The 46,617-nt window shown below is 38.8% G+C and carries 42 protein-coding genes and 2 pseudogenes (1 of these 44 only partly in view); 13 read left to right on the plus strand and 31 right to left on the minus strand.

Annotated elements, in window-relative coordinates; genetic code table 11:
• The 3 genes from V7266_RS10755 to V7266_RS10765 all read right to left on the minus strand — a co-directional run.
• Nucleotides 1-339, minus strand: partial view of a FadR/GntR family transcriptional regulator gene (locus tag V7266_RS10755; protein ID WP_335467885.1) — the 5' portion only. Its footprint begins 327 nt before the window's first position; the window shows 339 of its 666 coding nt (coding positions 1-339); its start codon is at nucleotides 337-339; its stop codon lies off the left edge, out of view.
• Between the two features lie 163 nt (nucleotides 340-502).
• Nucleotides 503-1,486, minus strand: coding sequence for an agmatinase (gene speB, locus V7266_RS10760; RefSeq protein WP_335467886.1), 984 nt, complete (start codon nucleotides 1,484-1,486; stop codon nucleotides 503-505).
• Between the two features lie 909 nt (nucleotides 1,487-2,395).
• Nucleotides 2,396-2,596 (minus strand): hypothetical protein, encoded by a 201-nt coding sequence (locus V7266_RS10765; protein ID WP_335467887.1) that lies wholly within the window; start codon nucleotides 2,594-2,596, stop codon nucleotides 2,396-2,398.
• A gap of 272 nt (nucleotides 2,597-2,868) precedes the next feature.
• On the opposite strand from V7266_RS10765, the gene V7266_RS10770 reads away from it, so the two are divergent.
• Together V7266_RS10770 and V7266_RS30735 are read left to right on the plus strand one after the other, a co-directional pair.
• Nucleotides 2,869-3,006 carry a YjcZ family sporulation protein gene (locus V7266_RS10770; RefSeq protein WP_335467888.1) on the plus strand — a complete coding sequence of 46 codons (138 nt, stop codon included), beginning with the start codon at nucleotides 2,869-2,871 and terminating at the stop codon, nucleotides 3,004-3,006.
• Between the two features lie 414 nt (nucleotides 3,007-3,420).
• Nucleotides 3,421-3,489 (plus strand): annotated as a pseudogene (locus tag V7266_RS30735) (YjcZ family sporulation protein); the annotation flags it as partial.
• 111 nt (nucleotides 3,490-3,600) lie between these two features.
• Here the strand turns inward: V7266_RS30735 and V7266_RS10780 are convergent.
• The 12 genes from V7266_RS10780 to V7266_RS10835 all read right to left on the minus strand — a co-directional run bounded on the left by V7266_RS10780 (nucleotide 3,601) and on the right by V7266_RS10835 (nucleotide 15,625).
• Nucleotides 3,601-4,788, minus strand: coding sequence for a pyridoxal phosphate-dependent aminotransferase (locus tag V7266_RS10780; RefSeq protein WP_335467890.1), 1,188 nt, complete (start codon nucleotides 4,786-4,788; stop codon nucleotides 3,601-3,603).
• Between the two features lie 61 nt (nucleotides 4,789-4,849).
• A complete protein-coding gene (locus V7266_RS10785) occupies nucleotides 4,850-5,869 on the minus strand; it encodes a homoserine dehydrogenase (RefSeq protein WP_335467891.1) in 1,020 nt (339 codons plus the stop codon).
• A gap of 79 nt (nucleotides 5,870-5,948) precedes the next feature.
• Entirely contained in the window at nucleotides 5,949-6,734 is a 786-nt protein-coding gene (locus V7266_RS10790; protein WP_335467892.1) for an SDR family oxidoreductase, read from the minus strand.
• 13 nt (nucleotides 6,735-6,747) lie between these two features.
• Complete coding sequence (locus V7266_RS10795) at nucleotides 6,748-7,620, minus strand: fumarylacetoacetate hydrolase family protein (protein WP_335467893.1); 873 nt, start codon at nucleotides 7,618-7,620, stop codon at nucleotides 6,748-6,750.
• Nucleotides 7,621-7,674: 54 nt separating this feature from the next.
• Complete coding sequence (locus V7266_RS10800) at nucleotides 7,675-8,586, minus strand: dihydrodipicolinate synthase family protein (protein ID WP_335467894.1); 912 nt, start codon at nucleotides 8,584-8,586, stop codon at nucleotides 7,675-7,677.
• Between the two features lie 29 nt (nucleotides 8,587-8,615).
• Complete coding sequence (locus V7266_RS10805) at nucleotides 8,616-9,383, minus strand: amino acid ABC transporter ATP-binding protein (protein ID WP_335467895.1); 768 nt, start codon at nucleotides 9,381-9,383, stop codon at nucleotides 8,616-8,618.
• A gap of 18 nt (nucleotides 9,384-9,401) precedes the next feature.
• Nucleotides 9,402-10,058 (minus strand): amino acid ABC transporter permease, encoded by a 657-nt coding sequence (locus V7266_RS10810; protein ID WP_335467896.1) that lies wholly within the window; start codon nucleotides 10,056-10,058, stop codon nucleotides 9,402-9,404.
• A 19-nt stretch (nucleotides 10,059-10,077) separates the two neighbouring features.
• Nucleotides 10,078-10,914: a substrate-binding periplasmic protein gene (locus V7266_RS10815; protein ID WP_335467897.1), complete on the minus strand. Its 837-nt coding sequence runs from the start codon at nucleotides 10,912-10,914 to the stop codon at nucleotides 10,078-10,080.
• 19 nt (nucleotides 10,915-10,933) lie between these two features.
• Entirely contained in the window at nucleotides 10,934-12,148 is a 1,215-nt protein-coding gene (locus V7266_RS10820) for a Zn-dependent hydrolase (RefSeq protein WP_335467898.1), read from the minus strand.
• Nucleotides 12,145-13,503 (minus strand): MmgE/PrpD family protein, encoded by a 1,359-nt coding sequence (locus V7266_RS10825; protein ID WP_335467899.1) that lies wholly within the window; start codon nucleotides 13,501-13,503, stop codon nucleotides 12,145-12,147. The genes V7266_RS10820 and V7266_RS10825 overlap by 4 nt, the downstream gene beginning before the upstream one ends.
• Nucleotides 13,490-14,878, minus strand: a complete 1,389-nt coding sequence (locus tag V7266_RS10830) for a dihydroorotase (protein ID WP_335467900.1) — start codon at nucleotides 14,876-14,878, stop codon at nucleotides 13,490-13,492. Before V7266_RS10830 ends, V7266_RS10825 begins: the two co-directional genes overlap by 14 nt.
• A 15-nt stretch (nucleotides 14,879-14,893) precedes the next feature.
• A complete protein-coding gene (locus V7266_RS10835) occupies nucleotides 14,894-15,625 on the minus strand; it encodes an IclR family transcriptional regulator (RefSeq protein WP_335467901.1) in 732 nt (243 codons plus the stop codon).
• Nucleotides 15,626-15,834: 209 nt separating this feature from the next.
• On the opposite strand from V7266_RS10835, the pseudogene V7266_RS10840 reads away from it, so the two are divergent.
• A pseudogene (locus V7266_RS10840) lies at nucleotides 15,835-16,407 on the plus strand (5-methyltetrahydropteroyltriglutamate--homocysteine S-methyltransferase); the annotation flags it as partial.
• 140 nt (nucleotides 16,408-16,547) lie between these two features.
• Complete coding sequence (locus V7266_RS10845) at nucleotides 16,548-18,272, plus strand: hypothetical protein (RefSeq protein ID WP_335467902.1); 1,725 nt, start codon at nucleotides 16,548-16,550, stop codon at nucleotides 18,270-18,272.
• A 501-nt stretch (nucleotides 18,273-18,773) separates the two neighbouring features.
• Here V7266_RS10845 and V7266_RS10850 read toward each other — a convergent pair.
• The 10 genes from V7266_RS10850 to V7266_RS10895 form a co-directional block, all read right to left on the minus strand.
• Nucleotides 18,774-19,784, minus strand: a complete 1,011-nt coding sequence (locus V7266_RS10850; protein ID WP_335467903.1) for an N-acetylmuramoyl-L-alanine amidase — start codon at nucleotides 19,782-19,784, stop codon at nucleotides 18,774-18,776.
• A gap of 2 nt (nucleotides 19,785-19,786) precedes the next feature.
• Complete coding sequence (locus V7266_RS10855) at nucleotides 19,787-21,499, minus strand: TcaA NTF2-like domain-containing protein (RefSeq protein ID WP_335467904.1); 1,713 nt, start codon at nucleotides 21,497-21,499, stop codon at nucleotides 19,787-19,789.
• A 289-nt stretch (nucleotides 21,500-21,788) separates the two neighbouring features.
• Entirely contained in the window at nucleotides 21,789-22,631 is an 843-nt protein-coding gene (locus V7266_RS10860; RefSeq protein ID WP_335467905.1) for a hypothetical protein, read from the minus strand.
• 181 nt (nucleotides 22,632-22,812) lie between these two features.
• Nucleotides 22,813-23,652: a hypothetical protein gene (locus tag V7266_RS10865; RefSeq protein ID WP_335467906.1), complete on the minus strand. Its 840-nt coding sequence runs from the start codon at nucleotides 23,650-23,652 to the stop codon at nucleotides 22,813-22,815.
• Nucleotides 23,653-23,709: 57 nt separating this feature from the next.
• Nucleotides 23,710-25,839, minus strand: coding sequence for a hypothetical protein (locus V7266_RS10870; protein ID WP_335467907.1), 2,130 nt, complete (start codon nucleotides 25,837-25,839; stop codon nucleotides 23,710-23,712).
• Between the two features lie 77 nt (nucleotides 25,840-25,916).
• Nucleotides 25,917-27,158, minus strand: a complete 1,242-nt coding sequence (locus V7266_RS10875) for an RDD family protein (RefSeq protein WP_335467908.1) — start codon at nucleotides 27,156-27,158, stop codon at nucleotides 25,917-25,919.
• A 29-nt stretch (nucleotides 27,159-27,187) separates the two neighbouring features.
• Entirely contained in the window at nucleotides 27,188-28,663 is a 1,476-nt protein-coding gene (locus V7266_RS10880; protein ID WP_335467909.1) for an Hsp70 family protein, read from the minus strand.
• A gap of 3 nt (nucleotides 28,664-28,666) precedes the next feature.
• Nucleotides 28,667-29,650: a nucleotide exchange factor GrpE gene (grpE, locus tag V7266_RS10885; protein WP_335467910.1), complete on the minus strand. Its 984-nt coding sequence runs from the start codon at nucleotides 29,648-29,650 to the stop codon at nucleotides 28,667-28,669.
• 11 nt (nucleotides 29,651-29,661) lie between these two features.
• Entirely contained in the window at nucleotides 29,662-31,251 is a 1,590-nt protein-coding gene (locus V7266_RS10890; RefSeq protein ID WP_335467911.1) for an Hsp70 family protein, read from the minus strand.
• Between the two features lie 14 nt (nucleotides 31,252-31,265).
• The gene (locus V7266_RS10895; RefSeq protein WP_335467912.1) at nucleotides 31,266-32,780 is read right to left on the minus strand and encodes an Hsp70 family protein; all 1,515 of its coding nucleotides are present in this window, start codon (nucleotides 32,778-32,780) and stop codon (nucleotides 31,266-31,268) included.
• A 272-nt stretch (nucleotides 32,781-33,052) separates the two neighbouring features.
• Between V7266_RS10895 and V7266_RS10900 the strand changes: the two genes are divergently transcribed.
• On the plus strand, nucleotides 33,053-33,343 hold the full coding sequence (locus V7266_RS10900) for a hypothetical protein (RefSeq protein WP_335467913.1): 291 nt from the start codon (nucleotides 33,053-33,055) through the stop codon (nucleotides 33,341-33,343).
• Between the two features lie 464 nt (nucleotides 33,344-33,807).
• Here the strand turns inward: V7266_RS10900 and V7266_RS10905 are convergent, their stop codons facing one another.
• Entirely contained in the window at nucleotides 33,808-34,332 is a 525-nt protein-coding gene (locus V7266_RS10905; RefSeq protein WP_335467914.1) for a type 1 glutamine amidotransferase domain-containing protein, read from the minus strand.
• Between the two features lie 551 nt (nucleotides 34,333-34,883).
• Here V7266_RS10905 and V7266_RS10910 point away from each other — a divergent pair.
• The 4 genes from V7266_RS10910 (at nucleotide 34,884) to V7266_RS10925 (ending at nucleotide 36,759) form a co-directional block, all read left to right on the plus strand.
• Complete coding sequence (locus tag V7266_RS10910) at nucleotides 34,884-35,102, plus strand: DUF1659 domain-containing protein (protein WP_335467915.1); 219 nt, start codon at nucleotides 34,884-34,886, stop codon at nucleotides 35,100-35,102.
• 37 nt (nucleotides 35,103-35,139) lie between these two features.
• Nucleotides 35,140-35,358, plus strand: coding sequence for a DUF2922 domain-containing protein (locus V7266_RS10915; RefSeq protein ID WP_335467916.1), 219 nt, complete (start codon nucleotides 35,140-35,142; stop codon nucleotides 35,356-35,358).
• A gap of 175 nt (nucleotides 35,359-35,533) precedes the next feature.
• A complete protein-coding gene (locus V7266_RS10920; RefSeq protein ID WP_335467930.1) occupies nucleotides 35,534-35,629 on the plus strand; it encodes a hypothetical protein in 96 nt (31 codons plus the stop codon).
• A 134-nt stretch (nucleotides 35,630-35,763) separates the two neighbouring features.
• The gene (locus V7266_RS10925) at nucleotides 35,764-36,759 is read left to right on the plus strand and encodes a DnaD domain protein (protein WP_335467917.1); all 996 of its coding nucleotides are present in this window, start codon (nucleotides 35,764-35,766) and stop codon (nucleotides 36,757-36,759) included.
• Nucleotides 36,760-36,951: 192 nt separating this feature from the next.
• Here the strand turns inward: V7266_RS10925 and V7266_RS10930 are convergent, their stop codons facing one another.
• Nucleotides 36,952-38,763, minus strand: coding sequence for a phospholipase C (locus tag V7266_RS10930; RefSeq protein WP_335467918.1), 1,812 nt, complete (start codon nucleotides 38,761-38,763; stop codon nucleotides 36,952-36,954).
• Nucleotides 38,764-39,308: 545 nt separating this feature from the next.
• Between V7266_RS10930 and V7266_RS10935 the strand changes: the two genes are divergently transcribed.
• The 4 genes from V7266_RS10935 (at nucleotide 39,309) to V7266_RS10950 (ending at nucleotide 42,184) form a co-directional block, all read left to right on the plus strand.
• Nucleotides 39,309-39,878 (plus strand): competence protein ComK, encoded by a 570-nt coding sequence (locus tag V7266_RS10935; RefSeq protein ID WP_335467919.1) that lies wholly within the window; start codon nucleotides 39,309-39,311, stop codon nucleotides 39,876-39,878.
• 310 nt (nucleotides 39,879-40,188) lie between these two features.
• On the plus strand, nucleotides 40,189-40,419 hold the full coding sequence (locus V7266_RS10940; protein ID WP_335467920.1) for a helix-turn-helix domain-containing protein: 231 nt from the start codon (nucleotides 40,189-40,191) through the stop codon (nucleotides 40,417-40,419).
• A 148-nt stretch (nucleotides 40,420-40,567) separates the two neighbouring features.
• The gene (locus tag V7266_RS10945) at nucleotides 40,568-40,831 is read left to right on the plus strand and encodes a helix-turn-helix domain-containing protein (RefSeq protein WP_335467921.1); all 264 of its coding nucleotides are present in this window, start codon (nucleotides 40,568-40,570) and stop codon (nucleotides 40,829-40,831) included.
• A gap of 525 nt (nucleotides 40,832-41,356) precedes the next feature.
• Nucleotides 41,357-42,184, plus strand: a complete 828-nt coding sequence (locus V7266_RS10950) for a S1 family peptidase (RefSeq protein ID WP_335467922.1) — start codon at nucleotides 41,357-41,359, stop codon at nucleotides 42,182-42,184.
• A gap of 840 nt (nucleotides 42,185-43,024) precedes the next feature.
• Here the strand turns inward: V7266_RS10950 and V7266_RS10955 are convergent.
• The 4 genes from V7266_RS10955 to V7266_RS10970 form a co-directional block, all read right to left on the minus strand.
• Nucleotides 43,025-44,062, minus strand: coding sequence for a GDP-mannose 4,6-dehydratase (locus V7266_RS10955; protein ID WP_335467923.1), 1,038 nt, complete (start codon nucleotides 44,060-44,062; stop codon nucleotides 43,025-43,027).
• Entirely contained in the window at nucleotides 44,034-45,467 is a 1,434-nt protein-coding gene (locus tag V7266_RS10960; protein WP_335467924.1) for a UDP-glucose dehydrogenase family protein, read from the minus strand. Before V7266_RS10960 ends, V7266_RS10955 begins: the two co-directional genes overlap by 29 nt.
• Nucleotides 45,468-45,489: 22 nt before the next feature.
• Nucleotides 45,490-45,975: an acyltransferase gene (locus tag V7266_RS10965; protein ID WP_335467925.1), complete on the minus strand. Its 486-nt coding sequence runs from the start codon at nucleotides 45,973-45,975 to the stop codon at nucleotides 45,490-45,492.
• Nucleotides 45,976-45,989: 14 nt separating this feature from the next.
• A partial coding sequence (locus V7266_RS10970) for an MATE family efflux transporter (protein WP_335467926.1) occupies nucleotides 45,990-46,617 on the minus strand: 628 nt, incomplete at its 5' end.

Genomic DNA, 46,617 nt, shown 5'->3' on the forward strand with positions numbered 1-46,617 from the left:
ACTTTCTGTTCGCCTCTCGGCAGCTAATCCGGATATCTGGATATCTAGTATTTGAATCACCTCATTTAAGTCTTGTTCATCTGCATGCTGCAGATTCATCTCAAGTGATTCCTCTGAAAATGCTGTTGACCGTATGTAGGTCCCATCGCCTTGTTTGACTTCTAGTGAACCGGAATAGACCAAAATTTTGATGGCTTCCCGTACCGTCGAGCGGCCGACATTAAGTAGTTTCATTAATTCAGCTTCACTCGGAAGTTTATCGCCAATCTCATATTTCTCTGATTGAATGATGCTCTGTAGTTGAATTAATACCTGGTCAACAAGTTTTTGCTTGTTCACCTTCGTAAATCCTCCTTCTACCTTCATATACTGGCCATCACTTCCTTTCTATTCTCCCGTTCAGCTTGAGACTAGTGTATCACCAGCCTTTTTTACCTAACAACAAACCTGTCAGGTTATCTTTCATAATTTTCTAAAAATTAACATCAGAATTAGGTTTCATTCATTTCGAGTGTGAAAAAGAGGAAGAAGTGGTCCTTTGTTTATGGACAGCTAGTAAACTTAAAAATTCAAAAACGAGTGTAGCCCCCGTTAACGTGGTGATTTCTGCCGAATCTAAAGCAGGTAATACTTCTACCAAATCACAACCGACTAAGTGAATGTCTGTCAGCTGCCGTAACATCCCTTGAGCTTCTGCACTGGTGAAGCCAGCTATTTCCGGTGTCCCAGTACCCGGTGCAAAGGCTGGATCTAAAAAGTCAATGTCAAAGGTAAGAAAAACCTTTGACTCGCCAATTCGTTCTAAGGCCCGGCGCATCGTTTCCTGTAATCCTATTTCCCGCATTTCGTCCGCTGTGATCACCAGAAAGCCAAGCTTACGAGCCTCATCCAAATCATTGGGATGATAGACCGTACCGCGCATACCTATTTGCACAGACCGATAAGGGTCGATAAGCCCTTCCTCTACCGCTCTCCGAAAGGGTGTACCATGCGTGTACTTTTCACCCCAATAGTCATCCCAGGTATCGCCATGGGCATCAAAGTGAAGCAATGACAAGGGACCGTGGACGGAGCTAAGGGCGCGTAGTTCCGGCAGCGTGATGGAATGATCTCCCCCAAGCACAATGGGCACTGCTCCTTTTTCAGCCCAGGCTTTCACATGGGCGGTTATATTTCGATGACTTGCCTCCGTGTTCCCAGGGATGACCATAATATCTCCCCCATCTACCCCATTCAAGAACTCTGACGGCTTGATCTTGTGAAAAACATTGGCCGGTCTTAGTAAGCTAGAAATACGGCGAATTCCTTCTGGACCAAACCTAGTTCCAGCTCGATAGCTGGCAGAAGTATCAAATGGTGCTCCTAATACAACAAAATCCCGTTCTTGAACCTCAGGCTCATACGGCAGCCTCATAAAAGTCCGGATTCCGCTAAACCTTGGCATAGAAGTCACCTCAGGCGTCAAAAAGCTAGTTTCATCACTCATATTCCTACCCTCTTTCATGTGATTAATTTATTCATAGGGTAATATGAAATAAATGGAAGTACAATTTGTTTGTAAGATTCGTTAACATCCTATTTTGACAGAAGCACGGGGACGGTTCTTTTGCTTTGGTGAACCGCAGGGACGGTTCTTCTGCTTCGGACCCGTACCCTCTAAGAGTAAGGAGTGACGACTCCGGGAGAAAAATCAAACCACTTAACAACGTAGGATTCTCGATCATGGTGACCCCGTTCTGCCTTACCATATGGAGTCAAAGTAAGATCAGGGAGTCCAATCGATACAAAATCTGCCCGGCCGACTGAAGCAGCAATGAGGATGGTGAATAGTAATCAGTAAAAAAAGCATGAGAACCGTCCCCATGCTTCCAGCGTTTCGACGCTTTTCCCTAAACGCTATACTAATCAAACGTTTGATTAAAAAAGCCGAAAGGTTTATCCCTCTTCATTTACTCTTCAAAACTCGTAAAAAAGATTGTCGAGCAAAGTTAGGATATTTCACAGATAAATCTTCAATTTCCCGGAAAATTCTATGGTTATCGACTCAACCTACATCCTTCTTTTCAGTTCGCTAACTTTCGCAGCTAATCAAACATTTGTTTAAAAACAATCTTATCCACGACATTGCTATATTTGGTACCCTAATTGCATGAAAAAAATGTCGAGGGGTGTCCTACCTCAACCTAGTCTGGGCTGACGCCTATTGAAAACATATTCTTCTTCGTTTCATAGCCAATTTACTTTCTTCCCAATCAGATAAACATAAAAACAAGGTCAGTCCGCAATGAAAACGGACTGACCCTTTAATTTATTCCCTCCATCTTTTCCGGCATCGACACCACCTAGTTACTCACATATGTATGGAAGCACAGGAACCGTCCCCATGCTTCCATCCTTAACCAATTTCTTCGAATATTTTCTCAAACACCTCAAACGCTTCTGTATCGATACCAGCCATCCAATGAATATATTTGATTTCTTTTCCTGTTAAATCCCTGTCCAGTCGATTTGAAATTAAACGAACTAATCGTTTATATCTTTCCTCATCTCCGGTGACAAAAGTAATTGCCTCTAAATACTCTTTTCTAGTCATCATCTCTAATTCTCCTCCCTACTCCCAATCTTGTCCAAGAATCCATAAAATAAAACCCAAGATTACTGATAAAATAGGAGACTATGACAAGTGACAGAATGAAGTAGTAATGAAGCACGAGAATAGTAATAAGAAAAAAGAAGCATGAGAACCGTCCCCATGCTCCGCCTTTAGGGCTATTGGACTGTCCTATATAAATTTAGAAAAAAGCCATTCCATTCTTTATTTCTTAACATAAAGTATAGGGAATGAGTCTATAAGGGGGTTTTTATAAGATGTTTGGTTATGGTGGTTTTGGCGGCTGTGGCTACGGCGGCGGTTATGGCTACGGGGGTTGTGGATTTGGCGGTTTTGCTTTAATTGTCGTATTATTTATCTTGCTGATTATCATAGGAGCCGTAATCTGTTTCTAAGAAGAACCTAAGAAAGCCCTCTAGCAAAGGGCTTTTTTTGATGCAGACTTTTCCTGTGTAAGGTATCAGTCTATGGACCCGAATATGGTTTCGGCTGGCTACACTCTAGAGTATGCCGCTGTTTATCAAAATAACCCAGGAGGTTAAGCCTCATTTTATTAATCTTTTAAAATATGGCTAGGACTACACTATAACTAAATGCACGACAACATTTGTTTCACCTCCGCGGGCGTTTTTTATTTTAGGCAAATCCCCGATTTTGTCCTAAGCAATGATATTTGTCCAAACCATAACAGCCGTAAAAAATATACTAAAGTGTAAACTGAATTTCAGAATGGATCGGTGGTGAGAATAATGGGCTTTGGCTATGGAGGTTTTGGTTACGGTGGTTTTGGCTACGGTGGCTACGGCGGTGGCAGCACTTTCGTATTAATTGTTGTATTGTTCATTCTCCTTATTATTGTTGGTACATCCTTCATTTAATCAATGTAGTTCCAACAGGGAAAAGGCTCCGTTAAGGAGTCTTTTCTTATTGAGACAATAAATCTGGAAAACAATCAGGAAAAAGAAGCATGAGAACCGTCCCCATGCTCCCTACCCTTGTTTAGGTATTTTTTTCAATAGTTCTGTTAATCGGTCCATTGCTTGGTTAATTTGTTTGGTATCTGTTGAATAAGCCAGTCTTAAGTAACCTTCGCCGTTTTTGCCGAAGGCAGATCCGGGTACACAGGCTATTTGCGCTTCTTTTAAAAGATACATAGCTAGCTCTTTCGAGGATATCCCCAGATGTTTAAAGGAAGGGAATACATAGAAGGCTCCCTTTGGGATCACACAGCTAACATTAGGAATCTCTAGTAAACGATTCACAAGTAGCTGCCTTCTATGATTAAACTCTTTTACCATGTCAGCAACAGGCTCCTGGGTTCCGTTATAAGCCTCGACAGCCCCATATTGAGCAAAGGAAGTGGCACTTGTCGTGTTATACTGATGTACTTTCATAATGGGTTGAATCAAGGCAGATGGTCCGGCTTCATAGCCTAATCGCCAACCATCCATGGAGTAGGATTTAGAAAAACCATTAATCGTAATGGTTCGTTCAAACATACCGGGTAAAGAGGCAATGCTGATGTGCTTTTCATTATCATAAATGATTTTTTCATAGATCTCATCAGACAAAACAAGCAAATGGTTAGTGATTGAAATTTCGGCTAGTTCCCTTAAAACCTGTCCATCCAACACAGTACCAGTTGGATTATGAGGGGAATTTAGAATGATCATTTTGGTTCGGTCTGTTATCCGATCTCTAACATCATTGGGATCGAGAATGAAGTCCTTTTTTTCATGCAGAGGAACAGGTACAGGTACTCCTCCGGCCAGTTCAACCATATATTGATATTCAAGCCAGGATGGATCTGGAATCAGCACTTCATCCCCTGGATTGATAAAAGCAATTATTGTATCTAGAATGGCCTCTTTGCAGCCAATGGAAACAACCACTTCATGATGGGGATCGACGATAATTCCATTTTCCCTTTTTAATTTTCCAGCAATCGCTTCTCTTAACTCAGGTATACCACTATTGGAGGTATAATGGACATATCCTTTATCCAACGCTAAACTTGCAGCACTCTTAATATGTACAGGGGTATCAAAATCCGGCCGGCCAATTTCCATATGTGTAATCCTGGCCCCGTTTTTTTCCATCCGCCCAGCTTCTTCAAAAATTCCCCTAATACTTGAAAACGGAATTTGGGAAATACGATTAGAGATGGCTATATTCATAAAAATCTCCTCTGCCCTTTGATATAAATCGATGCTCCTTTAAGGAATTTCTCAATCCTAATTAACCTATTCGATAGAGATTAATGAAATCTTTTAAAGCTGCTGCCGCTGCCCCCTTGGGATTGGAAGCTCCGCCTGTGCAGCATATCGTTCCCATTTCAGAGGTTTCAAAAAGAACCCCCTTTTCCGTTCCATTGACATTAAACAATAAATGATGGCTATGGATCTCGCATGGGGTTACTTCCAACACGACTTGATCCTCTTTTTTGTAAGCTGTAGCCAATAATTTCAACCGGCCGTTTTTCTGCTTGATGTTCAACATCTCTTCCATCGATACTTCATCAATTCCGCGAATCTTTATATCCTTTAATGAATAATCGGTTCCTAAAAGAGAATTGGACAACAGCAATAGCTTGCAGGCACTATCAAATCCTTTGACATCCAGTACCGGATTAGGCTCCGCAATGCCTTTTTGCTGTGCTAATTGTAAAGCCTCTGCAAATGATAGATGATCATCCATCATGCTTGTTAAAATAAAATTGGATGTACCATTCAAGATACCTTCAATTCGGTTGATTGTCGTGCCAGCTAAGCTGTATTCACCGATGTCAAGAGTGGGCAGTGCCGCAGCAGTTGCCCCGCTATATTTAATGCGGGTTCCTTTTGTTTGGGCCTCTAACATGATTTCCTTAAAGGAATGAACCAAAGCTCCCTTGGCCACAGACACAATATCCATTCCCGATCGAATCGCCTGGGAATAGTAGGTTAGCCCCGGTTCTCCATTTTCAAGATTGGTAGGTGTGCAATCGATCAAAACATCCCCTTCAAACCTCGGGTCGATGATGGGGATCTCAAAGTGCTGTGAATAAAGAAGCAGTGCATCAGATCCGGTACCAAAATCAACTAATTCCTGGAGCTGGATTCCCTCACTTTGATAGATCATTCCTTTACTTCCAATGATTCCTGTTACCAATAAGTCAATCTGATATTTTTCTTTAATCCCTTTTGAACGGCTTAGGATAAGCCTTACAAACTCTCGAGCAACCGAGCCATAGCCAGCTATCATGATTTTCTTTTGCATGGTACTCTCCTTTTTAGACGAACTGAACTGAAATGACACAACAAGTTTATCGATGCTAATGATCATAGTATTCCTTAAGTTAAATCGATTTTACCATACCCCCATCAACAAGGATGGAACTTCCTGTCATATAACTGCTTGCATCAGAAGCTAAAAAGGCAACCACATTCGCGAACTCTTCAGGCTCCCCATATCTGCCAAGGGGAATGGTCATTTTTGATTGCTCGGTAATTTGTTCTTTCGGTACATTCAGCTTTTCAGCTTTCAGTCGATCAAGGAAGTCAACCCGATCGGTTGCGATTCTTCCTGGAGCAATGGTATTAACGAGAATTCGATACGGAGCAAGCTCCTCTGCTAACGCTTTGGATAAACCGACAATTCCTAATCGAAGAGTATTCGATAACATCAAGCCTTTAATAGGCTGCTTTATGGAGGATGAGGCAATGTTGATAATCCTGCCCCCTTCCTTTTTCAAATCAGGAAGGACCTCCCTGATGATTCTAATATAACTAAGAAGATTTAACTGAAAAGCCTGCTCCCAATCATGATCCGTCAGTTCCTCAAAGGCCCCTCCTGGAGGACCGCCTGCATTATTGACGAGAATATCGATTTTGCCAAATACCTCTCTCGTTCTACGGACCAAAGATTGAATCTCATCCTCTTTCGTAATGTCAGCAGGAAAATATTGAACATCCGCCCGATATTTCTCGCTTAGCTCCTTTTGAACGGCTTGTAATTTTTCTGGATTCCGACTGGTGATCATCACACGAGCTCCCTCTTTGGCAAGCTGCTCAGCAACGGCTTTTCCCAATCCTTGACTAGAAGCAATAACAAGTGCTACTTTTCCCTTAAGATTTAAGTCCATTTTTCTCCTCCACCTATTTCTTTAGATCTTTTACCGTATTTTTTAAATCTAGGAATCCATCAATTCTGCATTCTACGATATCTCCATCACGGATGACGACCGCTCCAGGGGTGCCGGTTGAGATGATATCGCCAGGAAGAAGCTTCATGACTTTTGAATGAAAAGAGACAAGTTCCATCGGACGAAAGGTCATATTGGCGACAGAATTTTTCCGGTGAACCTTTCCATTGATCATCGTAGAAACTTGTAAAGCCAAAACATTTGAAATTTCATCCTTTGTCACAAGATGCGGACCAAAGCTGAAAAAGGTATCAAAACTTTTGGACCTTGTAAGATACCGCGGATTTTTTTCCAAAATATCCTCCGCCGTCATATCAATAATGGTTGTATAACCCGCGATTACATTTTCCGCTTCTTCTTCCGATACATTCTTGCATTCTTTCCCAATGATAATCCCCAGCTCGGCTTCAGCTGTAGTCCGATTGGATTGCAGGGGAATCTCAATGGTGTCATGGTGGCCGATAATGGCCGTGTCCGGTTTTATGAAGCTTGCAGGCTCTGTCGCAGGGGCTTTTTCATTTAAATCGGAGGCATGTTCCCGATAATTTAAGCCAATTCCCCATATCTTCCTTGGGTGCAAATACAGCGGTCCGTACTCTGCCTCCTGATAAGGGATCAGCATGTCTGGCAAGCTGTCGATCTCTTTTTTTCCACGATCGTTATACCAGTCAATGAACTCATCCAAATGCCCTGAATTTAACAGCTCGAATAAATGCGTTTCCCATTTCATGTTAAACATCTTGTTAATTTGCTCCAGAAGGACAACTCCATTTTCTAAAGCAATCCCTGCCGCATTTTCTTTATTTTTTATTGTGGCCAGCTTCACCTTTTCATCTCCCGGTCCGTATTTTTCACAGGTTCCTTCTCCAACAGTCCTCCGTTAGCTAACTGTAAGAGGGGTTAGTGATAATCCAACAAATTGGATCAAATCCTCTAACTCCGCCATGGTGGCCTCATCTACAGCTCCCCCTGGAAATCTTACATGGGAAGATTCAATAATCCCCCTTAGTTTAAAAATTTCCTTACGAATCGTCACTCCGCCAATCCCCAGCTGGGCCTCGAAACGGATCAGGGGCAAATGCTGATAAAAGTATTCTCGGGCTTCGATTTTTCTCCCCTCTGTAAAAAGGCGATAGGTTTGTACTAACACCTCAGGGTAGGCAAAACCTGTCATGATCCCGGCTGCCCCTCTGTTTAATTCCTCATAAAAATACATGCCGCCCAAACCGCCAAATAATAATAATTTTTCACCAACCAGATCGATTATTTTTGAAATTTTAATAGTGGTAGGTGCTTCTTCCAACTTTACATATTTCACATTCGGAATTTCATTGGCTAAACGGGCTAAAAATTTAGGGGTTAATACAACGCCCGTGGTAACTGGTTCATCTTGAACAACAATCGGAATTGATATTTTTTCCGCCACCTTGGCATAATGCTGGAAAAGCAGCTCTTCATTTCTTAAATTTGCCGGCGGGGCGATCATCACGGCTGATGCGCCTGCTTTTTCGGCCTTTTCAGCTAAAGCTACTGATAAATTAGTAGCAGGTGCGGAACATCCAACAATCACAGGCACCCTCCCATCATTTTGGTCTAAAAATGTTTCCATGACCAAAAGCCGCTCTGATTCGGAAAGTTTGTGCACCTCGCCCATAATGCCTAAAATGGTCATTCCATCCACACCAGCCTGAATATAAAAGTCAGTTAGTTTTCGAATACCCATTTCATCCACATTGCCCTCTTCATCAAAAGGGGTTAATGTAATCGTATAAATACCTTTTAATTGCTCCATTTCATCTACTCCTCCTATAAAATTTTTATTTAAACTGCATGTATTCTTTGTAAAAAGGAAGATAGTCTTGGCTGATCCGTGCAATAGAAAACTTCTTCCGGTTTGCCGCTTTTCACAATGGCTCCTTTATCCATAAAAACAACCCGATCGGATACCTTTTCGGCAAACTTCATTTCATGCGTCACCACAATCATGGTCATTCCGCCTTCAGCAAGCTCGATCATTAACTTTAACACTTCACCAACCAGCTCAGGGTCCAAGGCAGATGTGGCTTCATCAAATAACAGCACACTTGGGTTCATCGCCAGCGCCCTGGCAATCGCAATTCTTTGTTGCTGTCCCCCTGACAATTCACTGGGATGACTGTTTATTTTGTCGGCTAATCCCACTTTATGTAAAAGCTCCTTAGCCAGTTGCACGGCCTCAGCCTTAGGCATTTTGTTTACTTTTGTCGGACCTTCAATAATATTTTCCAGAACCGTTTTATGTGTCCAAAGGTTGAAATGCTGAAACACCATCCCCACCTTGGAACGATAGGGGCTCACTCTTTTTCTGCCGAATAAAGTCAATTTCCCCTCTTTATTGGCCTGGAATTTGACCATTTCACCTTCGAGCTTGATTTCTCCTTGATCAGGTACTTCCAAAAGATTAATGCAGCGTAACAAGGTGCTTTTTCCGGAGCCGCTTGGTCCAATAATGGAGACGACTTCTCCCTTTTGGATGCTTAAATCAATATCTTTGAGTATGGCTTGACCATTAAAAGATTTGCAGATTCCTTTTAATCCCAATACTTCCACTCTGTCCACCTCATTTCCTTAACTGTTATTCCTCGCAATATTCAACTTTTTCTCCGACCAAGTCTGGAGGAGCATTAATAAAGAGGTCATGATTAAATACAAAATAGCTGCCACTCCAAGGGTTTCCATTGGTGAATAGGTGCTTGAGTATAAATTCTTTGCATTCATCATTAAATCAGGCACTGTGATGACTGAAACTTGAGCTGATTGCTTAAGGAAACTGGTAGAGTTGCTGATATACGGAGGGATAATAATCCGTATGACCTGCGGAATCTTGATTCTCATCATCACCTGAAGAGGGGTTAACCCGATCGCCTCCGCCGCTTCTATTTGCCCTTTCTTGATTGCCAGCATTCCGGAGCGGATATATTCAGCTTTATAGGCAGCCACATTCAATGTCAAGGCGATTAAGGCAGCCTGAATAGCAGTCAGGCGGATATGAAAGGGTGTTGTATAATAAAATAAAAATAAGAGAATTAGTAAGGGAATTCCTCTAAAAATCCAGATATAGAAAAAAGAAATGAACGACAGTGCTTTGTTAGACGACATTCTCATCAAACAAAGAACAAATCCAAGCAGAGTTCCAAGAATTAAAGAGACGACGGTAATCAAAAGGGTAATGGATGCCCCCTCTAATAACAGGGGCAGTCCATTCACAATAATGCTGTTATTCACCCAACTCTCTCCCTTCTATTTATTTATTGAACGTGATCCCAAAATACTTTTGAGCTAGTTTGTCAGACTCTCCATCTTTCTTAAGTTTGTCGATCGCTTTATTAATGGCATCTACAAGTTCAGGACTATCCTTTTTAATCGCAACTGAAATAATACTTTCCTCTCCTTGTTCAAGCGGACTACCAGAAATTTCAATTTTGTTTCCATCAGGAGAGTTTTTAATATAAGAAGCAGCAGCTGCCTGTCCCATAACCACCACATCAATTCTCTCGTTCACCAAATCTGCAATACTTTCATTTGGACCAGGGTAGGTTTTCATTTCTTTATATCCGCCTATACTTTGGACAAGTTTTTCCCAGTTCGAGCCTGAATTGACCCCGACGGTGAGCCCTTTAATATCCTTCGGCCCGCTAAGGCTTTTGGCTCCCTTTTTAACAAGTGCTACGGCACCATCGAGTGCATAAGCATCGGAGAAATCAACCGATTTTTTCCGTTCTTCATTGATATGGACACTGGACATGACGACATCGAACTTTCCTTGAGTTAACCCCGGAATCAATCCAGTAAATTCTCCTGTTTCAAACTTTGCTTTGACTCCCATTTCTTTCGCAATGGCCTTGCCCCATTCCACATCGTACCCAGTTAATTGATTGTCATCTCCAAGATACGAGAAAGGACGATAATCACCAGTTGTGGCAATAACCAATTCTCCCTTATCTTTCACCACATCTAGTGAATTTTGTGGTTCACTGCTCGTGTTTTTTGCTGCATTATTTCCGCTGCAGGCTGATAAAATAAGGACGGTTCCAGCCACAAACATTCCTGCCTTAACAAAGCGATTGATTTTACTTTTCATCTACAACACCCCTTGCTTTCTATTGGTTTAATGGTAAAGATGCATATTGATTGGAAAGACGATACACCGTTTGCAGCATCACATTGATACCGTCCTCTATTTCCTTCCAGCTTGTAAATTCATCTGGATGATGACTAATCCCGTTTTCACTTGGCACGAAGATCATTCCTGTTTCGGTTAAATGGGTCATTGAATTCGTATCATGATTGGCCCCGCTTAGCATATGCTGGTAAGACATCCCGAGATCGATACAGGCGTGTTCAATCTCATCCTGAATGCTTTTTGACATCACATTTGGGACCTTTTCCACGATGGGCGTAATTTCAGTGTCTTCAAGATTACGGTGAATCCACTCGTTAATTTTCTCTTCAACCTCTTTCATCTGTTCCCGCTTGCTTCCTCTTACTTCTATTAATAACGTTGCCTCTCCAGGGACGACATTGGCCATATTGGGGAATATCGAAAATTCCCCAACTGTTGCGACAATAGTTTCCCCATACTCTTTGGCAATGTCATGAACGGCCTGTATTAGACCAGCCGATTTTAATAGCGCATCATTTCTCATATTCATCGGCGTTGTTCCAGAGTGGCTTGCCTTCCCAATCACTCGGACTTGAAAACGAATCATGCCGGCGATGGAAGTCACAATTCCAATACTTTGTTCATGTGCTTCCAGGACTTGTCCCTGTTCAATATGCAATTCTAAGAAACTAAGAAAATCACTTTTTTCTCTTTTAGCCTGGAGAATATCCTCCCAGTTGAAGCCAAGATCGTTCAACTTTTTCTCATACTCAGGTGTATAATCGATGAGCCCGGCCATTGCCCTGCTGCCAAAAGTGCCGCCAAGCGGGTTGGCTTCCTCCCCGGTAAAGCAGATCAGTTCAATCGGAACAGGGAGTTGAATATTTTGTTCCTTTAGGATTTCCATCATCTCCAGACCCGCAATGACACCCAGTGCCCCATCATAAAGGCCGCCTTCAATGACGGTGTCCAGATGTGAACCGAACGCAATGGCAGGTCCCTTTGCCGGCCCCATTCGGCTGATCACGTTTTGAACAGAATCCAGCTTAACGGGTATGTCCAGCCGATTCATTTGATCGACCAGCCAATGCTTTGCCTCCTTCTCCTCTTTCGAATAAGCACATCTGGTATATCCTTTTCTGCCGCTGTTGATTTTTGCCAATTCCTCAAAATGCTTTTTCACTCTGTTCACATTTATTTTTAATTGCTTCAAGCGAGAATCTCTCCTTTTGACCTTAGATCCTGAACCCAATTCATGAAAGAACTAGATTGATCAAGCGTCAGGGCCCGATTAATTAGCGACTCTACAAACCTATCATCCTTGAAAACAGCCAGATACTTTTTGGTTAATTCCTGTTCTGACAATGGTTCTTTGAAGCTTCCAGAGGAATCCTTTACTTCTTCGGTATATTTCTTTCCATCCGTCAAGGTAACCGTCACCTTAGCCGCTCTTTCTTCAGGCAATGCTTGGGTCATCTCGTCATTTTCCACAACCAGGATTTTCTCAGACAGCTCTAAAATGGTTTCATCTGATAGAGCTGATGGACTAAAGCATTGAAACAAATTACGGTTTAATAGAATACAAGCAAGTAAATAGGGAATGGAGAACTTTGCAGCCAATTTGTTGGGAGGCTTTGGATCATTCAGCCTCGCCGCAAGTTTGTAAGTTTCCACTGTCACACTTTTGATTTCTGAGACATCGATGGGACCTCTTGCCAATAAAGCATATAGGGCATCAATGGCTGAATGTGAAAATCGACAAGATGGATAGTATTTAAAAAAGCTCTTATCGATGAGTGGCGGGTTCCACAAATCTTTTTCGAAAACGACAGGATCCAAACGTGTAGATATCAGTTTTCCCCATAAATGCTCTACGATATGGGAACTGCTTTGAAAACCACTTTTTTGAAAGGTTAAAGCCTGATAAGCAATTTGGGACGAGATCCCGGTATACAGATTTCGCACAGTACCTCCTGTGACGGCCGCTTCCCAAGAGGTTGCTAAAGGGAGCGTGGCCGATAAAAGGACGGCACTGATTATCTCTTCCTTTGATTTTTTCTGAAGCAAGCCTGCTACAACCGTTGCTCCGATTGTGCCCCAGGTGCCGTGTGGATGCATATCGTCATTCATATTACAGGCATAAGCAAAGCGGGCAGCCACTTCATAACCGAGAATAAAAGCAGTAATGAACTCTTTTCCCGTTGCTTTATTTTCAATTGCCGCTAAATACGCGGGTGCAAAGATATGAGCAGCTGGATGTCCTTTGGCAAATTGATTGCCTTCATCGATTTCATTTGAAACGATCGAGGTTCCGTGGATCGTCAAACTATCGAATCCGGAAGTGAAGAAATCTGTCCCAATGATGGGGATCGGGTGAAGTTCGCTACGTTCGGTTTTCCCGACTTCCCCTACTAATTGGGAGACTTCTTTCTCCGACATTCCTTCCCATGCAGCGACGATGGTATCTAAAATGATCCATTTTGTCCTTTCAATCGTCTGTTCTGAAAAATCATCCCACGTTTTATCCGAGATAGTATTCAAAGAATTCAAAAAATTATTTATGGACAACTAGAGCTTCCTCCCTCATGGCTGAACCCGCTACAAACTTTCCAAAGCCAGGCTCCACCGTAATTTCGTTCCCATCATAGACTGTTTTGCCTCGAACAATCGTTTGAACAACTTTCCCTTTCCCTTTTTGTCCATGGAATGGAGAAAGCTTAGCATTGGATTGAAGTTTTGTTTCATCGATGATAAACGTTTCATTCGGATCAATAATGGTAAAATCCGCATCATAGTCCATCTCGATTTTTCCTTTTGAAGGTATTTGGAAAACTTCAGAAGGATGAATCGCCATTAGCTTGGCAAACTGAACAGGGGTTAATATTCCTTTTGCCACCGTGCTGTTGAACATTAAAGGAACCATGATCTCCACACCCGGCATCCCTGAAGAGGCCTTGAAGATATTATCATTTCCTGTCTCCTTTACTTCTTTTGGCCATGGCGCATGGTCAGAAGAAATCAAGTCAATATTTCCAGCATGAAGTTGTTCCCATAATCCGTTCACTTCTTCAGGTTTCCTTAATGGAGGATTATTTTTGGCCTTTGGTCCAAATTCATCCAGTGCACTTACATCCAATAATAAATACGGATAACAGGTTTCCAATGAAACATCGACTCCGAATTTCTTAAACAGTTGAATAAGCTCGACTGTACGAGGATGGCTTACATGAACGATATGAAGCTTCCCGCCTGTCCAATAGGAAAATTCTAATAGCTTTAAGACGGCACTTGTTTCCGTTACCGGCGGTCTGGTCTCCATATGTGCCGCAGGATAAACCTTTCCCTCTTTTTGATATTCTTCTATCATTTGATAAATAATCTCATCATTTTCAGAGTGAAAGGCTGCCCTTAGACCTGTTTCCTTTAAAATCTCCATTGTTTTGATAATTTCCGGATCAGGAATTCTAGGAAAGCGATGCTCATCCGTTTCAAAGGTCGACATTTTAAACGCCATCGCACCAGCTTCTGCAAGCGGGATAATTTGATCCGTACCGTTATATTTAGAAACTGTGGCCCACAGTCCAATATCAACCACTGCTTTATTTTCTATTTTTTTAGCTTTTTCTTTAAAAATCTCTACATTACTGATCGGGTTGGGTACATCGTAAGGCATGTCCATGAAAGTAGTGATTCCACCAACCGCAGCGGCGCGGCTCGTTGTCGTAAAGCCTTCCTGTGTATTACTGAAACAATGAACATGGACATCAATCATTCCAGGAAAAACATACTGATTACTGAAATCCAAATAAGTCTCGCCTGTTAAACCCGCTTCCCCCTTATGAATTTCTTTAATTTTTCCATCTTTTATCCCAATCTCTCCATAAACAACTTCATTTTCCAATACAAGCATGCCCTTAATCACTTTGTCGAATTGGTTTGCCATACTATTTCCTCCTTTTTATAAGTACCGTTCGATTCTTTTCGTCGTTTCGATTAACTTTTCCACATAAAAATGTTTATCCTGCTGAAGCATTCTTTCACTTGGTCCAGCAATACTTAAAGAGGCAACGACCTTTTCATTAAAGTCGCGGATGGGCACGCTATAGGATAAGACCCCCTCATCAATCTCGCTATCAGAAAAGGCATAGCCATTCTCCCTTATTCGCTGCAGGTCCTCTATTAACGCTTGTTTCTCATATAAGGTATTTTCGAGATATTTCTTGACTAACCCCATTTCATATAATTGATCAATGAAGGATTCCTCCAAGCTGGATAGCAGAACCTTGGATGAAGCTCCGCAATGAAGCGGGATGACCCCTCCCTGTTCCGATGAAACCTTTATCGGATAGAGCGATGGTATCACTTCAAGGCAAACAGCATGGAAGTTTGAACGGACAGATAATATGATTGTTTCCTTCGTTTCCTCGTTCAGCTTTTCCATTTCCGGTCTTGAAACCACCATGAGCCCATGGTCCTTTCGGACAATTCTTGCCATTTTTAAAAATCGGTACCCAAGTTTGTAGTGATTATCAGATGTTTCAATAATATAGCCTTTCTCCTTTAAAACACGGAGATGCCGGTATACAGAGCTTTGGGGTTGACCAAGCTTTTCAGCTATTTGTGCTACCGTTAGGGCACGAGCATCAAAATCATATAGATCCAGTATGTCTAAAGTTTTTTCAGCACTCATTCATCTCCCTCTTTCTCAATAAATAATAATTAATTATCATTTATCACTTTCTATTAACAGCATAAAAAAAATTCCTTTTTTTGTATCAATTTATGTAAGGTTTGTTCACAGCATTTTTAACAAGAAATAGATTTATTGTGTTACATTATATTGATTTGCCTTTGCTACACTTACCTTACAAGAAAAGAACAAGGAAAGAGAGAATATTGATGACACAAACACTCGTTAAAGCTCCATTTAGAGCAGATCATGTAGGAAGTTTATTACGGCCAGAGAGAATACATATGGCCAGAAAGGATTTCCAAGAGGGCAATCTTACAGCACAAGAACTGCACGTCATTGAAACCGAAGAAATTTTAAAAAATCGTTGAGAAGCAAAATCCAAGTCGTACTGCATGCTGTGACAGATGGAGAATTTCGCCGCAGATTTTGGCACACTGATTTTCTCGAGCATTAAATGGTGTAGAGGGCTACGTTCCAAATCATGGCTTTTCCTTTAAAAGGGAAGAAACGGAAAGATACGATGTGCGTGTAATTGGAAAGATCTCCTTTAACCCAAATCACCCGCATATCAAAGACTTTATCGAATTTAAAGAAATCGTTAGGGATCGTGCGGTGGCCAAACAAACCATCCCAAGTCCGAACCAATTATATATTGCAGGAATCCGTAACCTAGAAATCTATCCAGATATTGAAGAATACACAAAGGATATTCAAACCTACCATCATGCGATCAAAGCCTTTTATGATGCAATCTGCCTTACTTACAGCTAGATGATGTATAACTATATTTTTCTATAATTTTTGTACAATAAACTAAAAAAGTACATAGACGAAAATGCAAAATAAGTCTAATATACTAAGATGAATGATTGAGGGAGGAAAATAATGCTAATTTTAAGTGCCAAGGGGAAAAGAAAATATGAAATCTACTAACTTTTTAGATGCTGTACAAGATGCTTTTTTAAAATTTGAAAGCCCCTATTTAAGGTTTTCACTAATTTATTGGGGGATATTTATTTTAGTTGTATTAATTTTTAACCGGAAAATATTTAAACTAGATAACTTCGAACGACTCGCTGCATTTTTTTCACTATTAGGGTTGTATGTATTTAGTTTAATATTTTATCTATCAAAAGCATATAAATTTTCAATGGGAGACAAATGGGGAGATATAGGACCTCTTGGAGATTTAATAGGTGGAACGACGGTGGCATTCTTCACTTTAGCTTCACTTATTCTTCTTGTAGGAACAGTACGTACACAGCGAACTGAAATGCAAAATACAAATAATATGATGCATATTCAACAAGTAGAGCAAACCTATTTTCTAGCAGCCTCTTCATTTATGGAAACGCGAAACAGATTAGTTAACATGCCATTAATTAATGAAAACAAACCAATCCAATTCAAATTGAAAAGTAATCTCCTATGTGCACCTTGGTTAGATCCATCGATGCAACACCCAAATGCATATAGCAATAATTATACTAAGATCTCACCAAAAGAACTCAATCAGTTAACAGTTCTACAATATAATAACTCAAGACTCTATCAGTTATTATTTTTACAATCAGTCGTATATAAACCTTCTAAGTATATAAGGCTTTATGGTTTCTCTTCATGGTTTGATATTCTGCTGCTAGTTCATTTCAAATTGGAAATAAATGCAGGCATTGAAGAAATCTATGACGAAATGAAAGACTTTATCGAAACATCAGGGATGCCAAATTACAAGAATTTAGACGCTATTCTTTCTGAAAATGAGGAAACGGTCCCCTCTTTAATGTTTTCAGACTTCAGAGAGCATTTTGACGATATTTCAAAAGAAATTGTGTTTAAGTGTTTTAATTTAGCATTACACTTAATTAAAAAGAATGACTCGGAAGATAAGGCATTACAAATGTTAAAGGTAATACATTATGAAATACCTGTATTTGCAATAAAGGATAATCAAACTTTATTCAGTGATTTACCAAGTACTTTACAATCATTTATGACTATCGCGCATAGCACAGCAATCATTCAGTTTTATGATGAATTCAAGTGGATTATTCGTTACTTAATTACAAATCTAAAGTCATATAACACAAATAATGCAAATTTCTCTTCTGAATATCGACTATATTTAGACCACTTAAGTAATAAACTGCAAGAAGATGACTTACTTTGCGTCGCTATTCTACTTGCGATTGAATACGATACTGCATTATTTAATAGTTATCAAAATTGGGCTGATTCAAAGGTGTTAAAAGACTTAAAGGATAAATATCACGACATTCAACCGAAACATAGGACAGTAGATGGGAATCATCCAGCATTTTCAACTGATAAAATCATAATTGATGCTTCACAAGAATCAAAAGAATCATTTATCGTGGCGTATAAAAATGTAGAAAATCAAATTGAAAAAGTAGCTCCCAAAATATTAATTGATAATCAATCAATTATTCAATTTCGGAATGACTTATTTGAATCGAAGTTCTTTACTAAAATAAAAACAAATATCGATTTAGGGTGCATGTATGAAACCTTAATTCCAAATAAGATAGTCACTAATAAGGATATTAAAGATATAGAGAACCGCTTAAAGGAAATTGTTCTTATAGATTATAAAGAAGTGTATGAGGAATTATTGATAGATTAGATTTGTTAGGCCACAGGGACGGTTCTCATGGTTTCTGATAAAGTTTAAGTCAATAGTATACCGGCAGAACTGTCCCTAAAAAATCCCCTTCTTTTTTACAAACTAATTTTTTCAAGATATATAAAAGCCCTATCCGACTGTAACGGATAGGACTTTTTAAATCTTAAGAATAATAGAGAAGTTTATACATTTTTCATTAAGAGATGATTCAAAATGAATAAATTTACTACCAAACCTACATCGTTTAATTGTCAGAAGCACGAGAACCGTCCCCATGGTCTATGGTCTACGGTCTACCCTTGACCACAAAAAACCTCAAGACTGTTCGAAAACAATCCTTGAGGGTATACAATTATCATTAGTGACTCTTACCTGTTGTTCTCTTTTGATTTATCCATGCGGCTACTGCCTTTACAGCTTCTTTTTGTTTCAGAGTCTGAATAAATCATTCCCGCTGCTTCCTTTCCACATATCTGATGCTACTTCAAACAATGTGTCCCTTCACTCTTTCTTATAATCAGCATACCGTATGATTCCATCCGCAACATTGGTTAGAAGATTAGTCAGATAAACAGGGTCTGACAAGTTTCTGTCTTCAGTTGGGTTACTCATGAACCCCATTTCCACCAAAGTGGCTGGAACCTTAGACCAGTTGAAGCCCGATAAATCTCCCCTGTAGGATATTCCATTTACCTTTAATGAGGCGTTTTTCTTGGTTTCTTCTAGAATATATTGGGAAGCCTGTAAACTATCCTGGTATATTGCTTTAGTATAGGGGTCGTTTCCAGCAGGTGTTAGAATTGAAAGACCCCTAACATTCCGATCTGTGGAACCATCTGCATGGATCCGAATAAAAAAATCTGCTTGCTGTTGATTGGCGATCTCCGCTCTTTCTCGGTTGCTTAAATTAACATTATGAGTGCTCCTTGTATAAATAACCTTAACTCCTCTTTTTTCCAACAAATCCCCCAAAATAAGAGAAGCCTCCAACGCCAATACATATTCCGGCTTACCGGTCACTATCCCTGTAGTTCCTCCAGTAACCTTTACCTTTGTTTCCGCAGAACCTGGTCCTACAGGCTCCTTTTCTAAATTAGCCTTTTGTTGGTGGCCAGGATCAATCACAACAGAAAAATCATGATAAGCCGCCTTTGATTGCTCCGGAGTCAATCTACCTGAAGAAGCGGAGACTGGATTAGCCTCCTTTTGCTTCACCTGTCCCACTTCTGTTTTTGAGGTATCAAGGGGCTTCTCGGGTTTCTTGTTATTCCCTCCATCATTTCCTTTATTGGAGACCACTGATTCCTTGTTCTCTACATTATTTTTTGAGGACACTGATTCCTGTCCCTTATCCGATTCAGACTTGACCTTCCCTTCTTTTACTACAGGCTGCTCGAATTGTTCCTTACTCATTTTTCCTTTTGCCACTAAAGTATAGAAATAGAAGGATGCAACAATAAGCGCCAGGAGTAGAACTACAAAAAGGCCTATTTTTTCAATTTTGTACCTCACTTTTACTTCCTCTCTTTACTCAAAATTAATTCCGCATTCTGTTTTTCAGTATCACTGATCATAGATTCAGAAAATAAAGGATCCGGGATATACCATGATTTTTGAGAAAAGTAGTTTTGTAAATCCTCCGATTTAAACTCGTAGCCATGGCGCGCAAAAATTTCATTTCGTGCTAATCGCAGCTGTTCAGGAGACAAATTGGCGATATCCTCCTCCGTGAGTATTGTGGTATCACTGTTTGGAAGAATATAATCTCCTGGTTCGACCGCTGTATCATTAATCGAGGTATCCTTGTTTTCTTGTAAATTTAATAATTCATTTACTGCCAGCTGCCCCTCAGCTAAAACCTTTACACGTGTGGTACTATTAAAGGTCTTTATCTTTTGAGAGCCATCACCAAAGGTAATGTTATATTCTTCATATGTTTTAACCGTAAATGTTGTGGAATCAATTTTAGTAATATCATTTACCTTGTAATTTAAGAGTTCTTCGGTTATATTCTTTTCTTCAAGATACTTGATATAATCCCTCTGCTCTGCATAACTTTTGCCATTTGGGTCAATAAATGATTCTACAATGGAAAAATCTCTCTGATTAACGGCTTTTATACTTGCCTCTAGATAGTCGCCCATAAAATTATCTACTTCCTCTTTTGTAACAGAAGGTGTTTCTGATTCCTGATTAGCTGCTTGTGAAGCAACCTGATTAGTACTATCACTATCAGTGGTATCATTAACAGTCGTATCTTTAACTACCTTTTTGGCCTCCACAGGGGCAGTGCTATCATTTGAAGAGCTTGATTTTCCGAAGTGACCAATCACAAACAATAAAGCCAAAACTCCCACTACCCCGATTGCTAATCTTTTGACCCAGATTCCCCAGTTCATTTCCTTCTTGCTACTTTGATGGTTTTCTCTTTTTTCCTGTTGTTCTACCTTTTTGCGATCATGATCTTTTCTGTTCTCCGGAGACACTTCCTTCTTACGTTCATTAGGCGATTGTTTATGGTCATCCCTTGAAGAAGGCCTGGTCTTTTTTTCAACTATTGGCGTCGGAGTAGGAACGGTTTCTTTTTCAACTAATCCCGCTCGCTTTTTATTGTTATCTTGGATTCCACCATTAGCAATCAACATCTCAAGCTCATCAATCGTCATAGGTTGTTCATTCCTAAGTTGGCCTAGTAAAGTTTCGCTTAACGATGAGTAGTTTTGAATAACATAGGACAATTGTTCAATATCAGAGGAAAAGCTTGTACTTTTTTTATCAGTTACCTTTATTTCCCCTGCGCCATAAAGAATGACCCTTCCTTGGTTTGTAAGCCAAATATTTTCAGCACTAATGGAGCCGTGGCTAAGCTTTTTACGATGAAGATGACTAACCGCGTCGATTAATTGACTTACCTCATCGGAGCCTAGCTTCCCTTTGGTCTTTAAGAGATTCCCCTCTTCACAATCCAAAATGGTATAAAGACGATGTTCGTCTAACGAATTAATAATCGACACACGAGGGAGATGCTTAAAATTGGTAACCTTCATTTGGTACTGGTCATACAATTCATACCACTGATCCTGCTGGTTTTGGGAAGCTTTGTTAAAAAAGTCTGCTAAACGAAGTAGTTTTGTTTCGCCGCTTTGTATTTCCTTTACCTCAAATACCTTCAAGCCAGATTTTGTAGAAAATAACTCCCGTCTAATCTCATAACCTTCAAATTTCATATAATATCACCAAGCCTAATCTGTGAATTATGTATTCATTTATTTAAAAAACAAAGAAAGCAAAGCTGACTAAGTCAGCTTTACATTCTCAATTTTGCGTATCTTTTTGTACAATAGTTACTGAAACAGATTGTTGCTGGTTAATTCGCAAGGTAATGTAAATATCAAATCCCCGGCAGGACATTTCTTTATTCCCATATTAGTTTTTGGTCCGCAGGGTTCTAAAGCTATCGTACAAACTATTTAGTTTGCAGCCATTTCCTATTCCTGGACTGGAACTTTCACAAAATTAATAGGGAGTAACTTCATCCACTTCTCCATTAGGATACATAAAGGATACAGTTTTATTTTTATCTACAATAATGGAGCCTTCTGCTAAGCCGTTCGGTCTGCCAATGTTAATCACCCAGGAACCGTCGTAAATCTGAGGTTCATCAAAAGTATCTCCATTTGCTACAAGATCAGGATAACTTGGTAGTCTTTTTGATAATTTAGTAGCCTCTTCTGCTGTAATACCATTGATGGATGGTTTAGCAGCTGCAGCCTTAGCTTCGGCCTTTGCTTTAGCTTCTTGCTCCGCCTTTGCTATTTCTGCTTGCTTAATAGAAACATTATTCGAATCTTTTAATTTCGTAGCTTCATCTTTTATGGCGGCAAACTCAGTTAAATCTTCTTTAAGCAAAGCATCTAGTTTTTCATTGGATTTTTGAAAATCCCCAGATTGATTTAATGTTTTTGCATCCGTTAACATCGTGTTATAAGTTTTTTGACTTTCTTGTAAGGCAGTTAACTTCTCTTCTTTTTCCTTTGATTTAGAAGAAATAACCTTAGAACCTTCTTTTACTTTAATCGATTGTTCAAGTACCTGAATTGCTTCATCCATTTTCTTTTGCTCGGTCAAATCGTCTGCTTTTAAAATCAGTTGCACCTGGTTTAAATAGGCTTTTGCCGTCTTATCCTTGTCTTTACTAGCCAACGCTGCCTCGAACAATCCTTCAGCTTTACTAAAATTATCCTCAGCAACAGCATCTAGTCCTTTTTGAATCGAGCTTTGATAGACTTCATCTGTTTTAGAACTGCAGCCTCCAAGCAGCACTAATACACCTAAAGAAACCGCTATTAACTTTTTCATAAATATGTATTTCCCCCTAGATGACTTTATTTTCAATTTTAGTAGAACTTTAGTTCTACATCCATTTCATATTATTTACTTTTAATCAAGACCTTCAATAAGTTTAACAACTAAACTACTTTCAAAAGAATCATGAGAACTTCCCCATGCTTCTGAAAAATCAAACTCTTATAGTGCTCATTTAATTATTTCCCTTGTTCTCCTCTTGAGCTGACTGTTTAAATAATTTATCCAAATGGTAATTTGAATTTTCCAATTTTCTCTCTTCTCTCTGAGACTTGTTAAACCCATTTCTGAAGTTGTATTCTATTTTGCGAAGCCGAAACGACTGTTCTGGTGTCAGGTCTTTAAGATTAATGTTTTTTTCTCTGAGACTCATTAACATTTCAGCTTCTGAAGAATAAAGGTTCATATCTCTAAGTGTTTCCCCCGTACATTGATAGGCTCGAATTTCAAACTGATACTTCTTAAATTCCCCATATATAGACCGAGACTCCGCATCTAATGGTTTTGCCTTTGCAAAGACACCTTTTATTTTGGAACCCTCTATATAAAAATCATGCGCTTTACTATATCTATATTCCAAGTGAAAAGGTTTTTCCATCATACTGTTTCTTGTAATGGCAATGATAAGTGTATAAGGTATCTTCAAGCTATTAAAATATGAAACATCTGCATCTGAGGGATCTGCCCAATCTTCAAAGTAATCTTCATACGGATGACTATGATAAGTTCCTACACACCTAGAAGTGGAGATAAGTTCTTGAGCATTCTTGATTGCCAAATCTACTTTTTTATTTGGTGAGATGGAGCGATCTGTTTTTGATTTAACATTACTTATTGGATAAGTATAGTCAATTTCTACTCTTGTTTCTTGAGGAAGTCCAAAAAGTAATCCATATGTTTCAAAATGTATTTTTTCAATTTCCTGAGGGAAATTTTCTACAGCATTCAGAATTAAAGTAGAAAAGGATTGTTGAATTAATTGTAAATTAAGAATAGTAGAGCCTTCTGTTTTCACTATTTTTAGTCCACCTTATACTATTTATTGTTAACTTTCATGATTCAGACACCTTACCTATTTCTGAACAATCTGCACAGCAGTGGTCGATCCGTTTTGCTTACTTGATCTAAAGAGAATTTCATAGCCGTCTTTATGGTACACAGTACTATAGCCACCAAATTCCTGATCAAGATACGACTCACTCGGATTCCCTAATATGCTGCTGATTTCATTAGGTGTCATTCCAACATGGGCGTTGTAAATCGATATCTCAGGATTAGAGAAGTAATAGCCTGTTACGATTTCTGCTTCGTCCAAAAGATATCCATCTTTATCGAATGTTACCAATCTTGATCCCTCGTAGCCTTCATCATATTCTGGCTGTCCATAATAGTTGATTAATTCGCTTAAACCCGCTCCAATTTTGAAAGGAGTACTAATTTCAGAAGTATTTTGTTGGGAGTCTGCGTTTCCGTCTCCAACCTGGACAACAAAGGTTGCAGGTGGGTTGTCTAGGTAACTTCCAGACTCTTCATCATAATAATCCAAGAGAAATTCAAAGGTACCCATCTCCGTAAATTCAACAGAATTTCCTCCAGAAATCATTTCTGCATTCGATGTGTTTACTGACCCAGAATTCCCCATGTTTGTATAGAGGCTGATTTCCCCTTTATCAAATTGACGTTTGGTCTCATCATTATCTGGAATAAACGATAATACCTCTCCAACCTTTAGATTAATATTGCGATCTCCAGTTGGCACAACTAACCCATTCTTATTAAGAATAAAATGGGCTTTAACCGCATTAGCAGGTCCGGCATCACTACGTCCGACTTCCTTCACGTTCAGCTGATTGTTGCTTAATGTTAGATATGTTTCACCGAGTTGAGAAACAAGGATAGAATCATCCTTTTTCTTAAGAGTATATCCGTTATCTTCCCAAGCGATTTTTCCATTACCTTCTTCATCCACTTCTAATGCGTAAACATCATACCCAGCTCTATATTGGTAGGTACCGAACACAAGTAAAGCCTTTTTCTGGTCCTGCGGATTTAGAAGCAACATATCCAGATAGGATTCCATTTCAGCACTAGAATCAACTTCATATTCTTGAGATTCCCACTTCTTGGACCATTTATCAGCTTCCGCGTTATAGTCCAGCACGACTACCTTGGCTTTCCCCATTTCTCCATCTGTTCCTTTTAGCCCAATCCCAAGAATCGTATAATAGGTCCGATTAATTTTAACGGTTTCTTGCTTAATGAATTGCCAATTTGGAAATAGAGCAGCAAATTGTGTTAAATCAATTTTCGGCGGCTTCGTTTCTTCCCTTTCCACCGCTTTCGCTGGACTTTTTTCTGCGTTTGTCGTCTGAGCTGTTGGACTTTTTTCTGCGTTTGTCATCTGAGTTGTTGGACTTTTTTCTGCTTTCGTCGTCTGAATGGAGGAGTCATTTGAAAAATAGCTCACTGTGATCACCGCAAACAGTAGTAAGGCGATCCCTCCCCCAATCATCCACCACTTCCTCCTTTTTCGAGGAATTTTTTCTTCCGGCACTTGAGCCCTTGAATCAACGAATACTTCAGGAACCGCCGCTCGATTGTCTATAGTCTCTTTCTCTACTAAACTTGGCTTGATTTGAACCGTCTGTAATAAATCCAGTAGTTGTTCTAAACTAGTGGGTATCAGACCATCCTTTACCTCAATAGTTGTAAGCCGCTTGATGATGGAAAAAATAGAATCATAATCCGCTTGTTTAGGTACCGGGGCGGAAGGTGTCAAAACTTTCTTTTCTCCAGCGCCAAACAATTGCACATCACCGGTTTCCCGTATCCAAATATGATTTTCATCAATACTGCCATGAATAAACCCTTTTTTATGCAAGTGGCTTACAGCTTCGATCAGCTGCTCCATTTGTTCTTGCGATAATTGCTTACCTTCACTTAAGATCGTCCCGTCTTCATAAGGAAAAGTCGTATAGACCTTATTTTCATGTGTACTAACCACTAGTGGTTTCGGCAAATACTTGAAATTGGTAATATTTAATTGGTAATCTTCATAGCATTCGAACCATGCATCGTCACTAGCCGGCCTATTTAACTTCCGCAGCATGAATGTCTTTTGACCACTGTCACGCACAATCAAAAAAGAAAGATCATCATTTGTTGACAATAACTTCTCTACTTTGTAGTCTCCTATTTTCAACCCCGAATTCCCCTTTTATGAAAAAACTTATCTATTCAAGGCAATAGCCTCCCTTGGATAGACAAGTTTTCGTTCCTCTAGTTTCTAACTGAAATGATGAAGGTACTTGCTATTTTATCGTGCAGACCTTGTTTTCTCTTTGTAAAGGCAGCCATCAAGTAGCCAATTCCCAAAGTAAAAATTGAAATATATTTGGCAAAATACCTCCCTGTCGCTCTTTTGAAGGTTATTTTTCGACCATTTTGATTAATTACTTTTAAACCAAATACTTTTTTACCTAAAGTAGCTTGCATCTTCGAGCTTTCCATCCAAGCGAAGTAAACCCAGGACAACAATAGGTTAAAGATAGGCGCGGAATCTCCAAATATCATGTACAACGGAACAAACACAATCAAATAATCGATGAAGTATGCCAAGAGACGTTTCCAGAATCCTCCAAACTTACTATGATCAAGTGAATAAACCTGCTCATTGACCTTATAAGTTCTTTCTTCAGATAAGCGATGATGGTTGTTTGTTTGGTTGTTGATTTGATTGATTTTTTGTTTCAATTTTTGATCGTTTGGTTTACGGTTCGTTGTTTGGTTGTTAATTTGATTGGTCTTTTGTTCTAATTTTTGATCGTTTGGTTTATGGTTCTTTTCCGTAGATTCTTCATAAGGCTTTTCCACTAAACTGCCTTTTACATTTTTCTCAACCACAGTGCCCTTTACCCGTTCGCTAGTTCCATCCGAAAACATAATATCCCTTAATTGCTTTAAGGACTCTACTCCTTTTTGTAGACGGAGCAGCCTTTCCTTATGTATGAGAGCGTATCTTTTGACCACCTCGGCAAGCTGCTCTACATCTTTTTCTTTGTTGGAAAAAGGAAGGCCAAATGCCTTCCATTCACCAGCACCGAATAATAATACTTTCCCTTTTTCCGTGATCCAAATATTTTCTGCTTGAATAGAACCATGGACGAAATTTTTCCGATGCAAATGGTCAACTGCCTCCAAGAGCTGCTCTAACTCGTCATTACTCATCTGAGCTCTTTCGGCTAATGTTCGGCCTTTTTCGAATTCTAATAAAGCATAAGCCTGATTGTCATTTTCATAGTTAACAGAGATAACTCTTGGAAGATTTTTATAGTTTGTAACCGTCATTTGATAATCATCATAATTCGAAAACCACAAATCCAGCTTTTCTTCGGATAAAGTCACCCCACGAAACAATCTCAGCATTTGAGGTTTGTTCGATTCCTCACTGCTTACCTCATAAACGGAAAGATGGGTATCTTCATATAGTTTCTTTTGATGCTGTAACGGTGCAAGTATCATTCTTTCATCACCACCAATAATCCTATAAATTAAGCTAGTTTTACACTTTCTATTTTTCTAATTTTGCTTTCCTTTTGTACCACCGTTACCGAGACGGTTTGCTGTTGATTGATTCGGAAGGTAACATGAATATCTAACTCACCTTTTGGCCTTTTCACAAGTCCTGAAACATTGATGGTTCCGATTTTTCTGTTATGACTAACATACCGAGAAGACCCTTGATACACATCAATATCAATCTCATCGCAATAATCTACATTTGTCGTAAAGATTTTTGATGCCTCACACGGGGTACGACGATTGCTAGGTATCAAAACACTGAACCTTCCATCTCCTAAGCCAATACCGAGGGCGTGGGCTGTAGCCGTCTTAATTTCTATCTCTTTCGACCATTCTAGTCTTTCATCTAAAAAGGCTGCATAGACGGAGGCACCTTCAGCCACACATAAATCAGGATCAATATTTCCAAAGATCTTTCCTACTCCAATTTTGTCAGCTAATAATTGATCCACCTTAGGGATACGGCTTGAACCCCCTACTTTGATCACACGGTTCACGTCATGATTTGAAAGGGATGCTTTTTCCAGAACGTCATCGATAATGGTATCCATCTTGGTGAAATAATGATCAATACAGTCCTCGAAATCTTCTCTCGTAATCTCTAATTCTATATGCTGGCCACTCACCACGTTAGGGATAATAATTTCGTGAAAATCAATGGAGGAAAGAGTCTCTTTCGCTTCCTTTGCTGCTTCTAATATCTTTGCCTCCGCTTTTACCAATTCTTTTTGCGGCAGCCCAGCGAGATTGAGGTTTGCTTTTCTTTTGATGAACTCTCCAAGCTCTTTATCAAAATCAAGTCCCCCCAGCCGGTCATCGCCCCCAGTCGCCAGCACTTCAAACACTAATTTATCAGATCGATTGATCAGCTTAAAAATCGTTAAATCAAAAGTCCCCCCGCCCAAGTCAAATACCATAATAATTTCATCTTTTAGGGTTTCTTCCTCATGGATGCCATACGCCAAAGCAGCGGCAATCGGTTCCTGAATAATGCCCAATACATTCAATCCTGCCATACTTGCAGCTTCTGACGTATTACTGCATTGAAGAGCCGTGAAATAATAGGGGACTGTTACGACAACACCTGTTGGATTAAATCCAGGAGTGGTCTTCTCTGCGTACTCATATACATCCTTCAAAATTAAGGAAGAAATTTCAATCGGTGTATAGGACTTCCCGCCTAACATAATTTTTTGATGGCCATCGTCCATCATTCTTTTGACGCCAATCACCGCATTTTCAGGATTAATCAATGCTTTCTGTGCGGCAAAGTTACCAATAAGAATCCCCTGTCTTTCATCAAAATAAGCGACGGAAGCCCAGGTATACTCCCGTTTTGGATTTTGGTAGACTCTCGGACCCTTTTCCGTCCATCTTGCAATCGCTGAATAGGTGGTACCAAGGTCAATTCCTAAAGCTGGTTTTTTTTCATTATCGACTCTCAACGTTTATTTCACCTCTAACTCTGATGAAGTTTCTACTTGATTGATTTCAACAGCAGGTTCTTGTAATGCTTCATCTTCTTGATTCGTGTCATTCACAGACTCATCCGTAACCGCAGGATTTGCATTCTTTACCACAGACACCTGTGCAGGACGAATGATAAAACCCTCTTGGTTATAAATGACTCCTTGATAAAAATACCCATAACGGATGACTTCCTTGATTTGTTCATTTTCCATGGAAGGATCTTCAACGATAACAAGGGGTTCATGCTCACGTTCATTAAAAAACTGCCCCGTTTCCGGAATTAACAATCCGACGGAAAACTGATCAAGGATCTTCTTAATGCTGGACATTAAGGTGGTATATACCGTTAACCACTCCGTTACATATGGGCTATAGTCAGGATAGGAGTCTGTTACTTCAACGATCAAATCCTTGGCATACATATCCCCGCTATATAATCCATCCATTACAGGGGCTAGCGCCTTCTCAATAAAAGTCACAAATCTTTTCTCAGCAGCTTCAATAGCACCCTTTACCTGCTCAAGCGTCTCTTCGTTCTGTTTTGAAACTTCCTCGAGGTGTCCAATGGATTCTTCAGGGCTTTGTTCCGTTTCATGGCTTAGCTCATTACCTTCTGAATCTATTACCCTATCTTGATCACTGCTTACGTCTTCCCAGAGGATAAATTCAGAAATCCCCTCTTCAATCGGCTTTTCGATGTTTAGTTTGCGTTGTAATCTGCTAGCGGTTTTGACGGATAAACGTACGCCCTCCTGCCGATTTTCAAGCTTCTCCTTCAATTCTGAAGGTAAATTTTCTATGATTGTCATTTCACTGTGTTTTTTGTCAAAATCTGCAGATAAACGCTCAATCCCCTGAGAAAGTTCCTCGAAGCTAGCTTTCCACTTGTCTAATAATGTGCGCTTTTCTTTGTATTCCTCTTCTAACCTCTTAAACATGCTAATGAGTTCTGATTTCTCCATCTCCACTACTCCTAATCTCTTTTAATCGTGATTTGACTTGAAACTCCCTCTTCTCCTTGCAGTGTGGCCGTGACGATGACTTCATTTTGCTGATTCACTTCAAATTTAACAACGATCCGATGCGTTCCCTTAGCCGCGGCAGGAATACCATTTAGGAAAAATTCACCAATGCACACACACTGTGTATCTGAAACATACTCAACAAATTCAGGTGTTTGGAAAACGGTAATCCGCATCGAGGTCATATTATCCTCTGAATTCGTATAGACTTTTTCATTTGAGACAGTCGGTTGTTCCTCTGTGAGTTCTAACCCTTTTTCAATCACTTGATTGAAACGGCCTCCCCGCACTTCAATCCCCAGGTGATGGGTAACGATGTTATTCATTTCAATTTTTGTCTCTGGCTGATCATCTGCATCTGTTTCATTTGTATCGTCAAGCTTATCTGTTGGAACTCCTAAATTGGCCCCAAAAATGGCCGCTCCTTGAGCCACCACTGTATCAGGATCGATATTAGAGAATGGTTCTTTGTTAAAGAACGTTTTGATTTCATTTTTAATAACAGGTACTCTCGTAGACCCTCCAACTAAAATAATGCGCGAAATATCCTTCATTTCTAACTTCGAATTATCTAACGCCGTCTGTACCGTAGTCATCGTTTCTTGGACTAAATGGTTAATGGCGTCTTCAAACTGTCCACGAGTCAATTCAAAATCAATATTATGGACTTTTCCATATTCATCTTTAATCACATTAGGAATCTCGATGTTGACAATTTCCACCTCAGACAAATCCTTTTTTGCTTGTTCACAAGCTTCACGAACCAGTTCTTGAGCTTTCAGTAAATCGCTGATAGAAACTCCTTGATCGGCTTCTAAGTCAAGAAGGTCCAGCTGGGCTGTTTCTTTAAAATCTCTGCATACCATCTCCAATAAGATTTTATCGAAGTCATAGCCCCCAAGGTTCGGATTTCCTTCTTTGGCTAAAACGGTAAACTTAGCTGGTTCACTTTCATCTACCGTATCTACTTTTAGAATCGAAACATCGAACGTTCCGCCCCCTAAATCGTAAATTAAGATCGTTTGATTACGGCCGATTTCAGTTGCATAAGCAATCGCCGCAGCAACTGGTTCTTCCAACAAGTAGATGGTTTCTAATCCTGCTAACTCAGCCGCTTCACGTGTGGCCCTTTTTTTATTGTCATCAAAGTTGGCAGGCACACAGATCACCGCAAATTTTGATGTACCTTTTAAATCAAAGTCTTGTTGATTTTCGACGTATTCCTTAATTTTGCTGAGTATTTCAGCCGATACATCCTGCGGGCGATATTCCTTACCAAAAAATTCACGTTTCCAGTCCGTACCCATTTCTCTTTTAATAAACGACACGGTATGTTCCGGGTCAATCAGTACGCGTTTCTTCGCATTCTCTCCCACTTGTACTTCTTCTTCGGAACGGAAGCTTACGACAGAAGGCAGGGTGTTTTCCTTCCCAAGGCGAATCATTTCACTTTTTCCTTTTCGATAAATCGAAACGGCGGAATTGGATGTCCCTAAATCAATTCCTAAAATATATGGACTATTCTTTTCAATGATGGTCATTGTACTTTCCCCTTTTATTTAGTATCGATTTTAATTACTTTTGGTACAATTTCTTTTCTATCAATCATAGATTGCAATTGTTGTAGATTTACTTTTTGTGTTTGAGAGAATTCTTTTACTAACGAAGATTTCATATCTAGTTCTGCACTTGAAAACGTAATAATTCCATCGTTATCAAGGTCGAACAAGGCAACCGCCGGAACATGGTAAGGTTTTGGATTAATCGGTAATAATAACTCTCCTATTTTGTCCTTATCCAATGGTATTTTCTCCTCCGTACGGTACACGGAAAAATTAATTCCAGATTGAAATTTATGGATTGTTGTACCGATCTCTGCTCCTGTACAAGGGATCTTTGTGTTCTTTGCAATCAGGTGTACAATCTCATAATGCTTATTATCAATAAGCATATTGATCCCGAAGGAGTGAGCGGTTACATCTTCCACCTCGATGGGAACTGGGGTGTCATCATAATCAGGCACACTCAGGCTTGCTGCCAAAATAGCCGCTCCATGCGCGACAATTTCATCGACATTATCAGCAATAAAGGGCTGCTTAATCTTTTGTGTGACCATTTCACGGACTGTTTTATTTCTAGTAGAACCTCCTACTAGAATAATTCGGCTGATATCCCTTACCGTTAGACCAGCCTCTTTTATCACATCCAAGGTTTTATCAATCGTCCTATTCACTAATGGTGAAATCAGGCGATTATAAGTATCAATGGTCAATTCTTCATCTATATGTATACCAAAAACGTCTGGAATCGAGATATCGGCAATTCCAGATTCAGAAAGTTCCATTTTTGCCTGCTCAGCTGCTTCTTTTAATTGTTGACTAGCAACGGAGCCTTTATGGTCACCTTTTCTTGATGCTGAAATATGATTTGCATTCATGACATATTGAACAATTTGATCGTCAAAGTCATCGCCGCCGAGGTTGGAATCTCCATCAACAGCTAAAACTCTGAAGTTATTGTTTTCTACTTTAAGAATGGATACGTCAAATGTACCACCACCAAGATCGTAGACAACAATGGTTTGGTCTCTTTCCTTATCTAATCCATAAGCAATTGCGGCCGCTGTCGGTTCAGGAAGTAGTCGTAAAACATTAAAACCCGCCAATTCCCCCGCTTCCCTCGTTGCTTTTCTTTGTTCTTCTGTAAAATAAGCAGGGATCGTGATAACAGCATCCTTTACTTCTTCTCCTAAGTATGCACTTGCTTCTACCCTGATTTTCGTTAGAATCTCCCTTGCAATATCAATAGGTGTAAGCTTTTTACCATTAATAGAGTAAAACTTGGATTTATTCCCCATATCCCTTTTAGAAGAGGCTACGCTATTTTCAGGGTCAATAAACAACCTTGACTTCGCTGTGTACCCAACCAATGTTTGTCCGTTGTCCCGATAAGAGACTACTGATGGAAGGATTTTCTTCCCATCGATTGGGATACTTTCTACCCTCCCTTTACGATAAACAGCTGCCGCTGAGTTACTCGTGCCCAAATCAATTCCTATAGCTATTGTCATACGACTAACCTCCTCATCTAATATTATTCATTATTAAGATAGCAAGACTTTATTACCATAAAATACCTAACATTTTCTATTTTACTTTAATTTCCGTTTGATTTCGACGATTATTTTCCTGTTTTAATACTATTTTGTAGTACATAAGGTAGAATTGTGCCTTGATGTGATAGTAGTAGATTAGTGGTATTTTATAAAATAATTACCTTATAATATGGAAGCCCTGCCCTCTTATCACTCTTGGTGTATCTAGGGGGGAAAGCAATAAATGCATGTTTATCGGTTCCATACTAAGTACTATTTTTGCTTCAGCTGATTTACAGCGTTCACACAGATTCATGTCGTCACCTACATGGTTCTTCTACTTTATCATCTGGCATCCACTGGCATTATTCCAAAATGAAATCATCACTTTAATTGGCAAAAGAAACAAACGTTTGTTTAAATACGAATGCCAGCGGAACCGTCCCCATGGTTTTCAGATTAATAGAATAGATAAAATTCACTTGAAGAAAAAAAAAGACGAAGAGTGGGCAAAGCACTTAAGGGTAAAAGAAGGATAGAAACCTTTTGGGCATGGCCCTATCAAAAAAGTGAAAGAAATGTTAAGAGGATATGTAAAATGAAGCGACGTCCTTACGACTAAATTCCCTATGTGCTATACTATTCAAACGTTTGATTGAAATCGCTGCAAATACCAGTCTAATAGTTATTCCCATCAAAAGGATGAAAAAAGATTGTCGAACCAAGATAGAATATTTTACAGATAACTATCCAATTTCCCGGAAAATTCTATGGTTATCGACTCACCCAACATCCTTCTTGTCTATTCCCTCTATTTCGCAACTAATCAAACATTTGATTAAAAACCATCTTAATCACGCCAATTCTGAATTTGCCATCCCAATGGCATGAAAAGAATGTCGAGAGCTGTCCATCATTTTACCTTGGATCATACCTAGAAAAAAAACTGTCCATTTAAAATGAACAGTTTTTTTCACTGAACTTCCCAGTGTGATAAACAATTTTATTTTTGTTCTAAAACTGAAATAAATTCTCGTAAATAGTCAGGCAGATCAGGCGGACGGCGGCTTGAAACAAGGTGACCGTCCGTGACCACAGGCTCGTCATACCAGGTAGCCCCTGCATTTTCCATATCATCCTTAATACCAGGTGTACTGGTTACTTTTTTGCCTTTTAGAATTTTTGCCGAAATGAGAACCCAGCCTGCATGGCAGATTTGACCGATTGGTTTTTCGTCGGCATTCATATCCTGGAGCAGGCTAAGAACCTCAGGAAAACGGCGGATTTTATCAGGAGCCCATCCTCCAGGAACTAAGATGGCATCATAGTCTTCAGCCTTCACATCAGCATAACCTAAATCGGACTTAGCGGGTACTCCATATTTACCGATATAGGTTTCGTTTGCAAGTTCTCCAGCTAGATGGACAACTGCTCCCTCTTCTTGAAGCCTTAGTATCGGGTACCAAAGTTCCAAATCCTCAAATTCATGATGAACCAAAGAGATAATTTTCTTTCCCTGTAAACGCATATCCCATTTCCTTTCCGTATCGTTTATTTTTGATTTTCTACTTTAAACCTTACCATAATTAAACGATCAATAAAAAGCGTTCAGTCCCTCACTACGATAAAGTTGTGAGGAACTGAACGGAAAATATGAATAAAGGGAGTTTCTCATTGTTTAGAAGCAGCAGAACCGTCCCTATGCTTCTCTTATGAAATAATTGTTCTTGAAAACGAACAAAACTTTCTTTAAAATAATAGTAAAGGGAGTTTTTCCTTGTGAAGGATGTGTTCAGATGGAGTCAGTTCAAGAACACAAGTTATTAAAAGGCTTTTTCATAGGTTCAACTTTGAGCATACCATTATGGATTTCCTTCTTTGGATGGATAAAAATAGTCATTCATGTTTTTCACTAGAGCCCTAAGGGGCTTTTTTTATTTTCGTTTGCTACAAGGGGCCCTCAAATACCGCTTCTTACGAATCTCATCAAGAAAATGTAAAACTGTAAAAATAGTTTTGACCTGCCTGTCCTTTTTGCCTCTCAAACTATATATATAAGGCGAAAGGAGGTGATGGAAGATGGCACAAGGATTACTAGAAACAACAAAGCTTCGGCTGGTATTTCAACTGGGGATTGATAACGAAGGAAGTCCCATCTTGAAGTCTAAAACGTTTAGCAATGTTTCTAAAACAGCAACAGCTGATCAGTTATTCCAGGCAGCTCATGCAATCTCTGTTTTATGCGAGGGCATGTTGAACAAAGTGGAACGCAATGATAGCACGGAGATTATCGGTTAATGGTCCATAAAAATCCAGTGATGGGAGGTGAAATGAAATGGCTAAAACATTAGAATTGCAATTTGATACCGAGTTCGGAAAAACGGCGAAAATCACAGTCGACAATCCAAAGGATCCAGTGGATGAAGCAGTGGTTAAACTCTCCATGGCGCAGATGATTGCAGCTAACATATTTACTACAGCGAGCGGCAAACTTGTGGCTGCAAAAAGTGCAAGAGTCGTCGACCGCAATGTTACCGACTATGAACTAGCATAATAACAGCGAGGCTGGGTTCTTAAGAACCCGGCCCTTTTTTGGGGTGAAGCGCGGAAGCGCGGGGACGGTTCTTGTGCTTCGGAACCGTACCTTTAAAAGAAAAGAGTGAAGACTCGTAGAACAAATCATACTATTCATTAGCGATGTAGGATTCCCCATAGCTGAGACCCTTCATCTGCTTTACCGCATAGAGTCAAAGTTAAATCTGGTGGACAAATCGATACAAAATCTGCCCGGCCAAATGAGGAAAAATAGTAATCAGCAACAATAAGCACGAGAACCGTCCCCATGCTCCCCTTTGTCATAAAACATTCACATTACACTGAAAAACCGACTGTCCATTTTCTACATGTAACCATATATGAATGATAAACGGTAATGTCTGAAGAAAGGCAGTGGTTGATGATGGCTAAGTATAGAATGGTGCGTACTGATTTTTGGAAGAATCCGATTGTTTTAGAGGAACTTACTCCAGAGGACAAGTACTTTTATCTATATCTTCTTACCAATCCGAGTACGACTCAAATTGGTATCTATAAAATTACGAAGAAACAAATGGCTTTTGATTTGGGGTATTCCATAGAGAGTGTGAATTCGTTAATGGAACGGTTCATTAAGCATCACAAGGTGATCTGTTACAATCCTGAAACGCGGGAAGTCGCGATTAAAAACTGGGGAAAATATAATCTGCATAAAGCTGGAAAACCGATGATGGATTGTATTTATTCCGAATTAAAAGAGGTAGAGGATCTCTCCCTTATTCCATATGTTGCGGAGGCCATTCAAAAAGGCGATATTCGCAGCCTTTATGAATCTTTTTATGTACATGAAGAGATGTCTTTTGGCAATGAAGTGAGCGGCCAAGATGAGCATGATCCATATCCAGACACTGAGTTTGATGAACATGATGATACGATCACGTGTCGTTATACGATACGGGGGCAAAAAGAAAAAGAAAAAGAAAATAAAAAAGAAAAACAACAAGAAGAAGCTCTTCAGCCATATGTAGAGAACAGTCCAAATGCAGAGAATCATCAAAAAACAGTAGATGTAAAAGAAATCATTCAATTTTGGGATTACAACGGATTTGGTGTTACGAACATCCATACGAAACAGCAACTGTTATCCTGGTTAGATGATTCCCGCTTCCTACAGCCGAAAGAGGTCATTTTAAAAGCGATGAATATTGCCTGTGCCAATAACAAGCGAAGGCTGAGTTATGTGATTGGCATTCTAAAAAACTGGGAAAATGAATCCTTACTGACTGTAGAGGAAATAGATTCGTATCAGAAGCACCAAAAACCTGTACCCAAGCATAGGGAATCTACCAAAGCGGATTCTACCGGAAGACATATTCCAAGTGGGTTTACACTCAACCTTACCGCAGGAGAAGATGATTGAGTATGGCGGACACGTTATAGTCGTCAATAATCCTGATTGGCTACCCAACCTGTTCTTTAAAAAGGCTCTCGGTCGTCTATAACCACGAGTGACACGTAATGCCAATCCCTATCTTTGTATTGTATACATAAAAAGGTGACTAAGCCGGTCCCATATAGACCTTCCAAGTCACCCTCTAAAATATGATTGATGTTATTTACTATTCACAACAATCGTGTCACCCTGTTTTTCCATGGACCAACCAAGTATATCAACGGCAGACGTAAGCGGAATATAGGTGATACCTGTTTCACTCTTGATAGCAGGTGTTATCAGATGTACTGGTTTATGATCTACAAACGCAGTACTCCCTTGCACCTTCCATTCAATTTCTTTCTGATTCGTTGTTAGGACCAAACGGTTTTCTTGGGTTTGAGTCACGGAACCATTAATGCTGCGGGCAAAATCGTCTAATGGGACCATTACATTGCCTTTGCTGTCTACAAATGGCGCTTCACCCGGATGACTTACGCCCAATAAGGCATTGTTTAACTGTACTTCAGCAACTGGCCCATTGGAAGACTTGGCAGTTAAATCACCATCGTTAAACATGTAAGGCAAGAAATTAGGATGTTCAAAATCAAACAGATCTAAAATATTGTTGGCATTTGCATCCTTGCTGTTCAATGCAGATAAACCATAGTTCCATTCCAGGAATTTCAAAACCGAAGCATGGTCATATTGAACGTGGCTTACATAGTTCTCTTTTGCATATGGGGAGATGACCATTGCCGGAATGCGTGGTCCATCACCTTGTAAACCATCTGCGTTAGGAGTTACAGTTGGAGGGGCAATATGGTCAAAGAATCCGCCACCTTCATCATACGTCACAATAATGGCCGTATCTTTCCAATAGGGGCTGCTCATAATTTTGTTAATCGTATTGACTGTAAATTCTTCTGCTGATGGAGTACTCTGGTTTCCAGTACCAGGATGTTCATCATCTCCATAACCAGCCTTGATAAAACTAACCGCAGGGAGGTTACTACTATCGATATCCTTCGCAAAATTATTGTAATCTTTTAGATTATGATCATATTTCCCATCCTCATAGTTTTGGAAATACTGAAACGGGTTATGGTGCGGTGAATACGTCTTGGCTTCAGCTGAAGCCGGATCGGCTTTTGCAGCATCCCATCCCCCAGCATACCATGCCCAGGATTGGTTCGATACGCTTAACTCATCGCCAATGTTTTTGTAAGTAAGATTATATTTCAGTCCATTGGTGCTATCCCCGCCAAATGGACCGTTTTTAGGAGATGGGTCACCCGTAATTTGCGCCTTAGGATTTGTGTTTGGATTGGTCGTTTCATTTCCGTTTCCAGATTGCGCTGCCACTAAATAGAAGGCACCTGGCGTAGACGGTCCATAAACAGGCTGAAAATAGTTGTCCGCCATTGCGAAATGCTGAGCATACTGCCAATAAGCAGGGATTTCATTGTAATCAAAATAAGACATAGATAGTAAACCCTTGTCATTCGTATCAGTAGACTTGCCGCTATCATGATTCACCTGATAGAACTTATCCATTTTTCCTCCATCGGCCATGGAGATCATCGCTGAATACCCATGATTGACATCTGTTTCTTGGATTTCACCTTTACCCGCATCATGCCAAGGATAGACCGGATTTCCATTTGAATCAGGGTTATAGACATTCCCGTTACCCTCTCTAGGTACACTGCCTGTTACATAGTTAAAATTCCGAACATCCTTAGGTGTTCCAGGAAGTGATTGGAATCCGGGAGCATACGGATAGGTTCCAAAATAGTTATCAAACGTACGGTTCTCCTGAAAAATGACGACTGTATGTTTGATCGGTGAAGCTGTTTTTAATTCAGAAGCAACTTGCGTTTCTACGGATGCGGTTTTTGGAACCTCTGCGTTTACCTTCCCAACAAAAGGGGCTGCCATAAGCGATAATGCGGTTAATGATAATGTGACTGTACGTATTCCTATTCTCACTTAGAATCTCCTCCACTACTCTCTAACTATTATTTCTTTCAATAGCTATTTAACTAAAAGAATGTAAAGAAATACGAAAGAGAGTGTAAAGGAATGGTAAAAAATTATGAGAATCTGATGAGAAATATTAATAATGTTCTAGGATTAACTGTTTGTTGCTTTGATATAAAAGCTACGAGACCAAATGCAGCCGTAATAGATTAGGAGTTAAGCAATCAGTAAATAGAAGCACGAGAACCGTCCCCACGCTCCCACCCAACTTTGCCACAAATATGTCAAACTTTGTCTAAATTTGTATACTTTAGTACATGGTGAAATAGTCCTAATTATATTTAAATAATATTAGAGGAAATGACTCCCATGTTTACAATTCTATTTCCAAACTATCGAATTGGCGAGTGCACCTAATATAACCAGGTGGACAACCTGGAGCAAAAGAGGTGAAGGACAAGATTTAATCTAGTAAACCTCAACTTAGTTGCTCACATAAAAGTTCGCGCTGATCTAAATGAAGGTATTTCAAAAAACAAATAGGGAGATGTTTTATGACAATTGAACAATTTTATTTAGTAGATGAGGACGTTATTCTAATGACAGGTGAATATAACAATCTTGGTAAGTTTTGTGCAAGAATCATGGTTGGCGGGCAAACGCTCTTAGTTAACAGATCTCCATTACAGGTGATGGATGACACCTTAAAATACATAGGCTTCGATTTAAAAGGAGCACTCAAAGGTACCAAAAACATACTGGGTAATATCAATATGTGCCCGATCATTGTTAATCCTTATAAAGGCATATGTCTTTTTCCATATAAGTCCTCCAAAAAAGAAGATTGTGTTTGGTTTAACCCCGATCATATTATCAAAACCAAGGCCCGCGGCTGCAAAACTGAAGTTGAACTTAGCAACGGTGTATCGATCATTATCGATTTGAAGAAGTACTATTTTATTAACAAGATCCAAACCGCCCATCAATTGAAAAAGATATCCAGCGAAAGGGGAAACCATCCTCGTCCCCTCTCCTACTTCAATGAATCAGAGAAACGGAAACAAATTACCAGGCTAAATGAAGGCAAATATAACTTTACATCTTTAGCAGAATATAACGGTTAAATGCTCAATATGAATGAATTATCACGAAATAGATCAATTCTTAGCGGAAGATACTTTCTTGCTCTAGTCCGTAGTTTACAGTCCTTTTCACTATTTAATAGAGAAAGATATAGCTGTTATGGTTTCGGAATGCTGTTTATAAGATGATAATTGTCTTTTATAACACAATAATGTAAACGCAATCATGCGATACATTTTAATTATACAAGCATTAGATTTCCAGCAAGAAAGACGCTATTAATCTCTTTTAACAAGAATATGATTGAAAAAATAAAGTATAAATCCATTACTTAAACTTAAGGAGAATCATATGAAAAATAATCGTATCGCTCTTTTAGGAGCTCCATTGAAGAAATTAAGAAATGACATGAATCTGACACAATGGGGACTCGCCGACCGTTGCTCCATTGATCCTTCTTACATCAGTTTGCTAGAGAACGATATGAAAATCCCCAAATTAAGCACCATCTTCATTATTGCTGATGGCCTTGGTATTAAGGCCTCGGAGCTAGTAATAGCAATCGAGGAATACATGGAATAGGACAGTATTTTGATTTAAAATGAAATTCATAGATTTAGAGGGTAAACAAGTTCTTCTTGCCTTTTGCCTTATGCCAACTTACGAGTAGTTCACTACGTGTCAAATTCCCTGCCCAAATTATGTAATTGGGGTAAAAGGGGAATTTCCCATGAAAGAGCATCAGATATCATCCATTGGAGATTTAATAGTACAGAAAAGACGTGCTCTGAAAATGTCTCAGGATGAGCTGGCATTTAATTGTAAGAAAACAAGGAAAGCTATAAGTAATATTGAAACGGGAAAGAGCTTGCCAAGTCTACCTGTATTCGAAAAAATTGCACAAGCACTAGGTATGGATGGATCTGAGCTTTATAAAGAAATAGAAGATTTAGGTTTAATTGACGATTTATTTCGAGATGAAAAAGACGAATAACCAACTAGGTTCAGTCCCTCACAACTATAAAGTAGTGCGGGACTGGACCCATTACTATTATGGGCTTATCACAGTTGTCGGGCTGTATTGTTTTTAAGGTATTTACTTACGGTGTTTGGGAAATTCCCAGTTTTTTCGCTTTTTGTCTTTACGATAAATCTCCAACCGTTTTATAAATTTGATATTATGAAAATGAGCATTAAGAGTATGGAGATAAAAAGCAATATTATGACAAGCTTCTTCTAAAATCTGAAAGTAGGCTTCACAATCATAATCATCATAAAAAATAGATGACCTTTGATTCCTCGGCTCATAATATGATACTTAGACTTGGAGACCAAACACGGTGTTTTCTCGTCATCTGATCCTAGCCTCTCTATCACACCTTAACGCGTTAAACTTTTAGAAGAATAGGGATATGACCCCTGGGTTTAGTAAACAATCTAACAAAACAATCAAAGAATACTCTTAATTGACTTTATTTTAAGGAAATATTACCATTTAATTAAAAAGGGTGTTAATAATTTGGATATTTTAGATCAATTATCAAGATCAACTATAAAAATACAATGTGATAACAATACCTCCGGAACGGGATTCTTTTTTAACTTTAATATTGACGACGGAAATTTCGTGCCCACTATAATTACAAACAGACATGTAATGGAAAATGTAAACAGTATAAAATTAGTATTCTCTCTTAATGATTACTTTTCTTCATCTCAAAAAATAGTTGAAAAACATGAAATACTCTACACAAATGTCCAACAACAAGTTATTTATCATAGTGATCCTGAAATTGATCTATGTGCAATTAAAATTAAACCAATTATTCAGTTTCAATTAGAAAATAAAATGGATTTCCAAAAAATCAATCTTGATATGAGTCATATACCAAACGATGAACAGTTAGAAAATTTAAGATTTGTAGAAGATATCGTAATGGTTGGTTATCCAAACGGTTTGTCCGATGTTAAAAATAATTTACCAATTTTCCGAAGAGGATCTACAGCTACACATCCTGGCGTAGATTTTGAAGGGAAGCCAGAGTGTGTAGTTGATATGACGGTAACACCAGGTTCCAGTGGTTCTCCTGTATTTATTTATAATTCAAATGGTTATATGGACAAAAAAGGCAATGTAAATATTGGAAGTGAAAGACTAATATTTCTAGGCATAAATAAAGCCGTTTACACGATGAGTTCAATCGGTGAGATTATTGAAATTCCTTCACCTACTAGACTAGTGACAGCTTCTAATATCGGAATAAATTTAGGTATAATTGTAAAGTCCAAAGCTATTAAAGATTTAGAGAAACAAATTGTTGTAGCAGTAAAGAATAACAATAAATGAACCGAAGTATTTTCCAACTAACGATACCTAGAGCAAAAGTAAAGGATTGTGTGTGTTTGGTTTCAAAGGTGGATATATGTCATTATTGACTGATTAATTCATACACAGTAAAGAATTATTCTATTTTTAAAGATCGGTGCGGTAATACAATAATACAAGTATAGACCTGGGGCATCGACTACTTTCCTTTCTGGAAACCAAAAATTTTTACTAATAGATCTCTACCTGAAAAATAGCTAAGGCACAACCAACTCATAAACGCTAGTAGTTGTGCCTTTTGGCGCACAAAACTTCCGATTGTCGTAAAGTAGATTATATATGGATCTAATTATGTAATGGTCTTAAAAAGAGAATTTTCCTTGGGCAAAGTTAAAGAAAGACCATGCACATAGCTAAAATCACAAAACGATTGCGAAACATTAGGAGATGACAAAAGAACAACTAGCTCAAGAAAATGTATTAGATTGATTATCACACCGACTCACCGACTAGTTTCAACAACACCGTTGTTCACATAACTATTTATTATTATTTTAGCACTCTCCATAAGCTTCCAATAAAACGCTGATTTGCCTCAGCATTTCTAAGTGTTAACTCAGCGATGTCGTAATAATCTGTATCATTCTGTTGATTTCTGGCGATTACGCTGTTCCTTGTCGTTGTCGTCTAAAGAGGTATATAACATCTTGAAAGTCATTCGCACTAAAGAGTTGCCTTTCCATACACATGGATATTATGCTCGAATAATTCTTGACAGGTAATACCTCAACTTTCGGTAATCTGGGCTTAGCAAAAACACTAAAAAAAAGGAATGGTTTATTAAGCCCATTCCCCTTTCTCTTACTTCACTTTATAATAGTCAACATACCAATCTGCAAACTTCTGTAATCCTTCCTCAATAGAAGTCTTAGGCTTAAAACCAACTGCCTGTTCTAATAATTCAGTAGAAGCATAAGTTGCCGGTACATCCCCTGGCTTGATGGGTTCAAATACTTTCTCAAACTGCACTTCCCTATCCATAGCATTACTTAGACATTTCTCCAATGTTTCAATAAATACCATCAATTTTTCGGGGTTACTGTTACCAATGTTAAACACCTTATGCGGTACATTATTTTCCCCAATAGAAGGATTGCTAAGTAAACGTTCAATTCCTTCAACGATGTCATCAACATAAGTGAAATCGCGATATAGGTCATTATCAAAATCTCCATTATTAAAGATCTTGATTGGTTCATCAGCAAAATATTTATTAGCAAAGCCGAAGTACGCCATATCTGGTCGTCCCATTGGGCCATATACAGTAAAAAATCGAAGTCCAGTAGCAGGAATCTTATATAGATGGCTATAAGTATGAGCCATCAATTCATTAGATTTCTTAGTAGCAGCATATAGTGAGACTGGATTATCTACCATATCTGTTTCTGAGAATGGCACCTTTTTATTGGCACCATAAACAGAGCTAGAAGATGCATACACCAGATGTTCCACAGGATTATATCGGCATGCTTCAAGTATATTATAAAAGCCAATTATGTTACTTTGGATATATACATCTGGGTTTTCAATAGAATAACGTACACCTGCTTGGGCAGCAAGATTTACAACAATATTAGGTTTGTATTCTTCAAAGATACTAGTTATTATTTCTTTATTAGAGATGTCACCTCTAATGAAAGTAAACTTCTCAAAAGGTTCAAGGTTTTCAAGACGTGCAAATTTTAGATTAACATCGTAGTAGTCATTTATATTATCAATCCCTATAACACGGCATCCCTGCTTTAATAAATTCTTGGATAGATAGTAACCGATAAAACCCGCTACCCCGGTAATCAAATACGTTTTACTGTTATCTAGTGGTTTGAAGTCTTGAATCATTTGAGCTACTCTCCTTTACCAATGTTCTTGAAAGCTTACTTGTACCAATATTTCTTCCAATGGAGTGATACTCAACTCCAGCCTCTATCATAACTTCCATACCGTAAAGATTCCTACCATCATAGACCAATGGAGTTCTCATTAATTCCCTATAATCCTCTGGCTTTACAGCTTTTATCTCTCCCCATTCAGTAAATATAAAGCAAACATTGGCGCCTTCCAATGCATCGTTAATATCATTTACGTATGTGATACTTCCATTGCTAATTTTCCCTTCAGGATATCTTCGCTTAAAGTTTTCGACTCCAACAGGATCAAATGCAAAAATGTCAGCACCATGTTCTAACAATAAAGGTACATTATCAAGCGACGGTGCTTCCCTTAAATCATCTGTTCCCGGCTTAAAAGTTAAACCAAGGACGGCTACTTTTAAACCGTTAAAAGTAATTAATCTTTTACTAGCTTTCTTGTAAAGGACTGTTTTCTGTTCAGTATTCACATCTATTGCAGCTTTAACTGTTTTAAGTTCATATCCATGCTGATCAGCTATATACTTTAATGCTTTTGTATCTTTTGGGAAGCAACTTCCACCGTAACCAATACCCGCATTTAAAAACTTACTACCAATTCGCTCATCAAAGCTCATACCTACAGCAACATCTTGAATATCAGCCCCAACCAACTCACAAAGGTTAGCGATATCGTTCATATATGATATTTTAAGAGCTAAGAAATCATTTGAAGCATATTTAATCATCTCTGCTGATCTTCTACTGACAGATACAATTGGAATATTGAATGGCTCATATATCTTCATGAGCAACTCTTCAGCCCATTTACTTTCCGTACCAATGATAATTCTAGCAGCATGTAAAGTATCACGAACCGCAGTCCCCTGTGCTAAGAATTCTGGATTAGATGCTACTTCTACCCTAATTTCTTTCCCATGACCAGAACCATTACCAGTATGTTTTTTCCCATCATTAGGAAGAAAATCATAAATAAACTGCTCTACTTTATCATTTGTTCCCACTGGAACTGTTGATTTTACTACAATTAAGCAATCCTTCTCTATTGTTTCTGCTATTTGTCTAGCAACTGTAGCAATGTAGGATAGGTTTGCAGAACCATCAGGCTGCTCAGGCGTTCCAACTCCAATAAAAATTACATCAGCATCCTTGTATGCTTGAGTATAGTTAGTTGTGTAATTTAATCTACCAGCAGTGTAATTTCTCTGCATTAATTCTTCAAGACCAGACTCGTAAATGGGAGAAATGCCTTGTTTCATTAAATTCACCTTTTTTTCATCGGTGTCCACACAGGTTACTTGGTGACCTACTTCCGCAAAACATACCCCTGCCACTAAACCAACATAACCTGTACCTGCTATCGCTATTTTGTACATGTTAAATCTCCCTATCTATTATTTATAGTATTTTGATAACCTTAGCTGGAATTCCAGCTAAAATACAAGAAGATTCATTAATATCTCTCGTTACAACTGCTCCAGCTGCAACAATGACATTTTCCCCATTTATATTTACTCCGGGTAATATAATTGCACCCGACCCAATCCAACAGCCATTATTAATAAATACCTTATTAGTCTTATGGTCTTTTATTAATTGATATTCGTTGTTCCAATTAGTGGTATCTAAACCTGTTGATATAATTTTCGCAAATGCAGATATAACAACATTATTTCCTATTTCTATCTCTCCATCTGCTTGTAAATAGACAAAGTCATTTATTGCAACATTATTCCCCATTTTTATTTTTCCCGGACTTTTAACAACCAACTTGCCATAGACCCTTAGACGATTAGTCAATGGCAACCGAAAAAGAATTTTATAATATAGTGACCTAATTTTAAAAGAAAGATTATTAACTTTATTAAATACTTTCAAAAACATTTAAGAATTCCTCTTTATTGTAATTTTATTTTTAATATTTTTTTATATACACTCACTATAGAAATTAAATCACTTTTATTGAGTATAAATATATCTTGAAAACTTATCTTTTTAGAAGTCAATAGAAAAAGCGCATATAAAGTACCGTATATTAAATAGGAGATGGCTGAAGCTATTGCAGATCCCTTTATACCGTATTTAGGAATTAGTAGATAATTAAAAACAACGTTAATAATTAAAGATGCTAAGCTAATATATAAGTGAATTGCTGGTTTTCCATCCGCTACAGCAATTGGTGCAATAACTTTTCCAATAGTAGCAAATACTATTCCTATAAATAAAATTCTTAGAATACTTATAGCGTCAACATAATTTGAGCCGTAAATAAATATTATTACAGGACTTAATAATACACCAATACCCACAGCAATTAATGTAATATAGAAGGAGTATTTAATTGTTTTTATAATTGTTTCATTTTGACTTTGATTTTGGTTAACCAATCTTCCCATTAATGCTCCAGAAACACTTTGGGGAATCGAAAAGGCTAGTTCTGAAAGACTAACGGCAATAGAGTAGATACCTAATTCTTTCTTTCCTAGAAAATGATTAATAAGTATCTGATCGGATCTATAATTCAAA

It is taken from the genome of Neobacillus drentensis (assembly GCF_036965645.1).
Taxonomy (GTDB): Bacteria; Bacillota; Bacilli; order Bacillales; family Cytobacillaceae; genus Neobacillus; species Neobacillus drentensis_D.

Bases quoted from the DNA above. Each gene is read 5' to 3' on its own strand.
- speB (WP_335467886.1), bottom strand. From the start codon at position 1,486: ATGAGTGATGAAACTAGCTTTTTGACGCCTGAGGTGACTTCTATGCCA.
- V7266_RS10765 (WP_335467887.1), bottom strand. From the start codon at position 2,596: ATGATGACTAGAAAAGAGTATTTAGAGGCAATTACTTTTGTCACCGGA.
- V7266_RS10770 (WP_335467888.1), top strand. From the start codon at position 2,869: ATGTTTGGTTATGGTGGTTTTGGCGGCTGTGGCTACGGCGGCGGTTAT.
- V7266_RS10780 (WP_335467890.1), bottom strand. From the start codon at position 4,788: ATGAATATAGCCATCTCTAATCGTATTTCCCAAATTCCGTTTTCAAGT.
- V7266_RS10785 (WP_335467891.1), bottom strand. From the start codon at position 5,869: ATGCAAAAGAAAATCATGATAGCTGGCTATGGCTCGGTTGCTCGAGAG.
- V7266_RS10790 (WP_335467892.1), bottom strand. From the start codon at position 6,734: ATGGACTTAAATCTTAAGGGAAAAGTAGCACTTGTTATTGCTTCTAGT.
- V7266_RS10800 (WP_335467894.1), bottom strand. From the start codon at position 8,586: ATGGAGCAATTAAAAGGTATTTATACGATTACATTAACCCCTTTTGAT.
- V7266_RS10815 (WP_335467897.1), bottom strand. From the start codon at position 10,914: ATGAAAAGTAAAATCAATCGCTTTGTTAAGGCAGGAATGTTTGTGGCT.
- V7266_RS10830 (WP_335467900.1), bottom strand. From the start codon at position 14,878: ATGGCAAACCAATTCGACAAAGTGATTAAGGGCATGCTTGTATTGGAA.
- V7266_RS10835 (WP_335467901.1), bottom strand. From the start codon at position 15,625: ATGAGTGCTGAAAAAACTTTAGACATACTGGATCTATATGATTTTGAT.
- V7266_RS10845 (WP_335467902.1), top strand. From the start codon at position 16,548: ATGAAATCTACTAACTTTTTAGATGCTGTACAAGATGCTTTTTTAAAA.
- V7266_RS10855 (WP_335467904.1), bottom strand. From the start codon at position 21,499: ATGAAATTTGAAGGTTATGAGATTAGACGGGAGTTATTTTCTACAAAA.
- V7266_RS10860 (WP_335467905.1), bottom strand. From the start codon at position 22,631: ATGAAAAAGTTAATAGCGGTTTCTTTAGGTGTATTAGTGCTGCTTGGA.
- V7266_RS10875 (WP_335467908.1), bottom strand. From the start codon at position 27,158: ATGATACTTGCACCGTTACAGCATCAAAAGAAACTATATGAAGATACC.
- grpE (WP_335467910.1), bottom strand. From the start codon at position 29,650: ATGGAGAAATCAGAACTCATTAGCATGTTTAAGAGGTTAGAAGAGGAA.
- V7266_RS10890 (WP_335467911.1), bottom strand. From the start codon at position 31,251: ATGACCATCATTGAAAAGAATAGTCCATATATTTTAGGAATTGATTTA.
- V7266_RS10895 (WP_335467912.1), bottom strand. From the start codon at position 32,780: ATGACAATAGCTATAGGAATTGATTTGGGCACGAGTAACTCAGCGGCA.
- V7266_RS10900 (WP_335467913.1), top strand. From the start codon at position 33,053: ATGTTTATCGGTTCCATACTAAGTACTATTTTTGCTTCAGCTGATTTA.
- V7266_RS10905 (WP_335467914.1), bottom strand. From the start codon at position 34,332: ATGCGTTTACAGGGAAAGAAAATTATCTCTTTGGTTCATCATGAATTT.
- V7266_RS10910 (WP_335467915.1), top strand. From the start codon at position 34,884: ATGGCACAAGGATTACTAGAAACAACAAAGCTTCGGCTGGTATTTCAA.
- V7266_RS10915 (WP_335467916.1), top strand. From the start codon at position 35,140: ATGGCTAAAACATTAGAATTGCAATTTGATACCGAGTTCGGAAAAACG.
- V7266_RS10925 (WP_335467917.1), top strand. From the start codon at position 35,764: ATGGCTAAGTATAGAATGGTGCGTACTGATTTTTGGAAGAATCCGATT.
- V7266_RS10935 (WP_335467919.1), top strand. From the start codon at position 39,309: ATGACAATTGAACAATTTTATTTAGTAGATGAGGACGTTATTCTAATG.
- V7266_RS10940 (WP_335467920.1), top strand. From the start codon at position 40,189: ATGAAAAATAATCGTATCGCTCTTTTAGGAGCTCCATTGAAGAAATTA.
- V7266_RS10945 (WP_335467921.1), top strand. From the start codon at position 40,568: ATGAAAGAGCATCAGATATCATCCATTGGAGATTTAATAGTACAGAAA.
- V7266_RS10955 (WP_335467923.1), bottom strand. From the start codon at position 44,062: ATGATTCAAGACTTCAAACCACTAGATAACAGTAAAACGTATTTGATT.
- V7266_RS10960 (WP_335467924.1), bottom strand. From the start codon at position 45,467: ATGTACAAAATAGCGATAGCAGGTACAGGTTATGTTGGTTTAGTGGCA.
- V7266_RS10965 (WP_335467925.1), bottom strand. From the start codon at position 45,975: ATGTTTTTGAAAGTATTTAATAAAGTTAATAATCTTTCTTTTAAAATT.